Annotated in this window: 55 protein-coding genes (2 of these 55 cut by a window edge); 34 read left to right on the top strand and 21 right to left on the bottom strand. The window is 40.3% G+C overall.

All coding sequences use genetic code 11. From position 1 onward, the window contains the following. The 6 genes from ACRD69_RS06695 to ahcY all read left to right on the top strand — a co-directional run. Positions 1 to 570, top strand: the 3' portion of a protein-coding gene (locus ACRD69_RS06695) for a LiaF transmembrane domain-containing protein (RefSeq protein ID WP_430814300.1). The gene continues 132 nt to the left of window position 1, outside the view; the window shows 570 of its 702 coding nt (coding positions 133-702); the start codon falls outside the window, past its left edge; its stop codon occupies positions 568 to 570. A 37-nt stretch (positions 571 to 607) separates the two neighbouring features. Next, entirely contained in the window at positions 608 to 1,663 is a 1,056-nt protein-coding gene (locus ACRD69_RS06690; RefSeq protein ID WP_430814299.1) for a sensor histidine kinase, read from the top strand. A gap of 3 nt (positions 1,664 to 1,666) precedes the next feature. Further along, a complete protein-coding gene (locus ACRD69_RS06685; RefSeq protein ID WP_430814298.1) occupies positions 1,667 to 2,410 on the top strand; it encodes a LytR/AlgR family response regulator transcription factor in 744 nt (247 codons plus the stop codon). A 135-nt stretch (positions 2,411 to 2,545) separates the two neighbouring features. Then, positions 2,546 to 3,346 (top strand): hypothetical protein, encoded by an 801-nt coding sequence (locus tag ACRD69_RS06680; RefSeq protein WP_430814297.1) that lies wholly within the window; start codon positions 2,546 to 2,548, stop codon positions 3,344 to 3,346. 179 nt (positions 3,347 to 3,525) lie between these two features. After that, a complete protein-coding gene (locus tag ACRD69_RS06675; RefSeq protein WP_430814296.1) occupies positions 3,526 to 4,461 on the top strand; it encodes a bifunctional riboflavin kinase/FAD synthetase in 936 nt (311 codons plus the stop codon). A 141-nt stretch (positions 4,462 to 4,602) separates the two neighbouring features. After that, positions 4,603 to 6,006 (top strand): adenosylhomocysteinase, encoded by a 1,404-nt coding sequence (gene ahcY / locus ACRD69_RS06670; protein ID WP_430814295.1) that lies wholly within the window; start codon positions 4,603 to 4,605, stop codon positions 6,004 to 6,006. 71 nt (positions 6,007 to 6,077) lie between these two features. On the opposite strand, the gene ACRD69_RS06665 is transcribed toward ahcY, so the two are convergent. Together ACRD69_RS06665 and ACRD69_RS06660 are read right to left on the bottom strand one after the other, a co-directional pair. Further along, on the bottom strand, positions 6,078 to 6,830 hold the full coding sequence (locus ACRD69_RS06665; protein ID WP_430814294.1) for a formylglycine-generating enzyme family protein: 753 nt from the start codon (positions 6,828 to 6,830) through the stop codon (positions 6,078 to 6,080). A 101-nt stretch (positions 6,831 to 6,931) separates the two neighbouring features. Further along, positions 6,932 to 7,645: a 2-C-methyl-D-erythritol 4-phosphate cytidylyltransferase gene (locus ACRD69_RS06660; protein ID WP_430814293.1), complete on the bottom strand. Its 714-nt coding sequence runs from the start codon at positions 7,643 to 7,645 to the stop codon at positions 6,932 to 6,934. Positions 7,646 to 7,883: 238 nt separating this feature from the next. Here ACRD69_RS06660 and ACRD69_RS06655 point away from each other — a divergent pair, with 238 nt between their 5' ends. After that, on the top strand, positions 7,884 to 8,564 hold the full coding sequence (locus ACRD69_RS06655; protein ID WP_430814292.1) for a DUF2461 domain-containing protein: 681 nt from the start codon (positions 7,884 to 7,886) through the stop codon (positions 8,562 to 8,564). A 131-nt stretch (positions 8,565 to 8,695) separates the two neighbouring features. On the opposite strand, the gene ACRD69_RS06650 is transcribed toward ACRD69_RS06655, so the two are convergent. Further along, a complete protein-coding gene (locus ACRD69_RS06650) occupies positions 8,696 to 9,403 on the bottom strand; it encodes a Crp/Fnr family transcriptional regulator (protein WP_212192049.1) in 708 nt (235 codons plus the stop codon). Between the two features lie 112 nt (positions 9,404 to 9,515). Between ACRD69_RS06650 and ACRD69_RS06645 the strand changes: the two genes are divergently transcribed. Continuing rightward, entirely contained in the window at positions 9,516 to 9,932 is a 417-nt protein-coding gene (locus ACRD69_RS06645; protein WP_430814291.1) for an OsmC family protein, read from the top strand. Between the two features lie 110 nt (positions 9,933 to 10,042). On the opposite strand, the gene pheS is transcribed toward ACRD69_RS06645, so the two are convergent. The 5 genes from pheS to ACRD69_RS06620 form a co-directional block, all read right to left on the bottom strand. Then, positions 10,043 to 11,065 carry a phenylalanine--tRNA ligase subunit alpha gene (gene pheS / locus ACRD69_RS06640; RefSeq protein WP_430814290.1) on the bottom strand — a complete coding sequence of 341 codons (1,023 nt, stop codon included), beginning with the start codon at positions 11,063 to 11,065 and terminating at the stop codon, positions 10,043 to 10,045. Positions 11,066 to 11,223: 158 nt separating this feature from the next. After that, positions 11,224 to 12,501, bottom strand: coding sequence for a peptidylprolyl isomerase (locus ACRD69_RS06635; protein ID WP_430814289.1), 1,278 nt, complete (start codon positions 12,499 to 12,501; stop codon positions 11,224 to 11,226). Between the two features lie 19 nt (positions 12,502 to 12,520). Next, complete coding sequence (locus ACRD69_RS06630) at positions 12,521 to 13,324, bottom strand: peptidylprolyl isomerase (RefSeq protein ID WP_430814288.1); 804 nt, start codon at positions 13,322 to 13,324, stop codon at positions 12,521 to 12,523. A gap of 128 nt (positions 13,325 to 13,452) precedes the next feature. Then, a complete protein-coding gene (locus ACRD69_RS06625) occupies positions 13,453 to 14,268 on the bottom strand; it encodes a peptidylprolyl isomerase (protein WP_430814287.1) in 816 nt (271 codons plus the stop codon). Between the two features lie 23 nt (positions 14,269 to 14,291). Then, the gene (locus tag ACRD69_RS06620; protein ID WP_430814286.1) at positions 14,292 to 14,645 is read right to left on the bottom strand and encodes a hypothetical protein; all 354 of its coding nucleotides are present in this window, start codon (positions 14,643 to 14,645) and stop codon (positions 14,292 to 14,294) included. Positions 14,646 to 14,984: 339 nt separating this feature from the next. Here ACRD69_RS06620 and ACRD69_RS06615 point away from each other — a divergent pair, with 339 nt between their 5' ends. Then, positions 14,985 to 16,004, top strand: a complete 1,020-nt coding sequence (locus ACRD69_RS06615; RefSeq protein WP_430814285.1) for a DUF4097 family beta strand repeat-containing protein — start codon at positions 14,985 to 14,987, stop codon at positions 16,002 to 16,004. 129 nt (positions 16,005 to 16,133) lie between these two features. Here ACRD69_RS06615 and arsC read toward each other — a convergent pair whose 3' ends face one another. The 3 genes from arsC to ACRD69_RS06600 all read right to left on the bottom strand — a co-directional run bounded on the left by arsC (position 16,134) and on the right by ACRD69_RS06600 (position 19,225). Beyond that, the gene (arsC, locus tag ACRD69_RS06610; RefSeq protein ID WP_430814284.1) at positions 16,134 to 16,475 is read right to left on the bottom strand and encodes an arsenate reductase (glutaredoxin); all 342 of its coding nucleotides are present in this window, start codon (positions 16,473 to 16,475) and stop codon (positions 16,134 to 16,136) included. An 86-nt stretch (positions 16,476 to 16,561) separates the two neighbouring features. Continuing rightward, a protein-coding gene (prfB, locus tag ACRD69_RS06605) for a peptide chain release factor 2 (RefSeq protein WP_430814283.1) occupies positions 16,562 to 17,660 on the bottom strand; the annotation gives its coding sequence in 2 pieces (ribosomal slippage) (positions 16,562 to 17,596 and positions 17,598 to 17,660; 1,098 coding nt in all). Between the two features lie 104 nt (positions 17,661 to 17,764). Next, positions 17,765 to 19,225, bottom strand: coding sequence for a trypsin-like peptidase domain-containing protein (locus ACRD69_RS06600; RefSeq protein WP_430814282.1), 1,461 nt, complete (start codon positions 19,223 to 19,225; stop codon positions 17,765 to 17,767). 806 nt (positions 19,226 to 20,031) lie between these two features. On the opposite strand from ACRD69_RS06600, the gene ACRD69_RS06595 reads away from it, so the two are divergent. From ACRD69_RS06595 to ACRD69_RS06580, 4 genes are all read left to right on the top strand, one after another. After that, entirely contained in the window at positions 20,032 to 20,562 is a 531-nt protein-coding gene (locus ACRD69_RS06595) for a hypothetical protein (RefSeq protein WP_430814281.1), read from the top strand. 388 nt (positions 20,563 to 20,950) lie between these two features. Continuing rightward, on the top strand, positions 20,951 to 24,688 hold the full coding sequence (gene metH / locus ACRD69_RS06590) for a methionine synthase (protein WP_430814280.1): 3,738 nt from the start codon (positions 20,951 to 20,953) through the stop codon (positions 24,686 to 24,688). Positions 24,689 to 24,784: 96 nt separating this feature from the next. Beyond that, complete coding sequence (gene metF, locus ACRD69_RS06585) at positions 24,785 to 25,738, top strand: methylenetetrahydrofolate reductase [NAD(P)H] (protein WP_430814279.1); 954 nt, start codon at positions 24,785 to 24,787, stop codon at positions 25,736 to 25,738. Between the two features lie 97 nt (positions 25,739 to 25,835). After that, positions 25,836 to 26,450, top strand: coding sequence for an ankyrin repeat domain-containing protein (locus ACRD69_RS06580; protein ID WP_430814278.1), 615 nt, complete (start codon positions 25,836 to 25,838; stop codon positions 26,448 to 26,450). Between the two features lie 90 nt (positions 26,451 to 26,540). Here the strand turns inward: ACRD69_RS06580 and ACRD69_RS06575 are convergent, their stop codons facing one another. The 6 genes from ACRD69_RS06575 to ACRD69_RS06550 all read right to left on the bottom strand — a co-directional run bounded on the left by ACRD69_RS06575 (position 26,541) and on the right by ACRD69_RS06550 (position 34,066). Further along, positions 26,541 to 27,557, bottom strand: a complete 1,017-nt coding sequence (locus ACRD69_RS06575; RefSeq protein ID WP_430814277.1) for a glycosyltransferase family 9 protein — start codon at positions 27,555 to 27,557, stop codon at positions 26,541 to 26,543. A 117-nt stretch (positions 27,558 to 27,674) separates the two neighbouring features. Then, on the bottom strand, positions 27,675 to 27,929 hold the full coding sequence (gene atpC / locus ACRD69_RS06570; protein WP_430814276.1) for an ATP synthase F1 subunit epsilon: 255 nt from the start codon (positions 27,927 to 27,929) through the stop codon (positions 27,675 to 27,677). After that, positions 27,929 to 29,443, bottom strand: coding sequence for a F0F1 ATP synthase subunit beta (atpD, locus tag ACRD69_RS06565; protein ID WP_430814275.1), 1,515 nt, complete (start codon positions 29,441 to 29,443; stop codon positions 27,929 to 27,931). The genes atpC and atpD overlap by 1 nt, the downstream gene beginning before the upstream one ends. Before the next feature lie 34 nt (positions 29,444 to 29,477). After that, the gene (locus ACRD69_RS06560; protein ID WP_430814274.1) at positions 29,478 to 30,452 is read right to left on the bottom strand and encodes a polyprenyl synthetase family protein; all 975 of its coding nucleotides are present in this window, start codon (positions 30,450 to 30,452) and stop codon (positions 29,478 to 29,480) included. A gap of 85 nt (positions 30,453 to 30,537) precedes the next feature. Further along, positions 30,538 to 32,946, bottom strand: a complete 2,409-nt coding sequence (locus ACRD69_RS06555) for an efflux RND transporter permease subunit (protein WP_430814273.1) — start codon at positions 32,944 to 32,946, stop codon at positions 30,538 to 30,540. Positions 32,947 to 33,016: 70 nt separating this feature from the next. Beyond that, the gene (locus ACRD69_RS06550) at positions 33,017 to 34,066 is read right to left on the bottom strand and encodes a hypothetical protein (RefSeq protein WP_430814272.1); all 1,050 of its coding nucleotides are present in this window, start codon (positions 34,064 to 34,066) and stop codon (positions 33,017 to 33,019) included. A gap of 213 nt (positions 34,067 to 34,279) precedes the next feature. On the opposite strand from ACRD69_RS06550, the gene ACRD69_RS06545 reads away from it, so the two are divergent. The 18 genes from ACRD69_RS06545 to ACRD69_RS06460 all read left to right on the top strand — a co-directional run bounded on the left by ACRD69_RS06545 (position 34,280) and on the right by ACRD69_RS06460 (position 51,702). Then, a complete protein-coding gene (locus tag ACRD69_RS06545) occupies positions 34,280 to 34,792 on the top strand; it encodes a YfiR family protein (protein ID WP_430814271.1) in 513 nt (170 codons plus the stop codon). A 9-nt stretch (positions 34,793 to 34,801) separates the two neighbouring features. Continuing rightward, positions 34,802 to 36,538, top strand: a complete 1,737-nt coding sequence (locus tag ACRD69_RS06540) for a methyl-accepting chemotaxis protein (RefSeq protein WP_430814270.1) — start codon at positions 34,802 to 34,804, stop codon at positions 36,536 to 36,538. An 11-nt stretch (positions 36,539 to 36,549) separates the two neighbouring features. Beyond that, the gene (locus ACRD69_RS06535; RefSeq protein WP_430814269.1) at positions 36,550 to 36,861 is read left to right on the top strand and encodes an STAS domain-containing protein; all 312 of its coding nucleotides are present in this window, start codon (positions 36,550 to 36,552) and stop codon (positions 36,859 to 36,861) included. Between the two features lie 32 nt (positions 36,862 to 36,893). Further along, a complete protein-coding gene (locus tag ACRD69_RS06530; RefSeq protein ID WP_200463503.1) occupies positions 36,894 to 37,259 on the top strand; it encodes a response regulator in 366 nt (121 codons plus the stop codon). A gap of 1 nt (position 37,260) precedes the next feature. Further along, positions 37,261 to 37,626, top strand: coding sequence for an Hpt domain-containing protein (locus ACRD69_RS06525; RefSeq protein ID WP_430814268.1), 366 nt, complete (start codon positions 37,261 to 37,263; stop codon positions 37,624 to 37,626). 12 nt (positions 37,627 to 37,638) lie between these two features. Then, positions 37,639 to 39,675 (top strand): chemotaxis protein CheA, encoded by a 2,037-nt coding sequence (locus ACRD69_RS06520; RefSeq protein WP_430814267.1) that lies wholly within the window; start codon positions 37,639 to 37,641, stop codon positions 39,673 to 39,675. A 4-nt stretch (positions 39,676 to 39,679) separates the two neighbouring features. Next, positions 39,680 to 40,126, top strand: coding sequence for a chemotaxis protein CheW (locus ACRD69_RS06515; protein ID WP_430814266.1), 447 nt, complete (start codon positions 39,680 to 39,682; stop codon positions 40,124 to 40,126). Positions 40,127 to 40,134: 8 nt separating this feature from the next. Further along, positions 40,135 to 40,611: a chemotaxis protein CheW gene (locus tag ACRD69_RS06510; protein WP_430814265.1), complete on the top strand. Its 477-nt coding sequence runs from the start codon at positions 40,135 to 40,137 to the stop codon at positions 40,609 to 40,611. Between the two features lie 10 nt (positions 40,612 to 40,621). Beyond that, entirely contained in the window at positions 40,622 to 41,485 is an 864-nt protein-coding gene (locus ACRD69_RS06505; protein WP_430814264.1) for a CheR family methyltransferase, read from the top strand. 26 nt (positions 41,486 to 41,511) lie between these two features. After that, positions 41,512 to 42,411, top strand: a complete 900-nt coding sequence (locus ACRD69_RS06500) for a sensor histidine kinase (RefSeq protein ID WP_430814263.1) — start codon at positions 41,512 to 41,514, stop codon at positions 42,409 to 42,411. 11 nt (positions 42,412 to 42,422) lie between these two features. Then, complete coding sequence (locus ACRD69_RS06495; protein WP_430814262.1) at positions 42,423 to 42,899, top strand: chemotaxis protein CheD; 477 nt, start codon at positions 42,423 to 42,425, stop codon at positions 42,897 to 42,899. A gap of 183 nt (positions 42,900 to 43,082) precedes the next feature. Then, positions 43,083 to 44,159 carry a protein-glutamate methylesterase/protein-glutamine glutaminase gene (locus ACRD69_RS06490; protein ID WP_430814261.1) on the top strand — a complete coding sequence of 359 codons (1,077 nt, stop codon included), beginning with the start codon at positions 43,083 to 43,085 and terminating at the stop codon, positions 44,157 to 44,159. Positions 44,160 to 44,207: 48 nt separating this feature from the next. Then, a complete protein-coding gene (locus ACRD69_RS06485; protein WP_430814260.1) occupies positions 44,208 to 46,085 on the top strand; it encodes a PAS domain S-box protein in 1,878 nt (625 codons plus the stop codon). Between the two features lie 22 nt (positions 46,086 to 46,107). Beyond that, positions 46,108 to 46,950, top strand: a complete 843-nt coding sequence (locus ACRD69_RS06480; protein ID WP_430814259.1) for a CheR family methyltransferase — start codon at positions 46,108 to 46,110, stop codon at positions 46,948 to 46,950. 1 nt (position 46,951) lies between these two features. Further along, positions 46,952 to 47,773 (top strand): CheR family methyltransferase, encoded by an 822-nt coding sequence (locus ACRD69_RS06475; RefSeq protein ID WP_430814258.1) that lies wholly within the window; start codon positions 46,952 to 46,954, stop codon positions 47,771 to 47,773. Further along, a complete protein-coding gene (locus ACRD69_RS06470) occupies positions 47,773 to 48,348 on the top strand; it encodes a chemotaxis protein CheB (protein WP_430814257.1) in 576 nt (191 codons plus the stop codon). Before ACRD69_RS06475 ends, ACRD69_RS06470 begins: the two co-directional genes overlap by 1 nt. 1 nt (position 48,349) lies before the next feature. Beyond that, complete coding sequence (locus ACRD69_RS06465) at positions 48,350 to 49,078, top strand: GAF domain-containing protein (protein ID WP_430814256.1); 729 nt, start codon at positions 48,350 to 48,352, stop codon at positions 49,076 to 49,078. Positions 49,079 to 49,098: 20 nt separating this feature from the next. Further along, entirely contained in the window at positions 49,099 to 51,702 is a 2,604-nt protein-coding gene (locus ACRD69_RS06460; protein WP_430814255.1) for a PAS domain S-box protein, read from the top strand. 23 nt (positions 51,703 to 51,725) lie between these two features. Here ACRD69_RS06460 and ACRD69_RS06455 read toward each other — a convergent pair whose 3' ends face one another. After that, entirely contained in the window at positions 51,726 to 53,081 is a 1,356-nt protein-coding gene (locus ACRD69_RS06455) for a UDP-N-acetylmuramate--L-alanine ligase (protein ID WP_430814254.1), read from the bottom strand. A 441-nt stretch (positions 53,082 to 53,522) separates the two neighbouring features. On the opposite strand from ACRD69_RS06455, the gene ACRD69_RS06450 reads away from it, so the two are divergent. Beyond that, positions 53,523 to 53,978 (top strand): toxin-antitoxin system YwqK family antitoxin, encoded by a 456-nt coding sequence (locus ACRD69_RS06450; protein ID WP_430814252.1) that lies wholly within the window; start codon positions 53,523 to 53,525, stop codon positions 53,976 to 53,978. Positions 53,979 to 54,053: 75 nt separating this feature from the next. On the opposite strand, the gene ACRD69_RS06445 is transcribed toward ACRD69_RS06450, so the two are convergent. Continuing rightward, on the bottom strand, positions 54,054 to 54,404 hold the full coding sequence (locus ACRD69_RS06445; protein WP_430814251.1) for a carboxypeptidase-like regulatory domain-containing protein: 351 nt from the start codon (positions 54,402 to 54,404) through the stop codon (positions 54,054 to 54,056). A 148-nt stretch (positions 54,405 to 54,552) separates the two neighbouring features. On the opposite strand from ACRD69_RS06445, the gene ACRD69_RS06440 reads away from it, so the two are divergent. After that, the gene (locus tag ACRD69_RS06440) at positions 54,553 to 55,263 is read left to right on the top strand and encodes a ComF family protein (protein WP_430814250.1); all 711 of its coding nucleotides are present in this window, start codon (positions 54,553 to 54,555) and stop codon (positions 55,261 to 55,263) included. On the opposite strand, the gene ACRD69_RS06435 is transcribed toward ACRD69_RS06440, so the two are convergent. Continuing rightward, positions 55,240 to 55,908: a porin family protein gene (locus ACRD69_RS06435; RefSeq protein WP_430814249.1), complete on the bottom strand. Its 669-nt coding sequence runs from the start codon at positions 55,906 to 55,908 to the stop codon at positions 55,240 to 55,242. The genes ACRD69_RS06440 and ACRD69_RS06435 overlap by 24 nt on opposite strands. A 4-nt stretch (positions 55,909 to 55,912) precedes the next feature. Next, on the bottom strand, positions 55,913 to 56,602 hold the full coding sequence (locus ACRD69_RS06430) for an SIR2 family NAD-dependent protein deacylase (protein ID WP_430814248.1): 690 nt from the start codon (positions 56,600 to 56,602) through the stop codon (positions 55,913 to 55,915). A gap of 218 nt (positions 56,603 to 56,820) precedes the next feature. Between ACRD69_RS06430 and dnaG the strand changes: the two genes are divergently transcribed. Continuing rightward, positions 56,821 to 57,671 carry the 5' portion of a DNA primase gene (gene dnaG / locus ACRD69_RS06425; RefSeq protein WP_430814247.1) on the top strand. It continues 1,117 nt past the right edge of the window, so the window shows 851 of its 1,968 coding nt (coding positions 1-851); it begins with the start codon at positions 56,821 to 56,823; the stop codon falls past the right edge of the window.

The raw sequence follows: 57,671 nt of genomic DNA, 5'->3' as shown, positions 1-57,671 counted from the left end.
ATGATCCTGATTGCAGTGGGTCTGTTTAACCTTTTCAGAAAACAGTATAGCGCTGCTATCGTAACGCTTGCCATAGGTGGTGTTTTTATGGCGCCTCACATTATTGAAGGTATAAGTTTCAGAGATGTGTTTAAGTTCTGGCCTGCCTTCCTGATTTTGGCTGGTATAGCATTCTATTTTAAAAGGAAAGAAATGACACCGGGACAAATGATCAATGCCAACGCAGATGAATACATTGATGAGGTGGATATCTTTGGAGGTGGTGTTACCCAGGTTGAATCAAAGAATTTCAAAGGCGGTAAGATAACAGCTATTTTTGGTGGCGGTGAAGTTTATATGGATCGTTGTCAGCTATCACCTGAAGGTGCAGTATTGGATATCGCCATGGTTTTTGGTGGGTCAAAGATCATCGTGCCGCGCGATTGGAATGTGAAAACAGAGGTTGTTTCTATTTTCGGTGGTTTTGCTGATAAACGCAATTTCTTTTCCGAAACGCCTAATGATCCATCTAAAACTCTTATAATAAAAGGCGCCGCCATATTTGGAGGAGGTGAAATCCGCAGTATCTGATCTTAAGCAATACTAAACCACTTAGTAAACAGGCAGTATGAATCATCCCTTATTCTCTGAACGACGTATCTTTAAACTGTATGTATTGGTATGGTTAATAGTTTGCGCGGTTCATGCAACAATAAACGTTATTATTTACGAGTTGCCCCTCGAATTGGCCATCATCGATAGTTTTACATTTAATGTGTTAATGTTTTTCTTAGGCTTGAGTGTCTGGTTTCCGATTGTTTATAGTGACAGATCCAAAGGAAGAATGAATACTGTTTTTCAGATCATTTTTGTTGGAGGAGTGATTGTTTTTATGTGGTTGTTTCTTGGCTATCAGTTTTTGGAGTTGATCTTTCCCGAAGATGTACTGAACGAACTTTTCCACAGAAACGCCCTAATCATCAGGGCAACCGTTGGTGGTCTTATCTTCATGATTTTTGTGATGATCTATTACATGCTTATTTTTTATAATGAGCTGGAAGAGAAGAATCGTCAGCATGAGACCATGAACCGTCTGTTACGTGAAACAGAATTAAATGCTTTAAAATCACAACTCAATCCACATTTTCTGTTCAATAGTTTAAACAGCGTGAGTGCATTAACCATTACCGAACCCGATGCTGCAAGAACAATGATCAATAAGCTGTCGGAGTTTATGCGCTATTCCTTGAAGAAGAATGAAGATGCCTTATTACCACTACGCGAGGAGCTAAAAAACATAGCTCGTTATCTTGAGATTGAAAAGGTACGCTTTGGTGATCGCCTTTTATGTGAGCTTGATATTCCCCAGGAATGCAAAGATATGCAGGTGCCTGTTCTGATCCTGCAACCTGTTTTTGAAAATGCTGTCAAACACGGTGTTTATGAAAGTATTGAGCCGGTAACCATCCGCACCTATTGTCGCATGGTGAATAGTGATTTGGAAATCAGTGTTATTAATAATTTTGATGAGGATGGATCTCAGCGCAAAGGAGCCGGTGTTGGTTTGGCTAATGTGCGAAACAGGTTGCAATTGATTTATAATAGAAATGATTTGTTGACAATCAATAAAGAGAATCATTATTTTGAAGTCATTATACGACTGCCACAACAATTAACCAGGTAGCTCATGGAATACAAAGCACTTATTATTGATGATGAACCGCCAGCCAGAAGTATTATCCGGGCTTATTTAAAAAAGCACACTTCTATTAATATTGTTGGTGAATGTGCCAATGGTTTTGAAGCCATAAAATCCATTAAGGAGCTGCAGCCTCATATACTGTTTTTAGATATTCAGATGCCAAAAGTCACCGGGCTCGAATTGCTTGAAGTAATCGATGAACCCTTGCAGGTGGTGTTTACAACGGCCTATGACCAGTATGCCTTAAAAGCTTTTGAACTCAATGCTGTCGATTATCTTCTGAAACCATTTGATGAGAAACGCTTTGATGATGCTGTGCAAAAAGTTCTGGATAAGCTGCAATCTGGTGTTCATTCCAATCAGGAGCAAATAGAGCAGATGGAAGATGCCAGGCCAGAAAAGCTTGAGCGAATTGTAGTAAAAAAAGGTACAAAGCTTGAGCTTATTGATCTTGACAATTTACTGTACATTGAGGCTCAGGACGATTATGTGATGTTGCATTCTGAAAACGGGCGTTTCCTCAAGTCAAAAACCATGAAGTATTTTGAGGAACACTTACCAGAGGAGCAGTTTATTCGTATTCACCGCAGTTACATAGTCAATACAAGTAAAATCAAAAGCCTGGAGCCTTACGATAAAGATACTTACCTGGCCATTATTAATCCGAACTGTAAGTTGAAGGTGAGCCGAACGGGTTATAAAAAACTAAAGGCCACAATGGATTTTTAATGTTTTCAGATGAGTTAATCCATGCGATACGTGCTATTTTATCCTAGATTGAAGATGTTACTGCCATAAAAAATCATAACTTCACTGCAAATCCTTATCGATTATTTAACTTAAACTAACCCAAATCTATGCACCATGGAAAAGTGGAACACTATCAAAATAGAGCTGGATACTGATGGAAATGAAACCAGACGTTATCCCTGGCGTAAATGCAACGTTGACTCTAAAGGAAATCCATTGGAAGAAATCGAACTCGATTGTGAAGGTAATATTATATGCAAGCGCTTTTACAGGTATTTTGAAGACGAGACCATAGAAGTATACATTGAATATGACGCATTTGAAGAATTAGTAGAAAGGCATCACTATACAAAAAATGAGAGTGGTGAGACTGTTAAAGTAGTGTTGGAATATGAAAATGGTTTAAAGATAACCAAGGACTATTCGTATACTGATTTGGGTAATTCATACAAAGCTGTTGTTCGCAATGAAGATGGAGAAGTAACTGGTTATGAGGTATACGTGCAAAATGAAGAGGGACAAACCATCGAAGAAATTGAATTAGATGAAAATAACAATGAACTAATTAAATTTCAAAAAAGCTATGGGGGTAACGGGGATTTAAAAATTGAAAAGGAATATAGAGACGGTAACCTTTATCAAGGTGAAAGGCATGAGTACGATGCTAATGGGAATGTAACCAAAACCACTTTAAGAAATTATATTGACAATTATGAAGTCGTTGAAATATATGAATATGATAGAAACAATAATTTGATTCGTAATTCCTCTCATCAAGATGGCATGCTTGTATTTGAAAATCACCGAAGTTATGATGCTAATAGTAAATTGAAATTTGAAAAAGTGTTTCAAATGGATATCTGGGATGGCTCCATTTTGACGAATATACATTTAATACACGAATGGCAGAATTAGAATAGACCAGCAAAAAGTAGTTTTATCAAGCTCATGTGGCCGTTCATATTATCCTATCATGTTAAAGCTTCTCCGTTTTCCTGGTTTCCCCTGTTGAATTCAATCTGTCAATAATAAAACTTTTGCCTTTCGTCTTTAATCTTGCCTCTTTATAGTATTTTTGCGAAAAATTAATAGTTGTGAAAGTACATTCCGATTTTTCAACATTTAAAGCGCATAAGCCGGTTATTACCATTGGTATGTTTGATGGTGTTCATACCGGGCATCGTGTGTTATTGGGGCAGCTGACTGATAAGGCCAAAGCTGTTGGGGGAGAATCGGTTGTTATCACTTTCTGGCCTCACCCGCGCATGGTGTTACAACAAGATGCTGATAAATTACGCTTTCTGACTTCACCCGAAGAACGGACCAAGTTGTTTGGTCAGCTGGGTATAGATCACCTGGTACTGATACCTTTTTCATTGGAACTGGCCAATCTGACTGCCGAAGAGTTCATCCGGCAAATACTGATCGGGAAGCTCTCTATTCATCATCTTATGGTGGGCTATAATCATCGTTTTGGTAAGGGACGTCAGCACAGTTATGACGAATACCAGGGGTTTGCTCAAAAATATAACTTCACGATCTCACTGGTTGAAGCTGTGCTCACCGATGGTATGCAAACCAGTTCCACCGATATCCGTAATCACCTTCTGGCAGGTGAGATGAAAGCAGCCAACAGGATTCTGGGCTATCAGTATGCGGTATCTGGCCGTGTGGTAGGTGGTCAGCAACTGGGACGTCGCATTGGTTACCCTACGGCCAATGTTGAAGTTGAGGAGCCACATAAATTAATTCCTCCCGATGGCGTGTATGCTGTAAAAGTTCGGGTCGAAGGGAAGCACTACGGAGGTATGCTTAATATTGGCTATCGCCCAACTGTTAATCACAATGTCGATCATCGTTCCCTTGAAGTGCATATTTTTGATTTCAATCACGATATTTACTCCGAAGAAATTGAATTGGAGTTTATAGAACGTGTACGCGATGAGCAAAAGTTTGCCAATGTCGATGAGCTGAAGGCCCAATTAAAAAGGGATGAAGCAGACATAAGGACCATTGTCGAAAAATTCTGATACGCTGCCTCTAAGACCCTGAACTTCTATCTGTCCTCTAAATAGCTATCCACTAACAACTAATCCTGTTAGCTTTCAAACATTTTTACTACTTTTGTAGTCCTTTTTAAATAGAAAACCATAAAATATAAAATAACAGTTATGGCTGATTATAAAGTAGCTGACCTGAGTCTGGCTGATTACGGGAGAAAAGAGATTTTAATTGCAGAAAAGGAGATGCCTGGTTTAATGGCTCTTCGTGCAAAATATGGTGAAGAAAAACCTTTAAAAGGTGCTCGCGTCATGGGATCTTTACACATGACCATTCAAACAGCTGTGTTGATTGAAACATTGGTTGAGTTGGGTGCCGATGTGCGTTGGTGTAGTTGTAATATCTACAGTACACAAGACCATGCGGCTGCAGCAATCGCTGAAGCAGGTGTTCCTGTATTTGCCTGGAAAGGTGAAACATTGGAAGAGTACTGGTGGTGTACCGAAAAAGCATTGAATTTTGGTAATGGCCTTGGTCCTGAAATGATTGTAGACGACGGTGGTGACGCTACTTTGATGATTCACAAAGGAGTGGAAGCATTAAGCAAACCTGAGATTCTGGATGCTGATTACAGCGGTGAAGGTGAAGACTTCCGCGAGTTAATGGCTTTAGTGAAGCGCACGTTCAATGAAGATCCTCAGCGTTGGAAAAATGTTGCTGATGACATTAAAGGTGTAAGTGAAGAAACAACAACTGGTGTTCATCGCTTGTACCAGATGATGGAGCGTGGTGAGTTATTATTCCCTGCTATTAACGTTAATGACTCGGTAACAAAATCTAAATTCGATAACCTGTACGGATGTCGTGAGAGTTTAGCTGATGGTATCAAGCGTGGTACTGATGTAATGGTTGCAGGTAAAACTGTGGTAGTTTGCGGTTATGGTGATGTGGGTAAAGGTTGTGCTCAAAGTATGCGTGGTTTTGGTGCTCGTGTAATCGTTACTGAAATCGACCCTATTTGTGCACTTCAGGCAGCCATGGAAGGTTACGAAGTAGCAACCGTTGAAGATGCTCTTCCTGAGGCTAACATTATTGTTACTACTACAGGTAACAAAGATGTTATTACAGTTGAGCACATGGAAGCCATGAAAGACCAGACTATTGTTTGTAACATTGGTCACTTTGATAATGAAATTCAGGTTGAGAAACTTGAGAATTACCCTGGCATTAAAGAAATTAACATTAAGCCACAGGTAGATCAGTTTGAATTCCCTGACGGACACAGCATTATTCTATTGTCTCGTGGTCGTTTGGTTAACCTTGGTAATGCTACAGGTCACCCAAGTTTTGTAATGAGTAACTCGTTTACTAACCAGACTTTAGCACAGATCGAGATCTGGAAGAACAACTACGAAGTTGGTGTTTACACCCTTCCAAAGCACCTTGATGAAGAAGTAGCACGTTTACACCTTGAGCAGTTAGGTGTTAAATTAACACGTCTTAGCGATGAGCAGGCTGCATACATCGGTGTTGATCCTAATGGTCCTTATAAGCCGGAACATTACAGATACTAGACAATAGTAGAATAGATATTAAAGGCCTTAAGTTATTTGCTTAAGGCCTTTCTTTTTTTGTATTGTGCTTATTACAGATCCTTTACACACCTGAATCCAACGGCAAAATCGCACCATCCAGGGCTTAAGCCTTTTCGATAAAACACCCTTTTGCACATCGGGCCTGAGTGCCAGCTGCCTCCTCTGATAACGCGACCATTACCCGATTCAGGGCCTTTCGGATTATCATATTCACTTTGCGAATAATAATCAGCTGAGAATTTGTCGGCAACCCATTCCCATGCATTACCTGCCATATCGTGTAATCCAAAGTTATTGGCCGGACTATGACTGCCAACCGGGTGGATGAGGTTGAGCCAACCATCGGGTTTTGACTTATCTTTCTCATACTCCCATTTGTTTCCGTTGGGATAAGCTTTCCCTGCTTTGCCACCGCGCGCGGCATATTCCCATTCAGCCTCCGTAGGCAAACGTTTACCAGCCCATTTGGCATATTCCAGGGCATCACCATACGAAACACCAATGACGGGATAATCAGGGTATTTCTCGCCACTTCTGAACACATCAGTATTCCAGAATTCAGGTAGCCTGTGACCTGTTTCAAGGCAAAACTTATGGTATTCAGCGTTGGTAACTTCATGGGTATCCATGTAAAACGAATTAAGTTTAACCTTATGGGCCGGGCTTGATGCGCTTTTACCATCTTTATAGTCTTTGCCCATGATAAATTCGCCACCACTAATAAGTAGCATGCCCTCAGGGGCGTTTTGTGAGAATGTCAGGGTGCTTGTAAAAAGCAAAATAAACAGGGATAGACTTTTCATTAGCTTTAATGTGTTAAGGTTTAAAAAGGTTGTATGGATAGAGGAGGAGGTATGATGAGCTTGAGAGTCGGTCACCAACCCGTTCTCTTTTTGAATGACTTTTATTGTTTGATGAGCGGAATATCTTCCTCTTCATCACTCTTTTCAAATCCAGCCTTAATGAATGCCTCAGCCAGAACCAGATCGAATGGAGTTGTTATTTTGATATTCTCGCGGTTGCCGGCAACCAGGTGAATCGTTTTGCCAAAGGCTTCTACCACCGAGGCGTCATCGGTAAACAATGAAGTGTATTCTTGTTTATAGGCCTCGACCAATATATCGGAGTGAAAAACCTGTGGTGTTTGCACCAGTTTTATGCTTGAACGGTCCAGTGCCTTGCTGCATTCATCATCTACCTGTCGAACTGATTCAAAAGCATCCAATACGGGGATGGCATTTCCCAGGGCTTTCGCATGATGATAACAGCGCTTCAGAGTGTCGGGCGACACAAAAGGGCGGACACCATCATGTATGCCTATTAATGAATGCTCTTCAGTCAAAGCCAGGCCGCTCTTAACACTGTCAAAACGTGTTGCCCCTCCTTTGGCAATCTGATGTGGTATTTTAAACTGATGTTCACGACATAGTTTTTCCCAATAATCAATCTGACTATCAGGTAATACCAGGATGATCTTCATTCCGGCATCAAAAGTATGAAACGTGGTAATTGTATGCATCAAGACAGGTAAGTCATTGATTTTAAGAAATTGTTTAGGGATTTCACTTCCCATCCGTGTGCCGCTGCCACCGGCCACAATTACTGCATAGTTTGTCATCTGTTCATCGGGTAATTGTTTTTAATTTTCTCCCTGCATCAAATTTAAGGCGCTTCAATTAATATCACAAACGTTTTGTGCCAGAAGATTATGTGGCAGATAACATATGAGCAGTTGGTAGTGTGTTGTATGAATAACGGAAAAAAGACTACAGGTACCTCATGTAAAACGTCTTAAGTCTTATGTCTTTTGTAATCTTATTTTGTATTTTGCATCATCATCACTTAAACCTGATATAATGATAGAAGCAGTAGTATTTGATTTCCTGACCCAGTTAAAGGCCAATAATGAGCGTGACTGGTTCCATGAGAACAAAGCTTTTTTTAATGAGGCTAAAGCATCATTTGAGGCGTCAATGCAGCAATTTATCGACATTGTTCATGATGCCGACCCGACAATCGGCGATCTGACACCTAAGGAATGCGTGTTTCGGATTTATCGGGATACACGGTTCTCAAAGGACAAAACGCCCTATAAAACCAATATGGGCGGATTTGTAGCCAAAGGTGGTCGAAAAAGTACGATGGCCGGTTATTACCTTCACGTAGAGCCGGGTGCTTGCATGGTAGCGGGGGGTAGCTATTGTCCGCCATCTGATGTGCTTAAGGCCATACGTCGTGAGATATATAATTTCGCTGATGAGTACAAGGCCATTCTTCACAATGATGAGTTCAAAACTGTTTTTCCCGAAATGTTTGAAGACAAGCTGAAGATGGCACCCAAAGGCTTTCCAAAGGATTTTGAAGACATTGAACTGTTAAAATACAAATCATTTGCACCCTTACATGCTTCAACTGATGATGAATTGACCGGAGATGGTGCTGCAGATCATGTTCGTCATATCATAAAGACCCTGGAGCCATTTAATTCATTTATAAATCGGGGTATCACCACCGAAGAAGATGAGATCGTTCTTTAGCAACTAGTAAGCCCGACCTTTGAGCATGATACTTAAAAACTTCCCCTGGTAAAAACATAAAGATGCCTGAGCTCTATTGAACTCAGGCATCTCTATATTCCTGAACTATAATTTAACTTCTTGATTGTTGACTAAATATACACGTTGCCGATTTTAATCAGCTTCGGTATATTGATCAGTTTGATCTTACGCCCGTTCAGCTCAATAAGCTTATCTGATTTAAACTCTGAAAGCAATCGGATAACCGATTCAGTGGCTGTACCCACCATATTCGCTAACTCTTCACGGGTCAATGAAATTTGTAAGGTACTGTCTTCATCTAAATCGAAGGTATCCATTAGCAGAAGTAACACCTCAGCTAAGCGTTCCCGTACGGTTTTTTGAGCAATATCGGTTAAGAATTTGTTTGATTCGCCCAATTCCCTGCATGTCAATTTCATTAACGACATGGCAAATTCAGGATTTACCTTGATCAGACTGGTCAATACCTCAGAAGGCAAATAACACAGTACGGCATCGTTAACAACCTTGGATGTGGTACAGGCCAATTCATCACTAACCACAGAGCGGAAACCAATTAAATCACCATCCTTGGCAAAGCGGATGATCTGTTCTTTCCCATCAAAGCCGGTCTTATAAATCTTCAATATCCCTTTGATCACAACATAAGCGCCATTAATACGGCTACCTTCATGGTAAAGTATATTACCACGTTTGTGAAGGGTGCAGCTCATCGACTGCGTCAAAGAGTCTAATTCCTCTTCTGTTAAACCGCTAAAAATTTCGTACGACAGTAAATCTACTTCATCGCTAAAAGGGACACTTTGAATATTTTTCATAACTTGACTAACAACTGAATGAATAAAAAAGTGATAAATGTCATAATTTGGTGACAAAGATATAAAAAGGTCACATATTTACATTGCTTAAAATATCTAAATATATCAATATATGAAAACATCAACAAAAATTCAATGGGCAGGTAACATGTCCTGGGAGACCGAATTGTTTGGTCATAAACTTACTTTAGACGCGGGTAAAGAAAATGGCGGAGACGATAAAGGACCACGTCCGAAGATACTTATGTTAACGGCTTTGGCAGGTTGCACCGGAATGGATATCGTTTCTATTTTAAAGAAGATGCGTGTGGAAGTAGAAGATATACAGATAATTGTGGAGGGTGATCTGACAGAAGAGCATCCGAAGTATTATGAAAAAATGCACGTGATATATCAGTTTAAAGGAAAAGATCTACCAATGGATAAATTGGAAAAAGCAGTGAATTTATCGGAGGAAAAATACTGCGGTGTTTCAGCCTTATACAAAAAGGCAATACCTGTTACAACAGAAATACAAGTTATCGATTAGCTTAAAAAATGTTGTTAAACATCAAAACACGGGCTGTTAATGCTGTGTTAAAACAAAAAACCCTGTACGTTAAGAACAGGGTTTTTTGATATATGTCGTATGCTTTATAATTACTGACCTGCTGATTTAAATTGATCAAGGAAGCGCTTATCGTTTTCAAAGAACAGGCGAATGTCCTTAATCTGATATTTTAACATGGTAATACGCTCAATACCCATACCAAAGGCAAAACCGGTGTATTCGTTGCTGTCGATATTGCTGGCCTCTAAAACAGCCGGGTCAACCATTCCGCATCCTAAAATCTCTACCCAGCCGGTATACTTACAAACATTACATCCTTTTCCACCGCATAGGGTACAAGAAATATCCATCTCAGCCGATGGCTCAGTGAACGGGAAATATGACGGACGTAAACGAATCTTTGTATCAGCTCCGAATAATTCTTTAGAGAAGTACAATAAGGTTTGCTTCAGATCGGCAAATGAAACGTCTTTATCAATGTATAGTCCTTCAACCTGGTGGAAGATACAATGCGCACGTGCCGAAATAGCCTCATTACGAAATACTCGTCCCGGGAAAATTGATCGGATTGGCGGTTGTTGTTTTTCCATTACACGCACCTGTACTGATGAGGTATGCGTACGCAACAACACATCAGGATTAGTAGCAATAAAGAAGGTATCCTGCATATCACGAGCAGGGTGCTCTGGGGGGAAGTTCAATGCTTCAAACACGTGGTGGTCATCTTCAATCTCCGGTCCGTCTGAAACGGTAAAACCAAGACGAGAGAATATCTCAACAATCTCATTCTTTACAATTGACAAAGGATGGCGGCTTCCCAATTCAAAAGACGTTCCCGGTAATGTTAAGTCAGTACCGACTTCACCTTGTCCGCTTGAGGCAAATCCTTCTTTAATTTCGTTGATCTTGTCAAGAGCCTGTGTTTTTAACACATTTAACACCTTACCAACTTCACGCTTCTGCTCGTTAGGAATCGTTTTAAACTCATCAAATAGCTGAGAAACCAAACCCTTTTTGCTCAAATACTTAATTCTCAATTGCTCAGCCTCTTCAGCCGATGAAGCTGCCAGGCTTTTTATCTCTTCAACTAATTGATTAATTCTATCTAACATGATTGTTTAATTACTTTATTATAGCGACTTGCAAAATTAATAAAACGATTGGGATGAGTGATGATTATTACATTTCTTTTTTAGACTAAAATAAGTAGGCCATCTTTCTTAAAGGTAGTTGTGCAAATATGGTATTCGCGCAATGTGATGTTTTACACTTATTTTTTAATGATCTCAATGGTGCTGATGCGTATTTCATTAACCGGTCGATCAACAGCATAAGTCTTCACGGCAGCCATCTTGTCTACCACATCCATGCCTTTGGTGACCCACCCGAATACGGTGTAATCACCATCCAGATAGGGTGCTCCGCCAACCGTCGTGTAGGCTTTTCGTTGTGCCGCTGAATATGTAATGCCTTTTTCAGCTTCCAGGTCGTTTAACTCGGTGTTGTTGAAAAGACGCCCGGAAACAATATAAAATTGAGAGCCATCGCTACGGTTGTGTTTATTACGATCTTCGGGTAGTTTAGATGCTGCGATCATACCCCTTTTATGAAACAGCCCGGGTTGAATATCCATTTTCAAGGTGTAACCCGGTCCCTGCCAGCCCACAACATCGTCCTTTTTGGCATACTTTGTGTCTGCCGCGCCGGTTTGCACCAAAAAGTCTTTTATGACACGGTGCACCAGCAGGCTGTCGTAAAAATTGTCACTGACCAGCTTAATGAAGTTATCCCGGTACCCTGGTGTTTTGTCAGAGAGCGCGATCTCAATATTCCCCATATTGGTTTTGATACGGAAGCCTTTTACTTTGGTGTGTGATATATATACTTTGTTACTTTTATTTCTGAGGTCGTATACAGACTTGGGAGTTCTCTCCTGCCGGTCGATCAGTTGCCTGATCCATTTCGATTCCAGTATCCGTTTTTTATCCGCTGTTTCCTGCACCAGACCAGCCAGGCGATGACTTTTTGCGAAAACAGGTTTACCTGCCTTAAAGTCCCCTTCATAGTGTTTAAAAGAAAGGCTGTCGTTTACTGTTACCGTACCGCATACACCTTCAGTTACATATAGCTTACGGCTTTGACGGTAAAGCTGATAAACTGAGTCAGGATTGAATGTGGCATCTTTCAGGCTCAAATAGTTAAGGTTGCGACGGGATACTTTAAGAAGAACCAGGTCAAGGTTAATATCATAGGCAACAAAACCCTGCACCAATGAGAAATCCTCCAGATCCATAGGGGAGGCCTTTACTTTAGCAGCACCCTGGATAAAACTAAGATTGGTTACCACCAGGTTAGGTGCCACATAGAAACCATAACTATCTTCGAGCCGGCGGGTGTAATGATCAAAGGTCCGCAGACTCACTATGCCTTTGACATTTGTTTGGTATGAACCTTTAAAAGTATCAATAACCCTTTGTTGCTTGCCCGATTTGCTTTGACAGCTTATCAGCACCAGGCTGATAATTATATAGAGTATAGATTTATACATCTTGTTAATACCTATTACCTTACTGTGTTACAATACTCACTTTTATCTTTACGTCAGTGCGTGGACGGCTGTTTTTATCTACCGCTAAGGCTGCAATTTTATTAATAACACTCAGACCCTCCACTACTTCTCCAAAGACTGTGTAATCACCATCTAACTCGGGTGTACCCCCAATAGTCGTGTATACTTGTCGCTGCTCTTCATTGAACTCGACTTTATCTGATATACTATAGTGAAAGTTAATCTTGTCTTTAATTTCACGCAAGAGCTTATTAAATGCTTTCGGATCTTCTTTTTTAAGGCGTGCCAGCTCCTCTTTATGTGGCAGGTAATATTGTTTCTTCAGTTCGATATTAATGGGATTATTGGTCGCTTTTTCGATCATGTCAAGCTCTTCGTTGGTGTATTTACGTCCCTGAACGACGTAAAACTGCGATACATCAGACATTTTAAAATGATTGACCTCTTCAGGTTGCCGTGGTGCACACAAAGCTCCTTTTTTATGGTAACAGTTTTCGTGGTACTCTGCGTCAATGTTAATGGCTTTTCCATAGCCAATGGCACGACCGGGTGCTGCATTGCGCGAATCTGACGATCCTCCCTGAATAACAAAACCCTTAACAACCCTGTAAAACAGTGTTCCGTCAAAATGTTTCTCCTGAACCAGTTTTAGAAAGTTATCCCGATGTTCTGGTGTTTCATTATATAGTTTCACCTTCATCGTGCCCATGTTGGTTGAAATGTTAACATAGTAAACAGGTTCCTGGGCTATAGTGGCTGAAACGATAAATAGGCTTAGTATGAGGAATAATAATCTGTGCATCACTAAAAAGTTTTGGTTTTGCAAGATAGTTAATAGTTAGTGAGTTTCCTGATAGTAAAGTATTGAAACAAAAATTCCGGTAGCTGATTTACTCAACTACCGGATGTATTTTAACAAAAATCGTACGCTTAGTTAAGCACTTTTACATTTATGATGTAAACATCCTCACGTGGTCGGTCAGCCTGACCTGTTTCAACGGCAGCAATGGCATCGATCACTTCCAGCCCTTCCACCACTTCACCAAATACAGTGTAGTTATCATCAAGGTGAGGTACACCACCAATGGTTCTGTATACTTCTTTAAGCTCCTCAGGAATGGCTTGCTTTGGTTCATTGGACAGCTTCTTCTCCACTTCTTCTTCAATTAAAACGCGCATATCCATAAATGTTTGCTGATTACCGGCTTGCTGAAGTGCCTGCAATGTATCCTTGTACTCCTCAAGAGTCTGATAAAACAATTGCTGGCGTTTCATATCTACGTAGCGCTTCTCAATAGATGCGAATCCTTCATCGTTATAGGTTTTACCTTGTACAATGTAAAACTGTGAACCTGATGATTTTTTCTCGGGATTTACATTATCACCTGTTCTTGCTGCAGCTAAAGCTCCTTTTTTATGAAAGAGAGCAGGGTAGTTTATTTCAGCCGGCACCTGATAACCAGGTCCTCCGTTACCAAGCATTTTAGCGGGCTCGGCACCTTTTGATTCCGGGTCACCTCCCTGGATCATAAATTCATTAATAACCCTGTGAAATAACAATGAATCATAAAATCCCTGCTCGGCAAGTTTAACAAAGTTATCACGGTGCTGTGGTGTTTCATCGTAGAGTTTGATCTTCATGTCACCCTTTGATGTTTTCATCAATAGCATAACACCTTCTTTGGGTTGGGTACTACATGCCGAAAGCAAAATTACGGCCAGGGCAATGGATAAAAAATTCTTCATCTTATTACTAGTGTTAGTTGTCATTATGCAAATTCTACCGTTTTAAAGTAGTCAATTAATCCTTTTTTAATGAGCTGATTTTGAAAAGAAGGCATCATCGATTTAAGTTTAGGCGAAGCTTCAAAGATCGGAAAGCCTTCTGCATCAATACCGGTTTCTTTAATATAACCTTGTCGCACCAAAATGCGGCAGCGGGCCACATTGATCAAATCCATCTTTTCAGTTTTTGAAAACTCTCTTAAGCCCCAGCCCATTTCCTGGATACCTGTTACAAATAGGATAAATTCATATTCGGCACTGACTTTAAAGTGTTTACTCACTTTCAGTACCAGTTCATCCCATTCTCTTTCAAACTCTTCTGCTGTCATGTCTGCCATGTTTCAAAATTAATCAATCACTTGTAATGCACAAGTTTGTTTAGCATTCAAACAGCTTACAAACCTGAGATCAATAAATTCAAACCCAGGATAGAGCTAAAAGTTTAAGGATATAAGCAATATTTAAGAAATGGCACAGTGACTGTCTAAAGAATAAAGAAGATAATAAGCTATTTGACTTAGTTTTTGGTTTGCTAACACTGCGTTAATACAGCTTTTAAAATTAATGGATGATTTTTTCGCTTTTGTTTGTAACTTCTTAAAGATTTTAAGCGTCCTATTTTCTAAAAGGTCCCTATGGCCGCATTAAATGAATGTTATACCCAAAAATACGCTATGATGAAATTAAAAAAAATTAGTTCACTAATTGTGATGTCAACATTGGTGTTGCTATCATGTGTTCAGGCCCAAAATGTTATCGATAAGGTTGATGAAACCTTTAACAATGTTACAGCAGTAGAGGTCGAAGGATCATTTTGCTCGGTTAATATAACTGGCGGAACCGGCAGTGATGTTAAATTAAGTGGTGAAGTTACCGGATCAGATAAATATGATGTGAAGATTCGTCACAATGTGAGTGGAGGAACTTTAAGAGTATGGATTGATCGTCCGAATAGCTTACGTAATGTAAAAGGAGAACTGGTACTAAGCGTTCCGACCAACACCAATATTGATGTTGATAATTCAAGTGGAAGCATTAATGTTAAGGATATCGGTCAGGTGGTTGTTAAACTTGAAGCATCCAGCGGAAGCATTAAAGCGATGAATATTGATTCAAATATTAATGTTGAGGCTTCATCAGGAAGCATCTCTTTAAGCAATATTTCAGGTGACGCGCGTTCGACAACCTCATCAGGCAGCCAGCGTCACGAGGCAATTGGCGGCAGTCTTAAATGCAAAGCTTCTTCAGGTAGTATAAAAGTGACTGAAGTTAAAGGTGAAGCAGAAGTTACTACTTCGTCAGGTGGTCAGTCCATCAATTCTGTTGGTAATAATCTTTATGCACAGGCTTCATCAGGAAGCATTAAAGTTACTGATGTGAAGGGAGATGTGCGTGCCCAGGCTTCATCAGGTGGCATTAGTCTATCTAATGTCAGTGGAGCTGTCAACCTTGCCACAACCAGCGGTAGCCAGCGTGGTACAAACATTAAGCTGACCGGTAACTCTAATTTTAAGTCTTCGTCGGGTAGTGTATCAATGGATTTAACAAATGATACCGAAGAATTGAGTTTTGCTCTTAAAGCTTCATCCGGAAGTTTAAATGCCAAGGGAAGCAGTGGTAAGAAAAATCTGATAATTGAGCGCGGTCCTATAAAAGTAACAGGCACAAGTAGTTCAGGTAGTCAGTCGTACAGATAGTACTTTAAACAGAAACGGTTCTTTCACCGGATGGTGCGTTCTTTCGAATGTGCTGTCCGGTGATTATTAAAATAGAAAACCGCTTAACGAGCGTCTCGTTAAGCGGTTATTTTATTTCATATTGTCGCCTTACAGGATGCTTTCAATCGCTTCTGCAGGCCTGCCAATAACGGCTTTGTCTCCATTAACAATAATTGGTCGTTCAATCAGGCGAGGGTGCTCAAGCATGGCTAAAATCCATTCTTCATCTGACAATTCCTTATCAGCAAATTCATCCTTATAAACGGCCTCGTTTTTACGGATAAGCTCAAGTGGTCGAATACCCAGCTTTTCAATAACGGAACCTAGTTCTTCAGGGGTTAAAGGATCATCAAGATATTTGATAATTTCAAACTCAAGACCTTTTTCCTCAAGTAGGGTTACACCTGCCCTGCTTTTTGAGCATCTTGGATTATGTAATATTTTAATCATTGTTTTAGTTTTTCGTTCAGGTTTTTAACCGATAGTTACTTACAATTGTTTTGTAAAACTGAATTCTATATGCATTCAAACACAGCTTAATAAACTTCCTGTCCGCCATATTCCATCAGGTAGGCTTTGATGAAACCATCAATGTCGCCATCCATTACTGCCTGTACATTTGATGTTTCATGATTGGTACGAACATCTTTAACCAGCTTGTATGGTTGCATGACGTAGGAACGGATTTGTGAACCCCATTCAATTTTCTTCTTCTGCGACTCTACCTTATTCTGCTCTTCAAGCTTTTTACGCAACTCAATCTCATATAACTGTGATTTAAGCAAACGCATGGCATTTTCTTTATTGCCCAGCTGCGAGCGTGACTCCGTGTTTTCAATAACAATACCCGACGGGGCATGTCGCAATCGAACGCCTGTTTCCACTTTGTTGACATTTTGTCCTCCTGCACCACCTGAACGGAAGGTTTCCCAGGTTATATCACTTGGATTAATGTCAATGTCGATGGAATCATCGATCAGCGGAATAACAAAAACCGATGTAAACGACGTCATTCGCTTATTTGCCGCATTAAAAGGAGATAAGCGCACCAGTCGGTGTACACCATTCTCACTTTTCAAATAGCCGTAGGCAAAGTCGCCTTCAAACTGTAAACTAACGGTCTTTATACCGGCATCGTCGCCAGGCTGGTAGTTCACTTCCTTCACCTTGTAACCATGTGACTCGCCCCAGCGAATATACATGCGCATGAGCATTTCGGCCCAGTCCTGACTCTCAGTTCCACCAGCCCCTGCGTTGATTTTGAGCACAGCACCCATCTTATCTTCATCACGGCGCAACATGTTTTTGAGCTCAAGGCTTTCGATAAGATCGTTTGTTAACTGATGCTGTTGTTCAACATCTTCAGTATCGGCTTCGCCGGCTTTGTGGAAATCAAATAAAACCTGTAAGTCTTCCACAGCTGAGGCAACTTCTTCATAGTCATTAACCCAGCTTTTAAGTTCCCGCAGTTTTTTCATCTGCTGCTCCGCTTTTTTGGCATCATCCCAAAAGTCGGGTGCCTGTGAGCGCATTTCTTCCTCTTCTATTTCAACCTTTTTCCGGTCGATGTCAAAGATACCTCCTTAACGCTAACTCGCGTCCAGCTAAATCTTTAAGTATTTCTTGTGTTATCATTGTCAATAATTAAGGAGGTAAAGGTACTAATAGTTAGTTTATTTTCAGACCAGGGGTCACACTTTCCGCTTAAAGCTTATGTGTTTCAAGCGATCAAAACATCCTTATCTATCACCGTAGACGTTGCGCTTAACATTTTTGCAATAGCGTGAAATGTATTTAAAGGCATCGTAGTTACCTAATTTTCCTGCTTTATCCCAGTCATAACAGGCTTTCTGGTGCAGCCCGAGGTTGTAATGTGCCACGCCCCGGTTAAACCAGGCATGTACATCTTTTATGTCCTTCTCAATGGCCCTGTCATAGTCTTGTATAGCCGGCAGATAGTCTTGTTGCGAAAAGAAAATGGTGGCCCTTATTGAGTAAATACCGGGTAAATCAGGATCAAGGTAAATGGTTTTGTTGATGTCTTCAAGCGTTGCTTCGCTGTCAGATGAGTGTTGCATTCGCAGGCGCGCCCGTTCATAGTATGCCAGTGCCAATAATGAATCGGCTTCAATGGCAGTAGAGTGCCAGGCAAATGCTGTTTTCACATCCTTGTTTCGTTCAAAATCCAATATGGCCAGGTGGCTGATAGCAGGCGCAAAGTCCCCCTTTTTATCGAGGCATAGATTTAAATTGATACGTGCTTCGTCATCTTTATTCAGGCTTTTCTGGAAGAGGGCCTGGAAGTAATATTGAAGATAGCAATCGGGATTTATGTCATAGCAGGCACTCATATCCTCACGGCTGCCGACAAGGTTTTGATAGTGGAAACGTGCATAGGATCTAAGGCAATGGGCCACGTCGTCTTCAGGGTGTTTTTTTATATGCTTGCTAAGGTTTTTAGCCGCTTCGATATACTGGAAACACACAATGTTAAGGATCGACTGACTCAGGTAGGGGTTCAGGTATTCGCGTTTAGTCTGATAGTGGCTGATTTCCCTGATCGGAACATTGATATTGACCCAGTTTGTATCGTTTAACAGGTATGTATTGTACAATACTTTATGCATGCCATTGCGCGATACGTTTATGATACCGCATAACTGACCGCTTCTGCTGATAGCTGGTGCACCTGCCGAATTAATAAAATAGCTTCCTTCAATTATTCCTGTTCGCGATAAATAGGGGAAGTAGTTTAAATCGTTGACCGGTCCCAGTGTCATGCCGTCATCCGATTCCATAGGATGGGTAAAAAACAAAAGCTCTTCGTTTTGCCTGAATGACTGCTTGGCCGGTATTAAAAAGTTGAAAGTCTTTTGCCGGTTCTGCTCAACTTTAATTAAGGCGAGGTTACTTTGGGGATGAATGGAAATAATACGTTCAACCTCAAATGTTCTTCCATTGCGGGTGCTGATAACAGCCGAATCGGCCTTTTCAAAAATATTACCCATGGTAATAGCCAGTCCGTCACTACTTAGAAAGAATCCAGAGGCACGACCGGTCAGTAAATTGGCACTGTTGTAGGCGCGGGTTTCAAACACAGCCTTTTCAGTTGAATTGATGATCTCAACAATGGATTGTCCATGACTGATCATGGGCAATACCACTAAGAATACCGCTAATTTGAGCTTGGCAAATGTCATTTGGTTTAACGTTACATGGCTCAAAAGTAACAAAATTGCAAGCTAATAGTTGTGCACCGGGGCTTAGGAATAGATTAACGGTCTATTAATGTTGACGAATTGTAACTATAAGGTGACTGAATAATCCACCTTTGCCTGCTCCTCGGATTAATAAGGTTCTTTGTCTCGTCTCCTGCGACTGCAGATTCTGAATTATAATGGCATTATTCTAAAAATCGCGCTGTTGTAGTTGCTGCTCCTTCGGAAATCTTATGACTCTGCTTCGGGTTTTCATCGACCCCGCTTCGGTAATTGTTCGGCTCTTCTTCGGTAATCCTTCGGTAATTCATCGGCTACGCGCGTAAGCGAACAAATACCGAACAATTACCGAAGAAGACCCGTTTATGGACCGAAAATGACCCGAAAATAGGTCAAAAACATCCAACTTAGGCTTGAAATAGCCCTTTTTATCGTGTTTTCGAACAAAAAGCGTGTTTTCTCTAACGTGCATTGGATTAAGTATTTAACGTAATATGATGTTTTATTTGCTTAATACTCAAGCATTGAGATAGTTATGCTTTTTTCCAAATCACAGTGCATGCATTGTCATTGACCAGGCTTTCTCGTGTTTGTATGTTTGTGAAAAGTTTACAGAACTAAATCTTTAAAGTCAATAATTATGAAGATCAGTGAGACAGTACCCGGATCAAAGACCAAAGGAATGTGTGGGAGACGAAGACTATCCTTTCGTGAACAGTTATTTTACATGTTGATTATTTAGCTATATTTGATCAATGAATATGTTTAATATTAAGCTTTTTAAGGGAATGAAATTCTGCTATTCTATCTTCATCCTGCTTGTACTTTGGAGTTGTGAAAGCGAGGAGAAAATACAAACTATACTGGTTATCAATAATAATACCTTGAATACCATGAAGGTGAAGTTTTTTCCCGGAGAACCATCGCGTCAGGCATTTTATCGTTATTCCGATTCCTTTGTCTATGCCCTGGAAGGTGATACCCTTAAGTTAAACAGTGGTGATGATGTACAATTAATATTGCTTGATAATAAAGCATTGCCAACAGCTGTTTTGTCTGAGGTGATCGATAGTATCAATATTATTCAAACAGGAATTGATTCAGTGTTTGTGGGAGGTAAGTTTGCAGGCTTTGAAACGGATTCATTGAAATATAAAAAGGACAGAGTCATCAATGCCGACCTGAATGTTTTTAACGACATGGAGAGTTGGGACGAAAGTGTGAAGGAAAATTCCTGGTCTGCCAATTTAAAGAGCTATGAAGAAATAGTTCATGTTTACACATTTAATGTACCTGACTTATTTGATACAGGAAGATAGATTGCTATCTCTGTTGATGCATCTAATGATAAATCAGGAACTTCAGATCAGGATTCTCATTAATTTTCCAGATAGTGCCATACTTCATTATTAGCATTGTGCTCAAATGCTAAAAAATATCGTAATTTTGATGATTCACCGTCTAACCATTGGATGTTACAATTGTTAGGAAGGTTGAAACCACCTTTTTACTGCTCCACGAGAGTTGAAGTAGAAAGAATCAAAAACCATAAAACATTAACCATTTTTCAACTTGATCGGGTAATCACAACTCAAAGGGTTGTTGATTATTTGATTGTCAGATGCAGCTGTTTGATGTATTGCGAACAACTACCATTTCGCGGGAGTGGAATGTAAGCTGACTTAAACTAACAAACGAATGAATACTATGACGCAAACAAATTTGTTGTATAAAGTCATTAAGGAACGGGTATTGTTGCTTGATGGAGCCATGGGTAGTTTGATCCAGACCTATAAGCTGGAGGAAGAAGATTACAGGGGCGAGCGTTTTAAGGATTATCATATGCCCATCAAAGGTAATAACGATATCCTGTCAATAACGCAGCCACATGTTATTAAAGAGATCCATGCCAAATACCTTGAGGCTGGTTCCGACATTATTGAAACCAATACCTTTAATGCCACATCTATTTCTCAGGCCGACTATGATATGCAGGATGCCGTTTGGGATATTAACTTTCAGTCGGCTAAAATAGCCAGGGAAGTAGCAGATGAATATACAGCACTGACACCAGATAAACCGCGTTTTGTTTGCGGATCGATCGGACCACTGAACAAGGCCCTGTCATTATCGCCCGATGTTAATAACCCTGGTTACCGGGCAGCCACTTTTGATGAGGTCAAAGATGCATACAAAGAGCAGGTAACAGCCTTGATAAAAGGTGGTGCTGATCTGCTTATGATTGAAACGGTGTTTGACACCTTAAATGCCAAAGCAGCACTAATGGCCATTGATGAGGTATTCGCCGAGCTGGAGATAAGTTTACCTATTATGGTGTCGGGGACCATTACCGATGCGAGTGGCCGTACCTTATCAGGACAAACCTTACAGGCCTTTATCGATTCTATTTCGCATATGGATATCCTGAGTATCGGGCTTAATTGTTCCCTGGGAGCGAAAGAGCTGGAGCCATACGTAACTGAGCTGTCAAAGAACGCACCTTTTTATATCAGTACCCACCCTAATGCCGGTTTGCCAAACCAGTTTGGTGAGTATGACCAAACGCCCGACGAGATGTCGAAGTTAGTTGGTGAGTGGATGGCCGATGGTAAGGTGAATATTATCGGAGGGTGCTGTGGAACAACACCAGAGCATATTGCAGCCATGGCCAGGGTGGCACAAAGCTACACAGGTCATATTAAAACAAAAGCCTCCGACATTACCCATTTAAGTGGTATGGAATCGCTGCAGATGCGTAAGGACGCCAATTTTGTAAATATTGGTGAGCGTTGTAATGTGGCTGGATCGCGCAAATTTTTGCGTTTGATCAAAGAAAAGAAATACGAAGAAGCGGTTGATATAGCACGCCATCAGGTTGAGAATGGTGCCCAGATAGTGGACGTTAACATGGATGACGCCATGCTCGATGCCAAAGAAGAGATGGTTACCTTCCTGAATATGCTGATGTCTGATCCTGATGTTTCAAAGGTGCCGGTTATGGTTGATTCATCAAAGTTTGAGGTGATCGAAGCAGGGCTGAAGTGCCTGCAGGGTAAGTCGGTGGTGAACAGTATCAGCCTTAAGGAAGGAGAAGAGACCTTTTTGGAGCATGCGCGTACCCTTAAGAAATATGGGGCGGCTGTTGTGGTCATGGCCTTTGATGAAAAGGGACAGGCAGATAATTTTGAGCGCCGTAAAGAAATTTGCGGACGCGCCTACAAGCTCTTGACTGAAGAAGTGAACTTCCCTCCGCAGGACATTATTTTTGACCCCAACGTACTGGCGATTGCCACAGGTATTGAGGAGCATAATAACTATGCGGTTGATTTTATTAAAACATGTAAGTGGATCAAGGAAAATTTACCTCATGCACACATAAGTGGAGGTATTAGTAACCTGTCATTCTCATTCCGCGGAAACAATGTGGTGCGTGAAGCTATCCATTCGGTATTCCTGTACTACGCCATTCAGGAAGGTCTGGACATGGGTATTGTTAATCCGGCTATGTTGCAGGTTTACGATGATATACCAAAGGAACTGCTGGGATATGTTGAAGATGTTGTATTGAACAAACGGGAGGATGCCACCGACCGCCTGGTTGAATATGCAGAAACCATTAAGAATAATCAGCAACAGGTTAGTGAAACGCAACAGGCAGCCTGGCGCGAAGGTACGCTGGAAGAACGTTTGAGCCATTGCCTGGTAAAAGGCATCAGTGATTACCTTGATGTTGACCTTGCTGAAGCCCTGGAAAAATACCCGGCTGCACTTGATATTATTGAGCAGCCATTGATGGATGGTATGAATGTGGTTGGTGAACTGTTTGGAAGCGGTAAGATGTTTTTGCCGCAAGTGGTGAAAACAGCCCGTGTGATGAAAAAAGCAGTAGCTATTCTTCAGCCTGTAATTGAAGAAGAAAAAGCTGCAGGTGGCGGTAGCAGCAGTAATGGTAAAATATTGATGGCTACAGTTAAGGGTGATGTACACGACATTGGTAAAAACATTGTGAGTGTCATACTGGGCTGTAACAACTACCAGGTAATTGACCTGGGTGTAATGGTACCTACTGAAGAAATATTAAAGAAAGCCATTGAGCATGGTGTGGATATCATCGGTTTAAGTGGTTTGATCACCCCGTCACTGGAAGAGATGGTGACCGTTGCCAAGGAGATGAAGCGAAGTGGGTTCAATATTCCGTTGATGATCGGTGGTGCCACTACATCTAAAATACACACCGCTGTTAAGATTGAACCTGAATACGATAATCCGGTGGTTCATGTCAAAGATGCTTCAAAAAGTGCACAGGTGGTAAGTGCCTTATTGTCCACCAAAGAAAAAGACAAGTTTGTCAGTAGCGTTAAGGAAGAGTATGAGGGCTTGCGCAAGCGTAATGCCAGTAAGAAAACAATTAAACTGCTACCGATAGAAGAAGCTCGTGCTAAAAAGCATCAGATAGACTGGAGTAATACTATTTTACACCTGCCGGCCGAAGCTGGGGTGCGTGTATTAGAGGATTACCCTATCTGCGAGATACGAAAGTTTATTGACTGGACATTCTTTTACCAGGCCTGGCGCCTGACAGGCAATTACGAAGGAATGGAGTCGGTCGTTGACGAGGTATCAAAAGCTAAGTGGCTTGAGCGCTACCGAAGCGATGATGCCAGGGCGAAGGCCAATGAAGCGCTTAAGCTATACCGTGATTCGCAGGCTATGCTTGATCGCATTGAAAAGGAGCATATGCTTCAGGCCAATGCTGTATTTGGTATTTTTCCGGCTAATAGTGTAGGTGATGATATTGAGGTATACACAGATGAGTCACGTTCTGAATTACTGACTACCTTTCACCATTTGCGCGAACAACAGGATAAACCAGGTAAAGAGGTATTCCACTGCCTGAGCGATTATGTTGCACCGAAGGAGAGCGGGCGCTTTGATCATATCGGAGGTTTCGCCGTAACAGCAGGTATAGGCATTGAAAAGTGGATAGAACAATTTGAAGCTGATCACGATGATTATAGCAGTATCCTATTAAAAGCACTGGCCGATCGTTTGGCCGAAGCTTTTGCGGAGTTGTTACACTATCGTGTCCGCACCGAATTCTGGGGCTATGCTCCTGAGGAGGAGATTAACCACGAAAACCTTATACGTGAGCGTTACCGTGGTATTCGTCCTGCTTTAGGGTATCCGGCCTGTCCCGATCATAGTGAAAAACGTACTTTGTTTGACCTCTTGTCGGCCGAAGATAATGCTGGTATAACACTGACTGAGCATTACAGTATGTATCCCAATGCATCGGTAAGTGGTATTTACCTGGCACATCCTGATGCCATATACTTCGGATTGGGAAAAATAGCTAAAGATCAGGTGGAAGATGTGGCCAAAAGAAAAGGCACATCAGTGGAAGATGTTGAAAAGTGGATACCACTTAACCTGAATTACAAATAAAGATATATCGTTGGTTTGTTTATTTGCCGATCTGTTGATATGAAACGGATATATGGCAAATAAGCAAATCGACGTATTAGAAATAAGCACTTACATATGACTGTAGCCGAACTTATAAAATCATCAACAAAAACAGGATTCTCTTTTGAATTGCTGCCTCCTTTAAAGGGTAACAGCATTGCAAAGGTGTTTAACACCATCGAGCAGCTGAAAGAGTTTGATCCTTTGTATATCAATATAACATCGCACCGCGATGAAATGCAGTATAAAGACACTGCCAATGGATTATATGAACGTAAGGTAATTCGTAAACGCCCCGGAACAGTTGCTGTGGCAGCATCCATTCAGCACAGCTATGGTATCAAGGTTGTTCCGCATATCATTTGCAGTGGTTTTACTAAAAGTGAAACGGAATATGCGCTTATTGATCTTAATTTTCTGGGTATCCACGATATTCTTGTCCTGCGTGGTGATAATGCCAGTAAGGAGCGTTTCACATCTGTTAGTGGTGAAAATAACAAGTATGCCATTGATCTGGTAAACCAGGTTAATGAGTTGAATACAGGTCAGTTTTTAGATGGTACCTTGCTCGATGCCTTTGATACACCGTTTAGCTATGGAGTGGCTGGTTACCCCGAGAAACATGAAGAGGCTCCCAATATGGATTCTGACTTACACTGGTTAAAGCAAAAAGTAGATGCAGGAGCAGAGTACGTTGTGACACAAATGTTTTTTGATAATTCAAAGTATTTTGATTTTGTTAAGCGGGCCAGGGCTATGGGAATTACCGTGCCAATTGTCCCGGGATTAAAGCCGATCACGCTGATGAACCAGTTAACCATACTGCCTAAAATATTCCATGTTGATATTCCTGAAGCTTTTGCAAAGGAAATAAGAAAGTGCAAGAACAACGATGAGGTGAAGCAGGTGGGAGTTGAATGGTGTATTCAGCAAGCCAAAGAACTGATAAGCCACAATGTGCCTATTTTACATTTTTATACCATGATGGCCACCAGCAGCACACGTAAAGTTGCTGAAGGCATCTACTAGGTATTAGGGATCTGGCTTTGAGTTAGCAGACATGGTGTGCTGTTAATTTAAATGTCCATTAATTAATGTACTTTCGTTCAAAACTTAATAATCAGGTATGAAAGGAACAAAGAAATTATTGTGGTGCCTGGCAATAGTCGCTATGACGATCAGTTGTCAATCCTCAGGTAAGCAATCAAAAACAAAGGGGCAAAATGAGCCTTCAGTGGCAGAGCGGGAAGCTAAGCCTACGATTAATATGGCCGCTTATTTTGATGCTGCCTTAAACGGTGGTATTGAGGTTGTTCAAAACGCTATTAAGGATGGCGTTGATATAGAAGCACGCAATGAAAACGGTTATACAGCGCTCATGCTGGCAGCCTATAACGGGCATCATCATATTATTAAATTGCTGCTGGAAAACGGAGCCAAGATAGATGCCGTTGACGGGCTTAATCGTAGCGCACTTATGTTTGCCTCAACCGGACCTTTTGCCCCAGCTGTTGAGGTTCTGATTAAGGCCGGTGCCGATGTTAACGCCATTGACAGCCATGAAAACTGGACCCCTGTTATGTTTGCAGCCGGTGAGGGGCAACTTGAAGTAATAAAACTGCTGGTGGCTAATGGAGCTGATCTGACAAAACTGGATACCGATGGTGAATCGGCATTGGATTTTGCAACGGCCAATGGTCATGCAGAAACAGTAAAATATCTTCAGGCGCAGTTAAAATAACTGGTGTAGGATGATTTGCTTTGGAATTTCATCCGAACACCCTTAAGTGCAGATCCGCGTTAGCGGGGGATCATTTATTAAATCAACACCTTACAAGTCAATTGCTTCGGCAACCATACGAGGGGTAATGTCCATCAGGCATTTCCTCTCTTCTTTTATCTTGCATTTCGTGCTGCCATCCTTAGTACAAGGTCGACAAGGCAGGTCCACCTCCATAATTTTCATTTTTGGATTTGACGGATAGCCAAATGCCGTTGGACCTATAATGGCCTGTCCGGGTTTTTGGAATAGGTCAGCTGCATGCAAAAAACCTGTGTCACCACTAATAACATAAGGCGCGTGCCAAACGGTGCAAAAGCTTTCCATTAATGAGGTTTTACCAGCCAGGTTAATCACACGTTCAGGAGCTGTGCTTCGTATGTCTTCACAAAAATCATCACCCGGGCCACCCAGGACAATAAAGTGCAGATCATGCCTTGTCTTAACCAGATCCTGCCAGTACTTAACCGGCCAGCGCTTCAATTCCCATGCTGCCGATGGGACAAGGGCTACCCATTTTTGATCTTGAGGTATGTTGGACAGGACAAGCTCTTCAATTTTTTGCTCTGTTTCAGGTGGGAAAGCCCAGTTTTCGAAAGGTGTGTTAAACTCATTAACCTCCCACTTTGCAAGCGGTGTTTGAAAAGAGGCCAGTGCTCTGAATGGCTTTGGTAATTTATTAATGCCAAATTGGAAAAGCAGGAAACGCTTAAAACGATCTTTGCGACGTGTTACCAGCTTGTTTTTATTGAATATTTTGCAGAAGCCAAACGGACAAAGAACAAGTTTTAAGATATTGGAGCGTATATTACTGTGTGCATCGTATATTAAGTCAAACTTCTCCTTTTTAAGTTCAGCACCTAACTTAAATACACCTCCAAATCCTTCTTTACGGTCAAAGGCCCAAATTGTATCTATCCGCGGATCAATTTTTACCAGTGATTGCATATCAGCGCGAACCACCCAATGAATTTCAGCATTGGGGAATTTGTTTTTTAAACCGGTAACGACCGACATGCATTGAATAATGTCTCCGATGGAACTAAGACGTATAATAAGGATTTTCATTGCTCGTGTTTTAATGATCTGATTTTCGGTATTGAGATCGAAATCAGTATAACAGCGCAAAAATAAAAAAATCCCGGCGCAATGCCGGGATTTAACTTCCTTTATATCATGACGCGCTTAAGCGCTTTTATGGATCAATATGGTTACATTATTATTTTCACACTCCAATACACCACTTTTACAGTCATAGTACTCTTCGCGACCGGTTTTACTAATAACACGAATCTTGCCTTCTATCAATACCGATATGATGGGAGCATGGTTCTTAAGCAAGGTAAACTGCCCTTTTTCACCGGGTACCGTTACCAAACCAACCGCCTCGTCGTAAATCACCTTATCAGGCGTTACTATTTCGCAATACAGATCTTCCATCAGGCAGATTTTGCTTGTTTCAACATTTCTTCTCCTTTGGCAATGGCATCTTCAATGGTTCCCACCAGGTTAAAGGCTGCTTCAGGGTATTTATCCACCTCACCATTTAAGATCATCTTAAAGCCTTTGATGGTATCTTCAATAGATACAAACACCCCTTTAAGGCCTGTGAATTGCTCAGCAACGTGGAATGGCTGCGATAAGAAACGCTGGACACGACGTGCACGGTGCACAACAAGTTTATCATCTTCAGACAGCTCCTCCATACCAAGGATGGCAATAATATCCTGAAGTTCTTTATAGCGTTGCAGAATCTCAATAACAGCCTGCGCAGTGTTGTAATGATCATCACCAACAATTTCAGGAGTCAGCATTCGCGATGTTGAGTCAAGCGGATCAACGGCCGGATAAATACCTAACTCGGCAATTTTACGGCTTAATACTGTTTTGGCATCCAGGTGAGCAAAGGTTGTTGCAGGAGCAGGGTCTGTTAAGTCATCGGCAGGTACATATACCGCCTGTACCGATGTGATCGAACCGTGCTTGGTTGAAGCAATGCGTTCCTGCAGGGCACCCATCTCAGATGAAAGCGTTGGTTGATAACCTACTGCTGATGGCATACGCCCCAAGAGGGCTGATACCTCAGAACCGGCCTGCGTAAATCGGAATATATTATCGACAAAAAGCAGTACATCACGTCCTGATCCTGTTCCATCACCATCACGGAAACTTTCTGCGATTGTCAGACCTGATAAGGCAACACGGGCACGTGCTCCCGGAGGCTCGTTCATCTGACCAAATACCATGGTTACCTGTGAGGTGTCAAGGGCTTTCTTATCAACTTTAGATAAGTCCCAGCCTCCGTTTTCCATGTCTTCTTTGAAGTCATCGCCGTAATTAACAATGCCCGATTCAATCATCTCGCGCAGCAGGTCATTTCCTTCGCGGGTACGCTCACCTACACCGGCAAAAACAGAGAGGCCATCGTGACCTTTGGCAATGTTGTTAATTAACTCCTGTATTAACACGGTTTTTCCTACACCGGCACCACCGAACAATCCGATCTTACCACCTTTGGCATAAGGCTCGATCAGGTCAACTACTTTAATGCCGGTAAATAGAATCTCGGCCTGGGTTGAAAGTTCCTCAAATGATGGTGGCGCTTTGTGAATAGGGCTTCCACCCTCTTTAGTAACATTGCCGATACCGTCGATGGCATTACCAACAACGTTTAGCAGGCGGCCTTTTACCATTTCACCTGCAGGCATCGTAATAGGATTACCCAGGTGGTATACTTCTATACCGCGCGTTAAACCATCGGTTGAATCCATTGCAATACAACGAATGGTGTTTTCGCCAATATGTTGTTGGCACTCAATTATGATTGAAGGATGCCCTTCGCGCTTAATTTCTAAAGCATCTAAGATGTTTGGAAGCTCTTGATCATTTAAATCGAAGCTAACGTCTACAACAGGACCAACTATCTGAATGATGGTACCAACCAATTTTTCCATATTATGCGTATTATTCTCGCGTTGTTAAAGTTCCTTATCGGGAACGTTCAATCAGCTTAATGGCAAATTGACGTAATTCTTCTTTCATGCTGTCACGACCGTTAACCTCGTTAAGTGCCGAGATTGCTTTTTCGAAATAGAAATTCATTTTTTCTCTGGCTAACTCATCAACTTTTAATGAGTTATAGATGTTTCTAACGCTTTCTATTTTTTCCTCAGCATCAAACTCTTTGGCATTAATCCAGGTTAGCAGTTCTTCTTGCAATGAACCCGACGCCAATTGTAACGCATTAAGGAGTAAAAATGTTTTCTTGTTGGCAACAATATCTCCGCCAATGGCTTTTCCAAACGTTTCAATGTTACCGTAAACATCCAGAAAATCGTCCTGTAGCTGGAATGCCAAACCAATGTTTTCACCAAACTGGTATAACAAGTCGGCATCTTTATCGCTTGCATCGCCAATAATGGCTCCGGTTTTTAAACTGGCTGCCAAAAGCACAGCAGTCTTTAAGCGGATCATGGTCAGGTAATCATCAACTTTTACATCGTCGCGCGTTTCAAATTCCATGTCGTATTGCTGGCCTTCGCATACTTCTATAGCTGTTTGACTAAACAGGTCAAGTACCTTCTTCAGGTGCTGGCCATTAATTTGGGCGGCATACTGATAGGCTTTAATCAACATGGCATCGCCAGACAGAATTCCTGTGTTTTCGTCCCACTTCTTATGAACAGTTGGTTGATTGCGTCTGACATCGGCATTGTCCATTATATCATCATGTAAGAGGGTGAAATTATGGAAAATCTCCAATGAAAGGCTTGGTTTCACGGCCTGTTCTATTTCATCGGTAAACAAATAGCATCCTGCCAGGCAAAGTGTTGGCCTGATACGCTTGCCACCCATGCCCATAACATAGTCAATGGGTTCATATAAGCCTTTGGGTTCGACAACAAATTGCTGTTTGCCTAGTTCTTTTTCAACAATTTTTTGAAGGTCCGATATTTTGTACATAAAAAGTGATTTAAGCATTTGCCTGGATTTGCTTTGGCTGATGGCATATTTATCATGCCTGCTACCGCGAACCATGGACTTTAATTTATTCTGTTTTTTTATCTTTTTTATTTTCGATCTTCAATTCTTCCAACTCAATGTCCTCGTCTTCATCATATATATGCAACAATGGTTCTTTGAACGATTGGTTGGTAATTGCTTTCTCCAGTGTTAATAATAACGCCGGTAACAGAATGAGGTTCGAGAACAAGGCAATTAAAAGTGTAACGGCCACTAAAACACCTAAGGCAACTGTGCCTCCAAACTGGGATACACTAAAGATACCAAATCCAAAGAAGAGAATGATGGATGTATATATCATACTCACACCTGTTTCTTTTAAAGCCAGCACTACTGCAGCACGAATACTCCAGTTGGTTTCAGATAGCTCCTGGCGATATTTGGCCAGGTAATGAATGGTGTCGTCCACACTAATACCAAAGGCAATACTAAATACCAGTATGGTTGAAGGTTTAATAGGAATTTGGAAGAAGCCCATTAATGCGGCCGTCATTATCAATGGGAAGATATTTGGTATCAGTGATACCAGCACCATTCGTTTGGATGAGAACATCCAGGCCATGAACGAGGCTATTAGTACTACTGCCAGCATAAGACTGGTAAACAGGTTGCGCACCAGGTAATCAGTGCCCTTAAAAAATACCACGCTGGCCCCTGTTAATGAGGTATAGTATTTATCAGTCGGGAACACCTTTGTAATGGTTTCACGGATCTTCTGATCCAGTATGGCCATTTCAGTGGTGCCAATATCTTTCATCCTGAAACTTAAGCGGGCGCGTTGCTTGGTTGAATCAATAAAAGTGGTAACCAGGCCATTGCTGGCAGCTTCGCTGCTACTCCGGTTAACATAGGAGAGAATAAAGTTACGCTCCTGCGAGCTCGGTACTTTAAAGTGTCTTTCTTTGCCATTGTAGAATGCCTGGCGGGCAAACTTAACAACTTCGACCATTGAAACAGGGTGTGAGATGGCATCGAATTCTTTCAGCTCTTCCTGCAGTTTGTCCATTCGGCGAAGGTTGCTACCTGAGATGGCACCATTGGGCTTTTTGGTGTCGATCATCAACTCCAACGGCATCAGTCCATTGAAATTTTCTTCAAAAAACTTCAGGTCAACATAAAGCGGATCGTCGTGTGGAATGTCATCCAGCATGTAGCCTGTTGTTTTGATCCTTAAGATACCAATGATGCCTAAAAACAGCATGATTCCGGCTACCCAATAGACCTTAGTACGATGATTAAGGGAGATTTTTACCAATCCGTTAACCGCCTTTCCAATCATCTGGTTATCCAGGTGATTCAGGTGACGCTCCTTAGGGCCGTCAAGGAAACTGAATATAATGGGTATCAAAAGGATCGATAATACAAATACCACCATGATGTTGATGGCTGCGATCACACCAAATTCAACCAATATTTTACTGCTGGTAAAAATGAATGTGGCAAAACCCGATGCAGTTGTTAAGTTGGTTAAGAAAGTAGCATTACCAATTTTTCTGATAACACGCTGCAGAGCTTTGATTTTATTCTTGTGTTTGCGATACTCCTGGTGGTATTTATTAAGCAGGAATACCGAGTTGGGAATACCAATAACGATGATCAAGGGAGGAATCATCCCCGTAAGGATGGTGATCTTATAGCCAAATAAAGCCTGTATACCCAATGCCCATATAACAGCGATGCCAACAACCAGCATGCAAAACATGACCACTTTGAATGAACGGAAGAATAAAAATATTATCAATGCCGTTATTCCCAGAGCCAGGAATATAAACATATTCAGCTCTTTTTTGATCATCTCGGCAGTTACAACCCTGATATAAGGTAGTCCTGAATAATGAATTTCACGTTTACTCTTTTCAACAAATGACTGACCTGCTTTTTGAATATCGCTGATGAGCTTAACGCGTTCTTTGCTGTGTAATATCTCATCATCGAGGGAAATGGCAAGTAAATAGGCATCATTACTTTTGTTGTATAAAAGCTCTTTGTAAAAAGGTAAGCTGTAAAACACCTCTTTCAGTGAATCGAGTTCAGTCTGGTACTTTACCCGCTCTGGAAAGATCGGTTCAATTTCAAAACGTTTCTGCTTGCTGTTCTTTTTCAGGTTATAGGACTGTCCGACCGAAAAAACCGATGTAACACCTTCAACCTCAAGTAACGATTCGGAGAAATCCTGCCAGGCATTAAAGTCATTCAGCTCGAAGAAGTCTTCGTTTTGAATACCAACAATTACCATATTACCTTCGTTGCCATAGATACTCAGGAAATTCTGGTATTCAACATAGGTTGGATCATCTTCGGGTAATAAGGGGGCATACTGGTACGACATTTCAATGCGTCGTGACATGATACCCATAAAAACTGTTACCAAAAACAAGGCAACTAAAATTGCAATTCGATTGCGTAATATAAAGCGTGCTATATTAATCCACATTAGCTATTCATTCCTTTTATATGTTGTGCGAAAATAGGTAAAAAGGGTATTATCGGCAATGATTAAATGTTTATAGAATAACCGAGGTAATGATTTCAATATCCATCTTTAAGTCATTTGATTCCAGAGTGGAGTGAAATATTACCAGTTTATTGGTGTCTATTTGTTTTGAGATAATATGCTGAACCTCTTCAAGGTCCTTATTATCTGGTATGGTTATTTTTACTTCGTCAGCTTTTTTATTCAGTTTCAAACCACAATTATCTGCTGATTGAATTATCGATGTCAGAGCTTCCTCCAGTTGTCCTTTACTGCTTGCGGCACCTGAGTTAACAGGAGGTCTGCAAATAAATTTATTAAGTCCGGGAATAAAACAGTTTTGTGTTTGTTCGCTTTCTGCATCCAGATTATACTGTGCTGTAGGAAAACCGTCTTTTACTGCGGCAATAAAATCAATAACGAAGCCGTCAGTGTCGGAATTCATAGTATGTTGTAACGGATAACCATGTTTAAACAGGTTAGGATCGAAATAAAGAGTTCGAATCTCATTAATGGTTTGCACGTTTGTCCATCCTGTAGTGGTATCAGCTTTTTTACCTTGTATATCGTTGATAAAATTGGTTTGGCAACTGACATGCCCGAAATGCATCTCCTCATGGTCAAGTAACTGCTCCATAAAATCAAAGGTGCTTTGAACAAGGCGAAGCTTATCGCCGCTTTGATCGAAGCTAATACCTCCGCTTATCAAAATGGTTTCTTCATTGTTTTTGACAACGCAGTAATTGAACTTCTGAAACTCTTTGTATTCTATTGTAAAGGATTTCTCATCACAAATACAGAATTTGAGTAAAGCCTTGGTGGCATCGTCGGCCAGTTCTTTAGCTACAAATAAATTAGCAGGTATTTTATCTTTAAATACTTCTGATACAACAGAATCAAAAGATTTTGTGCAGGTTGTTAATTCGTCGTTGTTTTTAACCGGTGCATAGCATTCAACTTTAACAATGGTTGTAGGTGCTATACTTAAATCAGATAAAAAGGATGAAATTTCATGGTTAATCTCATCTGTTTTATCCATAAAGAGTAAATGTGAATCTATTTTCAGCGAAGTGTATTTCATTGTAACTAATCGATTTACCGTTATGACCTATTTATATAAGCTGGTTTGGGGTAGAAAAATCGAGGCAAAGTTAAGTGAATTGAATTATATAAATTGATCATTTAAGTTTCTTTATACCTAAAAATCAAAAATATTCAAGGAAAAAGAAACATAATGGCATCTGGTGCGTACCAAAACGCATTAAGATGTTGAATTTTGTAGGACAGATTTATTATGAAAAAGATTTTTTTCTTTTTGGCTTTATGCTTGTTACCGCTGGCTGGACAAGCTCAGGTAGCGAAGTATAAGTCAGTATTTACCTTAAGTTTTATCAGGCACATCGGATGGACAGAGTCGGCTAAAGAAGGCGATTTTGTTATTGGAGTTGTGCGCGACAGGGAGATGTCGAGTTGGCTGGGAAAATTATCAGCTGGCAAGAAATTTGGTTTCCAAAATGTTGTTATTAAGGAATTTAAATCGCCAGAAGATGTGGTGGACTGCCAGGTGGTTTATATTTCTTCCAATGTTAACTTCAATAAGCATGCCGCGACAATTATTGATAAAGTTAATGGAGGTAGTACCTTGATAATAACAGAGTCAGAAGGAGCATGTAACTCTGGAGCGATGATAAACTTTGTTGTTAGAGATGATAAACTTAAATTTGAGATCCATAAAGCGAATGCTGCTAAGTTTGGTTTACAAATTAGCTCGAAGCTTGAAGGGATGTCAAATGCAATTAGCTTATAAGAAGTAATCATGAAAAACATCAAACTGAATATTGCCCAGAAGTTGTTGGGAGGGTTCGGGTTAATACTGCTGCTTATTGTAGTGCAGGGTATCTGGACATACTCCACTTTAACAGGGAGTAAAAGTAAAAACAGGGAACTAACAGAAGTTTACTCGCCATCATCTGAGAAGTTGAATGGTTTAAGCGATTTAGTAATTGACAGTAAAATGTTAATTCGTAGTTGGGTGTTTATCGATATTCAAACAGATACACCTGATAAGATCCGTTTAAAAGAACTTCATGATAAGGACTTTCCCCTTTTAAAGGAAGATTTACTTAAGCTAAGTGAGGAGTGGGAGAATCAGGAAGATAAAGATGAATTGGCTCACATTTTCAATGATGTGGATTCACTTTTCCAGATCCAGCAGTATGTAATGAGCAGCTTAAATTCTTTTGAAGCTTATGAAGATGTAATGATCAAATTCGAAACTGAAGATAAAGTTCAGGACGGAGGCGAAATTATTACCTTGACAGAAGAAGTTGACAATCAGATCAAGGAATTAGCAGCTAAATACGATGAAGCGACAAATCAGGCATTAACTGATAGTAACAGTAGTTTTACTGTATTGCAGATAGTGATCCTGATCATGAGTTTACTGGTTATTGCAGGTGCCCTTGCTACTGCCTACTTACTGTACAACTCAATTGTTGCTCCACTTAATAAAGGCGTTACTTTTGCCCAGGCGATTGGCGAAGGTGATCTGACGGCAACAGTTGATGTGGATCAGAATGATGAAATCGGCGACCTGGCCAAAGCCCTGGTTAGCATGGCCGATAATCTTAAAAATACGGTTAATACCATTAAGTCCAATGCAGATGATCTGGTAACTTCAAGTACTCAATTGAAGTCGAGCTCGTTGCAGTTGTCTAAAGGATCAGCTGATCAGGCAGCTTCAGCCGAAGAGGTATCTACCTCAATTGAAGAGATGGTCGCTAATATTGATCAAAATACAGATAACTCAATTCAGACCGAGAAGATCACTGTTGAAACAGCTAAAGATGTAAGCGTTGCTGATGAGTTGTCGACACAGGCTGCCAAGGTGATGAAAGATGTATCAGAGAAGATCACGATCATTAGTGATATTGCTTTCCAGACAAATATTCTTGCACTGAACGCCGCGGTTGAGGCCGCTCGTGCAGGTGAGCACGGTAGAGGTTTCTCTGTGGTCGCTGCCGAAGTACGTAAGTTAGCTGAACGCAGTAAGTCAGCTGCTGATGAAATTGTATCATTGGTTTCAACAGGGTTGAAAGTTTCAACAGAAGCAGGTGAAAAGTCTAAGGCACTTGTTCCTGATATTGAAAAGACAACTCAGTTGATCAAGGAGATATCGGCGGCCAGTATGGAGCAAAAAACCGGTGCTGAGCAGATCAACCTGGCTATGCAACAGTTGAATATGATCACGCAGGAAAATGCTTCATCGTCTGATGAACTGACTCAGAGCTCTGATCAGTTGGCCAACCTGGCTGACAATCTGAATGAAGCAGTCAGCTACTTTAAAATTGATGCAAAAAGCAAGAAGGCAGAAGCTGATAAAGTAAGTAAGAAGGCAGTTAAGCCTGCTGCATCGGTTAAACCAAAGGCAGAGCCTAAAAAGGAAGTGAAGAAGCCTGATGTTAAGCCTGCAGAAAAAGCGCCGAAACAATCAGAGAATCCGTTCTCAAACTTCGACAAGGACTTTGATTTAGATAATTACGAGAAATTCTAAGACGTAAGATAATGGAGAGTTTACCATATAAAGTTATTCATGATGAGTTACCTGAACAGTCAATTATTCGCTTTTCAGGTCAGCTTATCATTAATCATATCGAAAAAATAGCAGATGCTGTGAAGAACGGCTTAAAAACCGATAAGGATCTGCAGATCGAAATTGATAATCCTGAAAGTGTGGATGTTACTTTTATTCAGCTATTGCTGTCATTAAAAGCTACACTGAAAGCTAATGGTAAAGTAACCAATATTAATGCTGAATTGAAGCCCGAATTACAGGCGCTGATTAAAAATTCAGGATTCCAAAACGTCCTTAATTAATCTTAAATATATTATAACTAGAAAAATACATTATGGCTAAAACAGTTCTCATCGTTGATGATTCAGAAAGTATCCGCGAAGTAGTCAACTTTACTCTTCAGAATGAAGGTTACGAAGTATTAGTTGGTGTAGACGGCGAAGATGCGCAAAAGTTCCTGGATGGCAGAACGATTGATATTGTTATCACCGACCTTCACATGCCTAACCTTGATGGTTTAGGATTGATTAGAAAAATCAGAGAGATTGAAGCTTATAAGCATATTCCAATCTTATTCTTAACAACTGAGTCTCAGGCATCAAAGAAAATGGAAGCCAAGCAGGCAGGTGCCACAGGATGGATTATTAAACCCTTCGTTCCAGCTAAGTTGTTGAGCGCAATTTCTCGTGTCTTAAGATAAGATGAGAGTTAAGAATATTTTTATCAAAGAAACGTCAGATAACCTTTCGGTATTGGAGCAAGAGTTGGCACAGCCTGCTCAATTGTCGCATGACGCCGTTGAAATGGTGGTACGTACCATGCACAATATAAAAGGGACGGCACCGATGGTTGGCTTTAATGAACTGCCTGATATTGCCATACCTATTGAGCAAGCTTTTAAAGAAGTGCTCAACAATAAGCTTGAGATCAATGGCAATATGGTTGAGAAAACCAAATCGGCAGTTTCTGTCTTGCAGAAATTACTGGTAAGCGAAGAAGCTCATACGCCGCAGACAGAAGAAGAAAAGAACGTTCTGATAGACTATTTTAACACCATCACCGGTTAAAAGCACAAACAAATGATTGATAAGTTTAAGGCAAAATTTGTAGAAGAGTCAAACGATAATGTTCATGACTTAGAAGAAGCCCTGTTGCTTCTGGAGAAAGATACCTCGAATAATGAAATAATTGAGCGTATCTTTCGAGCTATGCACACGCTTAAGGGTGGTGGAGCAATGTTTGGCTTTAACCAACTGAGTGAATTCACTCATCATCTGGAAACCGTATTTGACTTAGTCAGAAATAATAAACTAAGCATTACTGATGATATTATTTCACTCACATTTGAATCGATTGACCACATCAAGCATATGCTGGAGGTGGGCGATGTGGATGATGCTGATGAGCTGGACAATCAGGCAGCTTTTATCCGTCGTGTTCAACAGTTCTCAAACAGTGATGGAACAGCAGCTGCTCCGGTTGCGGCAAGCAGCAGTGAACCCGCTGTAAAAGATGATGGTTCAAAAACATTTTTAATCAATATAAAGCCCAATGAGGAAATCCTGCGTAACGGAACTAATCCGTTCTATCTGCTGGATGATCTTCATGCAATGGGTGAAGCAAGGGTTGTGGCCTTTTATGAAAAAGTGCCGGCTTTAAGTAGCTTCAATCCAGTAAATAGTTATTGTCATTGGCAGGTTGTTCTTAATACTGAAGAGTCAGTTAATGATATCAAAGATGTTTTCATTTTTGTTGAAGATGAATGTGAGATCAGCATTGAAGAAGTTGGTTCGGGCAATCTTCTAACATCCAGTGCTATTGCCAATAGCATTGATGAAGCATCAAAGCTTCAAAAAAGTCTTACTAAAGAAGAGCTGATCGCTTTAGGATCTGCTTCGGGAGGTCAGGCAAAAAAAGAGACGAAAAAGAAGGTTCAGCTTAAGGAACATAAGATATCAAGTATTCGTGTTAATTCAACTAAGATTGATGAGTTGGTTAACCTGGTTAGTGAATTGGTTACCATTCAGGCTCAGTTAAACCTGTTTGCAGAAAATGATGGTAATCCTGCTGTTTTAGCCTTAGCAGAAAATATTCAGAAGCTGAGCCGTCAGTTACGCGATAATGCTTTTTCGATCAGCCTTATTCCGTTACAAAGTGAATTAATGCGTTTCCAGCGCCTGGTTCGGGATTTATCAAAAGAGCTGGATAAGGATATAGACTTTGTAATTGAAGGCGGAGACATTGAGCTGGATAAAAACATTATTGAGCACCTGACAGATCCCTTGTTACACATTATTCGTAATGCCGTTGATCATGGTATTGAAATGCCGGATGAACGTATTAAAAGCGGTAAGGCACCTAAAGGAACCATTCTTTTCAAAGCCTATTACTCCGGCGCCAGTGTAATCGTTGAAGTAATGGATGATGGTAAGGGAATTGATCCTGAATTCATTCGTAATAAAGCGATAAGTAAAGGATTAATCGATGCCAATACAGAATTAAGCCGTAAGGAGATATTTGAATTGGTATTCCTGAGTGGTTTCTCCACCAAAGAAGAAGTGACCGATGTATCGGGTCGTGGAGTTGGTATGGATGTGGTGAAAAAGAAGATCGGGGAAATCAGGGGAGAAGTTTCCCTGGATTCTGAAATAGGTAAAGGCACCACCTTAACGCTGGAACTACCAATGACCTTATCCATTATCGATGGTCTGCTGGTTAAGGTTTTCAAAAACCAGTATGTGATTCCGATTGCCAACATCGAAAAGATTTACGCGCTGGATACCGTATCATTTGGAAAGACATTCAACCATGTGGTTAATATCGATGAAGAGCAATATCCGTTTATTGATCTGCGCGAAACCTTTGAGACGGAAATGGCAAGCAAGGGAACAGAGCAGCTGATACTGGTTAAATACGAAGACCGAAAAGTAGGTTTGCTTGTTGACCAGGTGATTGGAGAATATCAAACGGTAGTAAAACCACTTGGACGCTTCCTTAAGAAACAGGAAAATATATCAGGAGCTTCAATAATGGGTGATGGAACCATTGCCCTGGTTATTGATACCAATAGACTGATACATAATAACGCAGTTAAGAAATATCGAACTAAGAATTAATAAGATGAAAGAACAGATGACATCCATTATATCGTTTTTGATCAATAAAGAAGTGTTTGCGTTCGATACTCTTAAGGTTCGTAATATTCTTGAATTTGATAAAGTTACCTGGGTACCCAATACCAAAGATTATTTGATCGGGGTCATTAACCTGCATGGTAACATCATTCCTATCGCCGATTTGCGAATGATGATGGGAGTTGAATCAATTGAAAACGGACAAGATACAGCTGTGATCGTCGTGTCTGATGATGATAAAACAGATTCCTTAATTGGCTTTGTGGTAGATGGAGTAAAAGAGGTATTCGATCTTGATGATTCAGAGTTGAAAGAGTCAGTTATTAATGGAAATACCGGTTTAATACACGCCTTTACCGGGAGTATTCATAAAAATGATGAGTTTATTCACATCATTGAATTAAATGAAGTAGTACTAGAAATTGAAAAATAAGCATTAGCATGAGTCAGGAAGTAAATGCATATCTTACATTTTCAATTGGTGAAAACATCTTTGGTGTTCACGTTGAAAAAGTAGTCGAAATAAAAGAGTACATCGAGCCTAAACCAGTGCCCGAGAGTATGGCTTATGTGAAAGGAGTGGTTGATCATCGTGATAAGATCATTCCGATAATTGATGCTGCCGCCAAGTTTAACCTGGGAAGTGTTGAAATTACGCCTCAATCATGTTTCGTTGTTCTCGATATCAACAAGGCAGATGGTAGCCTGATGAGTGTTGGTGTATTGGTTGATGCTGTTTCAGACGTTTTTGAAGCAGATGATTCCAGGATCAAAGAGATAGAGACGGATTATAAGCCTGGCTATATATTGTCTTCATATCAGAATAATGATGATCTGGTGATGATATTGAATGCAGATAAGATTTTTAGTGAAACAGATATTATCAGTCTCGGTGAGGTGATTGATGCTGTAAATTAAGATTTGATACATGTTTACAGCTAATAATACAGAGAAAGATAAGGAGCTGGATGCTTTTAAAGCCGAATTATCAGAAAAGGATTTTCAGGCTTTTAGCGATTTTATCTATAGCGAATATGGCATTAAAATGCCACCTGTAAAACGTGTGATGTTGCAGGGGCGTCTGTTAAAGCGTATTCGTGAGCTGAACATGAAATCATATACCGAATACAAAGAATATTTTTTTAGCAAGGAAGGGCAAAAGAAAGAAATATTTAATTTTCTGAATGTAGTAACGACTAACAAAACAGATTTCTTTCGTGAGCCTGTTCACTTCGATTTTTTGCGCGATGACGTTTTGCCTCAATATAGCGAGAGTGGATTTTTTAAAGTGTGGAGTGCTGGTTGTTCCAGTGGTGAAGAACCCTATACCATTTCTATCGTTTTAAACGAATATAAAAGGATCTCACCCGGCTTTAACTTTTCCATTCATGGCTCAGATATTTCCAACAAAGTGCTGACAAAAGCAGCCAAGGGAATTTATCCTGAAAATAAAATAGGCCTTCTTCCGCTGGAGATGAAGAAACGTTATTTTTTAAAGAGTAAAGATCGTATTAACCCTACTGTCAGGGTTAAACCCGAATTGCAAAAAAATATTGTGCTGAAGCATGTTAATTTAATGGATAATCATTACGATATGAATGAAACATTCGATGTTATTTTTTGTCGTAATGTACTGATCTATTTTGACAGAGCTACACAAGAAAAGGTAATTGGTAAATTATGTAATTACCTTAAACCCGGAGGCATCTTCTTTATAGGTCACTCCGAGTCATTATCAGGAATGAATGTGCCGTTGGAGCATATAAAGCCAACAATTTTTAGAAAAATATAATTAGTCCGGAATATAAAAATTTAATTATGAGCAATTTATCTGACAAGCAACTTTTACGAGAACTCAGGTTACGACTTGAAGAAAGGAAAAAGTTAGATAATGAGATGAAAGAATTGTCTAAAGATTTTCAGAGTGTTACAAAAAAACTAAAGGAATCTGAAGCATTAAAAAGCCATTTTATTTCTAATATCTCTAACGAAATAGTTAACCCATTTACATCTATCCTTGGTTTATCTAAGGCCATCCTTTCGGTTGAGAAGAACGATTGGAAAAAAGTGGTGTCAATGGTAGCACTAATTCATAGTGAAGCATTTAACCTTGACTTCCAGTTGCGTAACATTTTTGTTGCTGCCAAGATTGAAGCAGGTGAAATTGCTCCTAATATTACCAAAGTAAATATTCGCAGCCTTGTGCAAACTGTGGTTGATTCATTCAACATTATTTCGCGCAAGATGGGTATTGATATCAAAATTGAATTTAATATTGAGCATGGTTTTGGTAAGAACTTCTATTTCAAGACTGATTCGGAGAAGTTAAAGCTGATCTTAAGCAACCTGCTTAATAATGCCTTAAAATACAGTTATAAGGATAGTCAGGTCATTCTTAAAGTATGGGTGGATGAAGATGTTCTTCATGCATCAGTTCAGGATTATGGTACTGGTATCTCAGAAAAGAACCAGAAAATTATTTTCGAACGATTCAAGCGTTTGGATTCAGGTATTAACTCCATCAACAGAGGACATGGTCTTGGTTTATCCATTACTAAAGCCCTATTAGACGTATTGGGTGGAGATATTGATATTAAGAGTAAGAAAGGTGAAGGTTCTGAATTTTCGGTTTCATTACCTGAAGCACGTAACATCGTAGAAGGTTTTAGCGGTGATGGTAACGACGTGTTCTTTGATGATGATGATGAGATTTTTTAAGACGATGATAGATGGATAATAGATATTTGCAACATTTTCTATACCCCTCTTCATTGTTTGTAAGCAAGGATCCGTATGTTATCAAAACCATACTAGGTAGTTGTGTTGCCATTTGTCTGTGGGATAAAAAACTGAAAATTGGTGGGATGAACCACTACATGCTTCCCAACTGGAATGGTAACGACTTAGCATCGCCAAAATATGGTAATATCGCCATTGATAAATTAGTTGAAAAAATGCTGTATTTAGGTAGCGATATTAAAGATATACAAGCCAAAATATTTGGTGGAGGTGAGTTGCTTGAATCAGCAACCGGTAATTCCAATATGATTGGTGAAAGAAATATACGGGTCGCGCGCTTAATGTTAGAGGAGAAAAAGATTCCGATCGTGGCATCAAGCACAGGCGGAAGAAGGGGTAGGAAAATTATTTTTTTTAACGATACAGGGGAAGTACGCCATAAGTTTCTGGAAAAAAAGGTATATTAAACCTGAAATGAACAGACTGTAAGGTCTGTATGATGAGAGGGAGATAGATAGTTGTTTTATTACTACTTGAAAATGAAACAGCTATAAGCAAGGGGTAGAAAAAACGGGATATAGTAACCTTATAAGGGTGAAACGATTTAATAGGGAAATTGGGATTTCTGTTAATGAGTAAAGTTTTAACGCATGAAGAAAAAGATTCGAGTATTAGTAGTTGATGATTCTGCGGTTGTCAGGCAGAGCTTGTCTTCAATCCTTGAATCTGATCCGGGCATTGAAGTAATGGGAACGGCTGCCGATCCTATTATAGCGGTAAAGAAGATCATGAAAGAGATTCCGGATGTGATCACGCTGGATATCGAAATGCCACGTATGGATGGCTTAACATTCCTGCGTAAAATTATGTCGCAACATCCTATTCCCGTTGTAGTAATATCCAGCTTAACAACCGAAGGTACCGAAGTTGCCATGAAAGCTCTTGAGTACGGTGCCAGTGAGATCATTGGTAAGCCTGCAATGAATGCGGCGCAGTTTATCAATGAATCAAAAATAATGCTTTGCGATGCCGTTAAAGCTGCTGCACAGGTCAAACTGAAACGTCGTAAGATCGCAACACCTGTTGCAACAACTGTTAAGCCAAAATATTCGGCTGATGTTATCCTGAATAAAGCGTCGAGCTTTAAGCAGATCATAGATACAGAAAAAGTGGTTGTTTTGGGTGCATCAACAGGTGGGACCGAGGCTATTCGTAACTTTTTAAAGGATTTACCACCCAAAGTGCCTGGTATTGCCATAGTACAGCATATGCCTGAAGGTTTCACCAAATCATTTGCCAACAGCCTTAATAATATTTGTGGTCTGGAAGTAAAAGAAGCGGAAAATGGTGATAAGTTATACCAGGGACGTGTCTTGATAGCTCCGGGAAGTAAACATATGTTACTTAAACGGGTTGGAAAGGAATACATGGTTGAAGTGAAAGAAGGCCCTCTCGTTAACCGACACCGACCATCGGTGGATGTATTATTTCGCTCAGCAGCGCGTTATGCGGGTAATAATGCGACAGGCTTTTTACTTACGGGAATGGGAAATGATGGAGCAAAAGGGCTGCTGGAGTTAAAAGAGTCAGGTGCTCATACTGTTGCTCAGGACGAAGCGTCATCCATTGTTTTTGGTATGCCTAAAGAAGCGATTAAGCTTGATGCAGCTGAAAAAGTCATGCCTTTAGATAAAATGGCCTCTTATTTGGTTTCCCGGTTAGGATAAGCGCAATAATTACTATTTTTATCATTCGACTATTTAAGAATATTACATATGGCAAAGGTCAATATTAAGAATATCAGAAGCAGATATACTTTACGAGGATTTATGCTTGGGATATTTATTTATATCCTGACATTAGTATCGAGTACAAGCGTTTTTGAACATGTTAATCAACCGGTAACATTTTATAACCTGTACCGGTTTTTCCCTGGTTTATGGTGGATAACGTGTTTGCCATTTATTACTGCATTAGCTGGCTACCTGATAGCAGGTAATTTTGCAGTGTTTATTCGTAAGCAGCGTAAACATATCAAACAGGAAGCATCAAAAAGCGAACAGGTACACGAGTTTGTGGAGAACCTCAGGCAGGATAATTTTGAATCGGATTTAAACCTGGCTAATCGTAACGATAAACTTGGACAATCATTATTACGTTTGCGTGATTACCTGATCCAGAGTAAAAAAGATATTGAACAACGCCGTCTTGAAGAAGATCAACGCACTTGGGTAACGCAAGGTTTAGCGCATTTTGGTGAGTTATTACGTAAGGAAAATGATAATATCGAAGACCTTAGTTATAACATCATCAGGTACCTGGTGGATTATATGAAAATCAACCAGGCTGGTTTTTATCTGTTGAATACCATCAATAATAAAGACAGGTACTTTGAATTAACAGCATGTGTTGCTTACGATCGTAAGAAGTTTGCCGATAAACGCATTAATTGGGAAGAAGGCTTGATCGGACGTTGTGCTCTTGAAAAACAAACGATCCATTTAACAGATGTACCAGATAATTATCTAAATATTACATCGGGATTGGGTGATGCCAATCCGCGTTCTATTCTTATTGTACCGCTTAAAACTAATGATGAAGTATATGGTGTGCTTGAAATGGCATCGTTTAAAGACTTCGCCGAATTTGAAGTGGAGTTTGTAGAAAAGATCGCAGAGAGTATCGCTTTAACGATATCATCGGTTCAAAATACCATTCGTACAACAAAACTGCTTAAGGAAACGCAAAACCAGGCTGAGCGAATGTTACAGCAGGAAGAAGAATTGCGACAGAACCTTGAGGAGATGCAGGCTACCCAGGAAGAAAGCGACAGGCGTGAGGTAGAGATGAAGGGTATTCTTGAAGCCATTGAACATGCTGCCATCAGTTCTGAGTTCGAAACAGATGGGACATTGATCAATGTCAATCAAAATTTCTTACGAACATTCCGTTATAACCCTGAAGAAATTGAGGGGCAAAACATTAAAATATTCTTCTTTAAAGATGATGTTGCAGAGATGGATCAGATCTTAACTGATCTGCGCAATGGGCATAACTTTAAGGGCCGTGTGCGTCGTCGAACAAAGATGGGCGATGAAATTTATTTGCTGACAACCTACACTCCTGTTATTGATCACGAAGGTGAAATCATTAAGATCCTGAGTCTTGAAAATGACATTACCGAGCAGGTAAAGATGGAGGAGGAACTTAAGCATAGTAAAGACGAATTGGGCGTAATGCTTGAAGAGGCTAAAAAAGAAATTACTGAGCAGTTTAAAGAAGTCGAAGCTGTTAAAATACGTAACGAGAAAACGCTGGAGGGAGCGCTAGACTCCATCATAACAACCAATAAGGACGGGATTGTCGAATTTTTCAATGCCGCTGCTGAAAAGCTATGGGGTTATGAGCGCAACGAAGTATTGGGACAACACGTTTCCATGTTGTTCTCGGAACAAACAGCTGCCAATGATGAGTTTATTTCTGCTTTGGTATCTGCTGATAAGGATAAAATAATTGGTGAGCGCCGTGAAGCGCCGATCAAGAATAAGGTTGGAAGTGAAGAACCTGTGTTATTCCTGCTTTCTGAAGCACAAGTGGGAGAAGACCATTCTTACACAGCCTTTATCCAGCAGGTAGAAGTGGAATTGTTTTAGATCATCTCTAATTGTCAATTCAATGGATTTCAAGCAATATTTAAAAGTATTGAAAGACAATACGCCTTATGACTTTAGCGATTACTCTGATAATTCGATCAAGAGGAGGTTGCAAAAGGTGATAATGGACAATGGGCTTACGATTGATGAACTGCTTGAAAAAACGCAAAAGGACAAAGGATTTGTAGAGCGTCTGGTCGAAGATATCACTGTTAACACCACCGAGTTGTTTCGTGACCCGGAGGTGTGGCCTGTTTATTACGAAAAGTTGTATCCCATATTAAAAGGAAAGAAATCATTCAATATCTGGCATGCCGGGTGTAGTTCAGGAATGGAGGTGTACTCCAATATGATCATCCTTAATGAGTTGGGTCTGCTTGATCAGGCAAGGATTTACGCAACAGATATCAGCCTGGGAATGGTGCGTCAATGTAAGAAAGGAAGTTATCGTTACGACTTTAACAAGAAACAGCTGACAGACTTTCAGGATGTTATTAAGAAAACGCCTATTCAGGGAATATCATCGATAGACTTTGACAAGTATTTTGACTTTGATCATGATAATGACCGGATCAATGTTAAAGAGTTTCTGATCAATAAGGTGGAGGTAAGACAGCATGACCTGGTACAGGAAAAAGTGCCTTTTTACAATAAGTTTGATGTGATCTTTTGCCGCAATGTATTGATCTATTTTAATGCAAGTCTGCAGTCTAAAATTTATCAGATGTTCCATAATCAATTGTACCCCAAGGGTTCAATGATACTTGGTAATCATGAAAGCCTGACGGGTTTTTATAAAACCAAGTTTTCGAAGAACGGACCGCTGTATACTAAAACTAATGTGTTTCATTTTAAATATCAATAGTATGGCATTAGGTTTTAATATCAGTGAATTAAGAGTGTTATCTGAGCAGTTGAGCGATCAGCTTAACTTGCCATTCAGGCATATGACGCATTCTTTCTTTAAGCGCCGTCTATCCCAATTTATTGAAATGCATGGCATTCGCAAGGCAGAGCATCTACTGGAACAACTGAATAATGAGGAATTTGCTGACGAGTTTCGCCATTTTTTTTCGGTTGAGACCACTGAGCTTTTCAGAGACGCTGGTTTTTGGCGTCATCTGAGAAAAATTATCAATGATTACTATTCGGGAGTTGATTTCAGAATCTGGTTTCCCGATGTGGCTTCAGGCGAAGAGTTATATAGCCTGTTGATTTTGTTGAAAGAGCTAAACTGTCATACAAAAGCACATATCATCATCAATAATACTTCAGATATTGGTTGTGGGAAAATCAAAAACGGGCAGCTATCATCTAAAAAGATGGATATTAATGCCTATAACTATAAGCGGTTTGAAGGAATAGGCAGTATTGAAGATTATTTCAGGGAAACAGATGAAGGTTTAAAGTTTGACCTGTCTTTACTTGATCAGGTTCAGATTAAGAAGGGTGGGATCGAAGAAACCCCCGGTCAACCTTGTGATTTGATAATCATTCGTAACAGTATGCTTTATTACGCCAAAGACTATCACCAGGTTGTAAAAGAGGTAGTTGATAATTCCCTGGTTTCAGGTGGATTTTTATGCCTTGGTGTTAAAGAGCAGCTGGCCGCTCCATATGACAATCGTTTTGAATGTATTGATGCGAAGGAGAAAATCTACAATAAGTTTAAATTTTTAAGAGACTAATGATAAGACCAAAATATAAAGCTGTTGTTATTGGAGGTTCTGCCGGAAGTTTTTCGGTTGTATCTAAACTGTTGTCGCAGCTTAGGGAAGACTTTCCATTGCCGGTTATTATATGTCTTCATCGTCTTAAACACGTTCGTTCCGGCCTGGTTGAAAGCATCCGCTTAAAGTCAAAGCTTGAAGTTATTGAACCTAATGATAAGGAGCAGATTGTGGCCGGTAAGGTTTACCTGGCTCCATCTAATTATCACATGTTCGTTGAGTATGATGGCACCTTTTCTTTATCAACGGAAAAGCCTTTAAACCACAGTAGACCATCAATAGACCATACACTTACTTCTGCAGCTTATGTCTATCGCAACAAGCTTATTGGTATCGTTTTGACAGGAGCCAATAAAGACGGAGCCAAAGGAATGAAGGATATTGCAGATAAAAAGGGTGTTACAATAATCCAGGATCCAAAGACCTGTGAAATGGATACAATGCCCAAAAGTGTTGCTCGCTTAATTAAGCCTGACCATGTTTTATCGCCTGAGGACATATCAAAGTACTTAAACCAATTAGCCATTCAATAATATGAGGAAAAACAGACATATATTCCTGCTGGGGGCATTATTCTTCCTGTTTGCATTGGTTAAATATGCTTTTATTGGTGGAGAAATACCTACTACATTCATTGTATTTGAGATACTTTCGTTTTTTGTTATTCTATACATCATCTATTACATCCTTAATTTTATAGAAACATGTATGCATGGCAGTGATGAAGCTGGTATGAATAAGGAATGTGTCAAGAGGCAAGCGGAGATAAGTCGTTTAAAATCGAAGCTTAAGGCTTTTGAACAGGAGAGGCTAAATGGTGGTGAAAACGATGATTTGGATAGCGATTTATTTATTTCATCAATGAAAAGTAAGATTGGCAGCGATAGAGAAACGACTGTAAAAGATCTGTTGAAAGGCATAACCGACAGGTATGAAGTAATGGCTGCCGTGGGGTACTGCAGTAATGATGAAAAGCAATATGTTCCTGTTAGTTTATATGGTATTGATGAAGAAACCAGCATACCACCCATTGAGTTGGAAGATGGATTGCATGCCCAGGCAATTGCTGATAATAAAGCCATGGAAATAAGTGATGTTCCTGCTGATTATATAGAGGTTGGTTCAGGTTCAGGAAATACCAGACCATTGGTATTGTATATTCTGCCTTTAATAAATGAGGGCAGTGGAATTGTGCTGGAGATAGCAGCGTTTAAAAAGCTTGACCTGGTTGATGTATGGAATCAGTTAGGAGAAGATAAGTAATTACCCGAGAAATTTGAGATATGGCTAGATTTTCGAAAAAAATAAAGCAATTAATATCAATGTCAGTTTTTAGCGAGCGGGACTGGTATTTATTAATGCTGGGTTTATTGTTCATATTATTTCTGGTGTGGACAGGATTCATGTCATTTAATGACTTGTATTTTTCTCCGCGCAATATAGCCGTTATTCACCGCTCGCTTCTGGTATGGGGAATAGATCTGTTGGTTATTTCTATACCGGTGGTAATTCTGACGATTATTAACTATAATACGCAACAAAAGAAAAAATTAGCAGGCGAAATAGACTCCCTCAAACAGCAATTAAGTCAAAATATAGAATTGGCTGAGAAAATTGGCCGCGGAGAGTTGGATGATATTGAATTAATTGATGGTAAACTGTCAGAGACCTTGTTTAACCTGGGAGCAAATCTTAAGAATACAAAATCAAAGGAGGAGGCTTATAACTGGGTGTCTAAGGGGAAAGAAAAAATTTCTGATATACTCCGCTCCCACAATAAGGTTAATTTTCTGGCCGATGATGTGATCAGGGGTATTATCGAATATTCAGGAGGATTGCAGGGAAGCTTGTATTTATTAAAAGATAATCAGCTTGTAAATATCGCCACATATGCTCATAATCGTAAGCGATATGAGAAACAAGTGATTCCGGTAGGAAAGGGACTGTTAGGTGATGTGGCGTATGAAAAGCAATTGATATACCGAACTGAAATACCTGATGATTATTTTCATGTGACATCAGGGTTGCTGGGCGACAAGAAGCCAAAAAGTTTATTGATTGTACCGTTATTGCAAGAGGAAGAATTACAGGGAGTATTTGAAATTGGATATTTACAGGAAAGACTGCCCAGGCATGTGATCAAATTTGCGGAAGAGTTAAGTAGCGTCATTGGTCGTACTTTTTATAATTTGAAGATCAATGAACAAACAGAGCTATTGCTTCAGGAGTCGCAGGAGATGACAGTAACGCTTAGGGAAAATGAAAAGCAGTTACAGTTAAATGCCGCTGAAATGTTAGAGGCTCAGGAGGAACTTGAGAAGTCCAATAAGTTGCTGGAAGGGCATATTCAGGAAGTGGAGCATGCTCAACAGCGCTTGGAAGCCTTATTAACCAACGCGTCGGAGTTTATATCGATTTATAATGAGAAGCAGGAGCTGGTGTTTGAAAGCCCTTCTGTCAAACAGATCCTAGGCTATAATGCAGATGATGAAGTGAGTGGTATGGACCCTGAATTAATGACTCCGCGGGGATTTAAGACCATAAATAATTTGTTTCAATATCTACTGGTGACACCCGGCGGGGAACAAACAGCACAGTATACGTATTTAAAGAAAAGTGGTGAAAAGCTGTTTCTGGAAACAACAGGTAAGAACCTGTTGCATGATCCTGCCATTAAGGGTATCATCTTCAATACCCAGGATATAACTGAGCGAAAAAGGGCAGAGAAAGAGGAACGCATGAAGAGCCGTATGCAATCACTTTCAGAAAACTCTCCTGATATGATCATCCGTATTAACACAGGAGGTAAGTTGGTGTATGTGAATCCTAAAGTTGCCGATTTCATTGGTGTTCCGGCCACTGACCTGGTTAAGAAACGCGTTACTGAACTTGACATTGATGAGCGATTCAAGGAATACATGCTTGATTCGTTAAAGCAGATTCGGAGAGAGGAAGAGCAGATCATTTCAGAAATTGAAGTGGAAGCCTCAGAGCAAACGCTTATCATGGAGATTAAGGCCATTCCCGAATTGAATGAAGACAAAGACTTGGAGTCTGTTTTATTTGTGGCCCATGATATGACCGAGTTCAAGAAAATTGAACAGGAAATAAAAGAGAAGAATAAAAAGATATCTGACAGTATTAACTATGCACAGCGTATTCAGACAGCCATATTGCCTGATACGAATGTATTGCAGCAGTTCTTCCCACGTTCATTTATCTTTTACCGTCCAAAAGATGTTGTGAGTGGTGATTTCCCCTGGATGTTTAAGAAAGATAATCACTTCTATGTAGCCGCGGTTGATTGTACAGGTCATGGCGTTCCGGGCGCCCTGCTGTCTTTCATTGGTTATTTCCTGATGAACAACATTGTCAATGCAAGTGATAGTGTTACAGCAGCCGAACTGCTTGATAAGCTACATCTTGATGTTCGACGCACCTTACGTCAGGATCAGGAAGGTTCCAACGGACGTGATGGTATGGACCTGGCGCTTGTAAAGATTGATCTTGAGTCCAATGAATTGCAATTTGCCGGAGCTCATAACCCATTGTATTATTTAAGCGATGGAGAGTTGAGTGTTTATAAAGGTTCACGAAAAGGTATTGGTGGTAAACCGTTGGCAAGAAAAGTAGAAAAAGACTTTGAGAACAACATTGTTCAGTATAAGAAAGGTGATCAGTTCTTTATTTTCTCCGATGGTCTTCCTGATCAGGTTGGAGGGCCTAAAGGACGTAAATACCAGTCTAAGCGTATCAGAGAGGCACTGGAAGCTGAGCCAAATCAGACCATGGCTCATTTTGAGCGTCATTTCTCCAACGATTTCTACGACTGGATGGGTGAGCTTAAGCAGGTTGATGATGTATTGTTAATAGGAATTGAGTTGTAGCCGGGGCTACAACTCCTGGTTTTCTATATTAATTCCTTTGCCAGCTGTTTGATATCAAGTCCCGAGAAATTACCCGAGGTCATGATCAACAGATTGGTGTTATCATACGACTGTTGTTTTAGCCATTCAACCAACTCGTTTGATCTGGTGATCACCTGCAGCCCTGTTTGATCAAAAGCAGAAGCAATATCTTCCTTATCCAGCTCAGGCAGCTTTTTATGTTTCAATACCTCCGGGTTAAAAAAGACGATTGGTATGTCTGCTTCTACCATGCTTCGTTTGTATTGTGGAAGAAAAGCCTTGTTGAGGCTGCTGAAAGTATGCAGTTCCATTACAGCTATCAGCCTTCTATTTTTAAACTGACGCTTCATGGCCGAAACTGTTGCTTTTAGTTTACTTGGCGAGTGGGCAAAATCAAGGTAAATGTTGCAGTTATCTCTTTTTTCAAGTAATTGCAAACGCTTGGCAGCCCCTTTAAAGCTTTGCATGGCCGTTAAAAAGTCATCATCGCTAATGTTGAGTTCATTACAAACCAAACGAGCACCGTTAAGATTCTGCAGGTTATGGTCACCAAATATCTCCATCGGATATCTTTTCCCCTGCCACTTTATTATCGTTTGACCGTTCGTATTTTCGTGCTCAATAGTATCGTATGCTATTGTTTTGGGTTCCGTTTGAAACCGTGCCGCAATTTTTCGAAGTTCCTCGTCACCGTCATAATAGATGAGCGAACCATCTGGGTTTATGCTATTGGCAAAGGTGGTAAACTGACTGGTATAGTTCTCCCATGTTGGAAATACATTCATGTGGTCCCAGGCAATACCCGTTAGCATGGCAACGTGAGGCTTATACCAATGAAATTTTGGTGTTAAATCAATGGGTGAGGACAAATATTCGTCTCCTTCAAAAACGGCAACAGGAGCCTCCTTAGTGAGCTTAACCATGGTGTCGAATCCCTCGAGTTGGGCACCTACCATATAATCGAAATCCCTTCCCAGTTTTTTTAGTACATGCATGACCATAGCCGTGGTTGTTGTTTTACCATGGCTACCTCCTATGACGACACGTTTCTTGTCCCTGGTTTGTTCATACAGATACTCTGGGTATGAAAATATCTTAAGGCCCAACTCCTGAGCTTTTAATAATTCAGGATTATTCTTACGTGCATGCATGCCTAAAATGATAGCATCCAGATCAGGTGTTATTAACTCAGGATGCCAACCTTCATTTCGGGGTAATAAGCCATGCTTGCTTAAGCGCGATTTTGACGGTTCAAATATCTCATCATCAGATCCGCTGACATTGAATCCTTTTAAATGAAGTGCGATGGCCAGGTTATGCATGGCACTTCCTCCTATTGCTATGAAATGAACTCTCATGTGTTTACAGTTTCTAATAATCCTGGTGATGGTCTCATCTATAGGATTCCTTAATATTCCTGTAAATGTAAATAATAAAGGAAAAACTGAGGATAATAAGCATGGTTAAATAACAGAATATGTCGCCATTGTTAATACTGGAGCCTTTTTTAGGTGCCATTAATAACTCCTACTTGCACCTTTGATGCTTAGGCCCTGGCTATGAGCGGCATGTCTGTTAATTTCAATGTTAAGAGAAGGTTAAGACAATGTTTTTTTAAAAGTTTCAAAACGTGTTTTATAGCATTACAGGCTAAAAAATATGCAAATTCTTTACTCAGTGTGAATTAAATGTTAACTTTGCCTTAACTCAATGGGGTTTTCGTACGTCATATTGATGCGAAAAAAGTATACACACAGGACTTTTGGGAATTAGTATAAACGTAAAAAATTGGAGGCCTTATGAACAAGTTAGTATTAGTATTTCTAATGGTTTTCGGTGTTGTAGCTGTTGACGCACAATTAACTGAAAAAGACGGTAAATATTACAATCAGAATAACGAATTATATTCAGGACTATATGTTGAATATTACGAGTCTGGTGGTAAAAAATTAGAGATGAACGTGGTGGACGGCGAAAAACACGGGCTTACTACAATTTATTTCGAAAATGGTAAAACCAAGGAAATCCGCTCTTTCTTAAATAATAAGATGGATGGAACATGGAGTACCTATGAAGCAAGCGGTGTCAAAACCGGTATTGCCAACTACAAAGGTGGTAAAAAACATGGCAAATGGTTTATTTGGGATGAAAATGGCGTGAAGCGTTATGAAATGTCCTATAATGACGGAGCCAAAGACAGTATCTGGACTATTTGGGATGCAGCGGGTAAAGTAGTTGGAACTAAAAAGTACTAGTGTAGTTTAGTAATAGACACAAAATAAAAGAGCGACCAATTTGGTCGCTCTTTTATTTTTCATTAAAATTTCTTTTTACAAATCCGCCTCAAGCTTGATATTAAGGCAATTTGCTTTTTTAGTGTCAACTGAAACTGAATCATCAGTCTTGTATGATACATAGTCGGTCGAAACTGTGTAGTTACCCTGCGATACATCCGTGAACTCAAAGTTACCATCAAAGTCAGTATACACGACTGTATTAAGTTCTTCTAAAACTACCTTAACCCCAACAAGGTTTTCACCCGTTGCAGCATCTGTAATTGTTCCAGAAATAGAGGTAGTTAAAGTTGTAGCTGTTTCTTTCGAAATCTCTTCCTTCTCTGCTTTAATGTTTGAAACTCCGGCAAATAATAAAGCAACCAATATAATAACCTGTGTCTTCATAATCTTGTTTAATTATCTGATGACAAAAATATGGCAGCTATGTTACCTTATCGTTAAATAGTTTTTATTGGATGTTTAAGTGTCTGTTAACTATTCATTATCTTGATGTTTGTAATGACTTCAATATTCTGTGTATAAAACTGATAATATGAGTTTTACCAAAAAGTTAACAGACGCTGTTTCTGCCATTGGGGATTTATTTTTTCCACCTGTATGTGCTTGTTGTGGAACGCATTTATTTAAAGGTGAAGTTGAGATTTGTAAAATGTGCTTAAGGTTGTTGCCCCGGACTCATTTTGAGAAAAAGCCTCATGATAATCAAATTTCCATTATGATGTGGGGACGCTGTAAAATTGAGCTGGCCTATGCATTGTACTACTATAAAAAAGGAGAACGTGTTCAGCAATTGTTGTATGAAATTAAATACAGGGGCAACAGGCGACTGGGTGAAGTGTTGGGACAAGAACTGGGAAAGATCATTACACAATCAGAAAACAATGGTTTTGACTGCATCATTCCAATTCCTCTGCATCCGAGAAAAAAGGCCATGAGGGGATATAACCAGGCCGAGCTTATTGCCAACGGAATAGCTACGTTTATGGGTATGCAGGTAGAAGTAAGCTCAGTCATACGAAATATTCACACACTTTCACAGACGCGGAAAGGGCGTTTTGAGCGATGGCAAAATGTTGAGAATATATTCAGGGTGACTGATCCCGATCAATTGCGCAACAGGCACATTCTTTTAGTAGATGATGTTATAACCACGGGTTCAACCATGGAAGCTTGTGTTAATCAATTAAGTACTGTGCCTGGCACAAAGATAAGCGTTGCTTCAATTGCCTGTGCCCGATTGTAGTAATTTATTAAATGAGTAATAGGCGGTAACCACAAAGTTATTATTGTATTGCCCGGGCTTTCGGCTTAGCCAGTGTGGCTTTGGATTATAAACCGGTATTTCACCATCGTATGGAATGCGAACGCGGTTAATGGAGTATAACCAGCGTACATTCAGCCATAATCGATCATTAAAATGGTAGTTCAATCCAAATACCGTTGCCCACTCGATATCCTGAAAAGGAACAATCTCATGTGATGGTATATCTCCTATTGGCGTGCCATCAATTTCTTCCTCGCTATTTAGCAGTGCACCAATTGATATGCCGCCTTCGGCTGAGAATTGTTTGTAGTGGTAGCGTCCAACAAGCGGAAACTGAATGTATGACAATGCGATCTTATAGTCGTCATACTTGCCTTTATCCGGATCCGGAGCTTCGCGACTACCCTTTTGTATATAGGCAATATCTAACTGAATGTCCCATTTGTCGGATATCTGCCGACTGACAAAGGCCCCCATGTTTAAACCAACCTTATTGTATCCGGCATAGTTATCGCCGTCTACCTGGGAAAATGATATGCCCAGCAATGGACCCGCCCGGAAGTCCTGTGCGTATGATGCAGTAACAAATAGTACTAGTAATAGGATCAGGATGTGTTTGCGCATTGGTTTAGTTTGTTAGTAGGTTAATTAATTGAGGAACACCTTCTGTGCCTTTTTCCTGTATGAATGTGATGTTTTTTGATGGAGTAAAGGCTGGCTGGTGCGGATCGATAATGTATATTGGAGTAGCTGATGGTACGTAATTCAATAATCCGGCAGCCGGATAAACATTCAGGGATGTACCAACAACAACGAAGATGTCGGCCCGGGCTGCGATTTCTATAGCTGTTTCAATAGCAGGAACAGCCTCGCCAAACCAAACGATATGCGGACGAAGCTGTGAGCCTTTCTCACAAGTATCTCCCCATTTTAGTTCCCAGCCTTCCAGATCATAAACAAGCGACTCGTCTGTGGTACTTCTCACCTTCTTAAGCTCACCATGCAAGTGGAGAACGTCGGAACTACCAGCCTGTTCATGCAGATCATCGATATTTTGAGTTATAATACTTACCTCAAAGTACTTCTCCAGTTCAACAAGACCATAATGGCCATTGTTGGGCTGGCATTCATATAACTGTTTACGTCGTTGATTGTAGAAGTCAAGTACAAGGTGTGGATCTTTTGCCCAGCCTTGAGGACTGGCAACCTCGGTTACATCATGATTTTCCCACAATCCATTATTGTCTCTGAATGTTTTGATACCACTTTCGGCACTGATACCAGCACCACTTAATACTACCAACTTCTTTTTGCTCATGAATCAATGATTTAATCGTCAGATAAAAGTAAAGCAAATCGGTGAGTATTCAAATCCCCAATACAAATCGCAATGAAAGTTAACGCTTCAATGCACCCTCGCTTCGTCTGGTATTATAAATAGATCAAGCGATCATCAAACATCATAAATCAAACCTTCGAAATGGCTTATTTTTCTATCTTTGTAAACTGCGAAAAAACTAAATAGCATTCCTTTTAATGATTGATCAGGTTACAGTAGATAAGGTTTTGGAAACAGCCAACAGTCAGATAGTTGAGGTTGTATCTGATTATGTAACATTGCGTCGCAGAGGAATTAATTTCCTGGGTAACTGTCCGTTTCATAACGAAAAAACCCCATCGTTTACTGTTTCACCCCATAAAGGCATATTTAAGTGCTTCGGTTGTGGAGAGGGTGGTAATGCACTCAACTTTGTGATGAAACACGACCAATTGTCGTTTGTTGATGCCATCAAGTACCTGGGTAAGAAGTTCAATATTCACATTGAGGAAGAAGAGTATTCGCCAGAACAGCTGAAGCAGAAGAATGAGCGGGAAAGCATGTTGGTGCTCAGTGAGTTTGCCGGTCAGTATTTTAGTAAGAACCTGACTGAAACGGATGAAGGAAAGTCAGTGGGTTTATCCTATTTTCGAAGCAGGGGATTTCGCGATGATATCATCGATAAGTTCCAGTTGGGGTATTCGCCTGAAATGCGTGATGCCTTAACCAAAGAGGCGCAAAAGCAGGGCTATAAGCTTGAATACCTTGAAAAGACAGGATTGAGTGTAGTACGCGATAGCTATCAGGCCGATCGGTTTCGTGGTCGTGTCATGTTCCCCATTCACAGTCTTGCGGGTAAGGTCATAGCTTTTGGTGGCCGAATACTTAAGAATGATAAGAAGACGGCCAAGTACCTGAACTCGCCCGAGTCGGAAATATATCACAAGAGCCGGGTCCTGTATGGGATCTATCATGCCAAACAAGAGGTAACCCGCAAAGATCGCTGTTACCTGGTGGAGGGATATACCGATGTACTGTCGTTTCATCAGGCGGGTATCAGCAATGTGGT

This window comes from Carboxylicivirga agarovorans (assembly GCF_050589845.1).
Lineage (GTDB): Bacteria > Bacteroidota > Bacteroidia > Bacteroidales > Marinilabiliaceae > Carboxylicivirga > Carboxylicivirga agarovorans.
Note: the sequence above shows the minus strand (reverse complement) of the source record. Positions and strands in the feature narration are given on the sequence as shown.

Excerpts from the sequence above, each read along its gene's own strand:
- ACRD69_RS06690 (WP_430814299.1), top strand. The coding sequence starts at position 608 with ATGAATCATCCCTTATTCTCTGAACGACGTATCTTTAAACTGTATGTA.
- ACRD69_RS06685 (WP_430814298.1), top strand. The coding sequence starts at position 1,667 with ATGGAATACAAAGCACTTATTATTGATGATGAACCGCCAGCCAGAAGT.
- ACRD69_RS06680 (WP_430814297.1), top strand. The coding sequence starts at position 2,546 with ATGGAAAAGTGGAACACTATCAAAATAGAGCTGGATACTGATGGAAAT.
- ahcY (WP_430814295.1), top strand. The coding sequence starts at position 4,603 with ATGGCTGATTATAAAGTAGCTGACCTGAGTCTGGCTGATTACGGGAGA.
- ACRD69_RS06665 (WP_430814294.1), bottom strand. The coding sequence starts at position 6,830 with ATGAAAAGTCTATCCCTGTTTATTTTGCTTTTTACAAGCACCCTGACA.
- ACRD69_RS06660 (WP_430814293.1), bottom strand. The coding sequence starts at position 7,645 with ATGACAAACTATGCAGTAATTGTGGCCGGTGGCAGCGGCACACGGATG.
- ACRD69_RS06655 (WP_430814292.1), top strand. The coding sequence starts at position 7,884 with ATGATAGAAGCAGTAGTATTTGATTTCCTGACCCAGTTAAAGGCCAAT.
- ACRD69_RS06650 (WP_212192049.1), bottom strand. The coding sequence starts at position 9,403 with ATGAAAAATATTCAAAGTGTCCCTTTTAGCGATGAAGTAGATTTACTG.
- ACRD69_RS06645 (WP_430814291.1), top strand. The coding sequence starts at position 9,516 with ATGAAAACATCAACAAAAATTCAATGGGCAGGTAACATGTCCTGGGAG.
- pheS (WP_430814290.1), bottom strand. The coding sequence starts at position 11,065 with ATGTTAGATAGAATTAATCAATTAGTTGAAGAGATAAAAAGCCTGGCA.
- ACRD69_RS06635 (WP_430814289.1), bottom strand. The coding sequence starts at position 12,501 with ATGTATAAATCTATACTCTATATAATTATCAGCCTGGTGCTGATAAGC.
- ACRD69_RS06630 (WP_430814288.1), bottom strand. The coding sequence starts at position 13,324 with ATGCACAGATTATTATTCCTCATACTAAGCCTATTTATCGTTTCAGCC.
- ACRD69_RS06625 (WP_430814287.1), bottom strand. The coding sequence starts at position 14,268 with ATGAAGAATTTTTTATCCATTGCCCTGGCCGTAATTTTGCTTTCGGCA.
- ACRD69_RS06620 (WP_430814286.1), bottom strand. The coding sequence starts at position 14,645 with ATGGCAGACATGACAGCAGAAGAGTTTGAAAGAGAATGGGATGAACTG.
- ACRD69_RS06615 (WP_430814285.1), top strand. The coding sequence starts at position 14,985 with ATGAAATTAAAAAAAATTAGTTCACTAATTGTGATGTCAACATTGGTG.
- arsC (WP_430814284.1), bottom strand. The coding sequence starts at position 16,475 with ATGATTAAAATATTACATAATCCAAGATGCTCAAAAAGCAGGGCAGGT.
- ACRD69_RS06600 (WP_430814282.1), bottom strand. The coding sequence starts at position 19,225 with ATGACATTTGCCAAGCTCAAATTAGCGGTATTCTTAGTGGTATTGCCC.
- ACRD69_RS06595 (WP_430814281.1), top strand. The coding sequence starts at position 20,032 with ATGAAATTCTGCTATTCTATCTTCATCCTGCTTGTACTTTGGAGTTGT.
- metH (WP_430814280.1), top strand. The coding sequence starts at position 20,951 with ATGACGCAAACAAATTTGTTGTATAAAGTCATTAAGGAACGGGTATTG.
- metF (WP_430814279.1), top strand. The coding sequence starts at position 24,785 with ATGACTGTAGCCGAACTTATAAAATCATCAACAAAAACAGGATTCTCT.
- ACRD69_RS06580 (WP_430814278.1), top strand. The coding sequence starts at position 25,836 with ATGAAAGGAACAAAGAAATTATTGTGGTGCCTGGCAATAGTCGCTATG.
- ACRD69_RS06575 (WP_430814277.1), bottom strand. The coding sequence starts at position 27,557 with ATGAAAATCCTTATTATACGTCTTAGTTCCATCGGAGACATTATTCAA.
- atpC (WP_430814276.1), bottom strand. The coding sequence starts at position 27,929 with ATGGAAGATCTGTATTGCGAAATAGTAACGCCTGATAAGGTGATTTAC.
- atpD (WP_430814275.1), bottom strand. The coding sequence starts at position 29,443 with ATGGAAAAATTGGTTGGTACCATCATTCAGATAGTTGGTCCTGTTGTA.
- ACRD69_RS06560 (WP_430814274.1), bottom strand. The coding sequence starts at position 30,452 with ATGTACAAAATATCGGACCTTCAAAAAATTGTTGAAAAAGAACTAGGC.
- ACRD69_RS06555 (WP_430814273.1), bottom strand. The coding sequence starts at position 32,946 with ATGTGGATTAATATAGCACGCTTTATATTACGCAATCGAATTGCAATT.
- ACRD69_RS06550 (WP_430814272.1), bottom strand. The coding sequence starts at position 34,066 with ATGAAATACACTTCGCTGAAAATAGATTCACATTTACTCTTTATGGAT.
- ACRD69_RS06545 (WP_430814271.1), top strand. The coding sequence starts at position 34,280 with ATGAAAAAGATTTTTTTCTTTTTGGCTTTATGCTTGTTACCGCTGGCT.
- ACRD69_RS06540 (WP_430814270.1), top strand. The coding sequence starts at position 34,802 with ATGAAAAACATCAAACTGAATATTGCCCAGAAGTTGTTGGGAGGGTTC.
- ACRD69_RS06535 (WP_430814269.1), top strand. The coding sequence starts at position 36,550 with ATGGAGAGTTTACCATATAAAGTTATTCATGATGAGTTACCTGAACAG.
- ACRD69_RS06530 (WP_200463503.1), top strand. The coding sequence starts at position 36,894 with ATGGCTAAAACAGTTCTCATCGTTGATGATTCAGAAAGTATCCGCGAA.
- ACRD69_RS06525 (WP_430814268.1), top strand. The coding sequence starts at position 37,261 with ATGAGAGTTAAGAATATTTTTATCAAAGAAACGTCAGATAACCTTTCG.
- ACRD69_RS06520 (WP_430814267.1), top strand. The coding sequence starts at position 37,639 with ATGATTGATAAGTTTAAGGCAAAATTTGTAGAAGAGTCAAACGATAAT.
- ACRD69_RS06515 (WP_430814266.1), top strand. The coding sequence starts at position 39,680 with ATGAAAGAACAGATGACATCCATTATATCGTTTTTGATCAATAAAGAA.
- ACRD69_RS06510 (WP_430814265.1), top strand. The coding sequence starts at position 40,135 with ATGAGTCAGGAAGTAAATGCATATCTTACATTTTCAATTGGTGAAAAC.
- ACRD69_RS06505 (WP_430814264.1), top strand. The coding sequence starts at position 40,622 with ATGTTTACAGCTAATAATACAGAGAAAGATAAGGAGCTGGATGCTTTT.
- ACRD69_RS06500 (WP_430814263.1), top strand. The coding sequence starts at position 41,512 with ATGAGCAATTTATCTGACAAGCAACTTTTACGAGAACTCAGGTTACGA.
- ACRD69_RS06495 (WP_430814262.1), top strand. The coding sequence starts at position 42,423 with ATGGATAATAGATATTTGCAACATTTTCTATACCCCTCTTCATTGTTT.
- ACRD69_RS06490 (WP_430814261.1), top strand. The coding sequence starts at position 43,083 with ATGAAGAAAAAGATTCGAGTATTAGTAGTTGATGATTCTGCGGTTGTC.
- ACRD69_RS06485 (WP_430814260.1), top strand. The coding sequence starts at position 44,208 with ATGGCAAAGGTCAATATTAAGAATATCAGAAGCAGATATACTTTACGA.
- ACRD69_RS06480 (WP_430814259.1), top strand. The coding sequence starts at position 46,108 with ATGGATTTCAAGCAATATTTAAAAGTATTGAAAGACAATACGCCTTAT.
- ACRD69_RS06475 (WP_430814258.1), top strand. The coding sequence starts at position 46,952 with ATGGCATTAGGTTTTAATATCAGTGAATTAAGAGTGTTATCTGAGCAG.
- ACRD69_RS06470 (WP_430814257.1), top strand. The coding sequence starts at position 47,773 with ATGATAAGACCAAAATATAAAGCTGTTGTTATTGGAGGTTCTGCCGGA.
- ACRD69_RS06465 (WP_430814256.1), top strand. The coding sequence starts at position 48,350 with ATGAGGAAAAACAGACATATATTCCTGCTGGGGGCATTATTCTTCCTG.
- ACRD69_RS06460 (WP_430814255.1), top strand. The coding sequence starts at position 49,099 with ATGGCTAGATTTTCGAAAAAAATAAAGCAATTAATATCAATGTCAGTT.
- ACRD69_RS06455 (WP_430814254.1), bottom strand. The coding sequence starts at position 53,081 with ATGAGAGTTCATTTCATAGCAATAGGAGGAAGTGCCATGCATAACCTG.
- ACRD69_RS06450 (WP_430814252.1), top strand. The coding sequence starts at position 53,523 with ATGAACAAGTTAGTATTAGTATTTCTAATGGTTTTCGGTGTTGTAGCT.
- ACRD69_RS06445 (WP_430814251.1), bottom strand. The coding sequence starts at position 54,404 with ATGAAGACACAGGTTATTATATTGGTTGCTTTATTATTTGCCGGAGTT.
- ACRD69_RS06440 (WP_430814250.1), top strand. The coding sequence starts at position 54,553 with ATGAGTTTTACCAAAAAGTTAACAGACGCTGTTTCTGCCATTGGGGAT.
- ACRD69_RS06435 (WP_430814249.1), bottom strand. The coding sequence starts at position 55,908 with ATGCGCAAACACATCCTGATCCTATTACTAGTACTATTTGTTACTGCA.
- ACRD69_RS06430 (WP_430814248.1), bottom strand. The coding sequence starts at position 56,602 with ATGAGCAAAAAGAAGTTGGTAGTATTAAGTGGTGCTGGTATCAGTGCC.